Origin of the sequence: Rhizobium mayense, assembly GCF_030272705.1 — a bacterium.
Taxonomy (GTDB): domain Bacteria; phylum Pseudomonadota; class Alphaproteobacteria; order Rhizobiales; family Rhizobiaceae; genus Rhizobium; species Rhizobium mayense.
The window spans coordinates 53,954-110,863 of record NZ_JARFYM010000003.1; the positions used below are offsets into that span (position 1 = coordinate 53,954).

57 protein-coding genes, 1 tRNA gene and 1 pseudogene (2 of these 59 only partly in view) are annotated in these 56,910 nt (G+C 58.7%); 33 read left to right on the top strand and 26 right to left on the bottom strand.

Annotated features, from left to right (window positions below; translation table 11 throughout):
- Positions 1-595: the 5' portion of a universal stress protein gene (locus PY649_RS05795; protein WP_285867250.1), read on the bottom strand. 248 nt of this gene lie to the left of the window's left edge; only the first 595 of its 843 coding nucleotides appear in the window; its start codon is at positions 593-595; its stop codon lies beyond the left edge, outside the window.
- A gap of 116 nt (positions 596-711) precedes the next feature.
- Positions 712-1,485: a competence/damage-inducible protein A gene (locus PY649_RS05800; RefSeq protein ID WP_285867251.1), complete on the bottom strand. Its 774-nt coding sequence runs from the start codon at positions 1,483-1,485 to the stop codon at positions 712-714.
- Between the two features lie 242 nt (positions 1,486-1,727).
- Here PY649_RS05800 and wrbA point away from each other — a divergent pair, with 242 nt between their 5' ends.
- From wrbA to PY649_RS05825, 5 genes are all read left to right on the top strand, one after another.
- On the top strand, positions 1,728-2,327 hold the full coding sequence (gene wrbA / locus PY649_RS05805; RefSeq protein WP_285867252.1) for an NAD(P)H:quinone oxidoreductase type IV: 600 nt from the start codon (positions 1,728-1,730) through the stop codon (positions 2,325-2,327).
- A 198-nt stretch (positions 2,328-2,525) separates the two neighbouring features.
- The gene (locus PY649_RS05810) at positions 2,526-2,846 is read left to right on the top strand and encodes a hypothetical protein (protein WP_285867253.1); all 321 of its coding nucleotides are present in this window, start codon (positions 2,526-2,528) and stop codon (positions 2,844-2,846) included.
- A gap of 368 nt (positions 2,847-3,214) precedes the next feature.
- A complete protein-coding gene (locus PY649_RS05815; protein WP_285867254.1) occupies positions 3,215-4,444 on the top strand; it encodes a TadE/TadG family type IV pilus assembly protein in 1,230 nt (409 codons plus the stop codon).
- Between the two features lie 3 nt (positions 4,445-4,447).
- The gene (locus PY649_RS05820; protein WP_285867255.1) at positions 4,448-5,002 is read left to right on the top strand and encodes a TadE/TadG family type IV pilus assembly protein; all 555 of its coding nucleotides are present in this window, start codon (positions 4,448-4,450) and stop codon (positions 5,000-5,002) included.
- A complete protein-coding gene (locus tag PY649_RS05825; RefSeq protein ID WP_285867256.1) occupies positions 4,999-5,379 on the top strand; it encodes a TadE/TadG family type IV pilus assembly protein in 381 nt (126 codons plus the stop codon). The genes PY649_RS05820 and PY649_RS05825 overlap by 4 nt, the downstream gene beginning before the upstream one ends.
- Positions 5,380-5,435: 56 nt before the next feature.
- Here PY649_RS05825 and PY649_RS05830 read toward each other — a convergent pair whose 3' ends face one another.
- The 9 genes from PY649_RS05830 to PY649_RS05870 form a co-directional block, all read right to left on the bottom strand.
- Positions 5,436-6,248: a c-type cytochrome gene (locus PY649_RS05830; RefSeq protein WP_285867257.1), complete on the bottom strand. Its 813-nt coding sequence runs from the start codon at positions 6,246-6,248 to the stop codon at positions 5,436-5,438.
- Complete coding sequence (locus PY649_RS05835) at positions 6,245-7,870, bottom strand: b(o/a)3-type cytochrome-c oxidase subunit 1 (RefSeq protein WP_285867258.1); 1,626 nt, start codon at positions 7,868-7,870, stop codon at positions 6,245-6,247. The genes PY649_RS05830 and PY649_RS05835 overlap by 4 nt, the downstream gene beginning before the upstream one ends.
- Entirely contained in the window at positions 7,860-8,414 is a 555-nt protein-coding gene (locus PY649_RS05840) for a cupredoxin domain-containing protein (RefSeq protein WP_285867259.1), read from the bottom strand. Before PY649_RS05840 ends, PY649_RS05835 begins: the two co-directional genes overlap by 11 nt.
- Positions 8,411-8,590, bottom strand: a complete 180-nt coding sequence (locus tag PY649_RS05845) for a hypothetical protein (RefSeq protein WP_285867261.1) — start codon at positions 8,588-8,590, stop codon at positions 8,411-8,413. The genes PY649_RS05840 and PY649_RS05845 overlap by 4 nt, the downstream gene beginning before the upstream one ends.
- Before the next feature lie 7 nt (positions 8,591-8,597).
- Entirely contained in the window at positions 8,598-9,854 is a 1,257-nt protein-coding gene (locus PY649_RS05850) for a cytochrome c (RefSeq protein ID WP_285867263.1), read from the bottom strand.
- A 4-nt stretch (positions 9,855-9,858) separates the two neighbouring features.
- The gene (locus PY649_RS05855; RefSeq protein ID WP_432761332.1) at positions 9,859-10,545 is read right to left on the bottom strand and encodes a c-type cytochrome; all 687 of its coding nucleotides are present in this window, start codon (positions 10,543-10,545) and stop codon (positions 9,859-9,861) included.
- A 192-nt stretch (positions 10,546-10,737) separates the two neighbouring features.
- Positions 10,738-11,730 carry an HlyD family secretion protein gene (locus tag PY649_RS05860; protein WP_285867264.1) on the bottom strand — a complete coding sequence of 331 codons (993 nt, stop codon included), beginning with the start codon at positions 11,728-11,730 and terminating at the stop codon, positions 10,738-10,740.
- Entirely contained in the window at positions 11,720-14,059 is a 2,340-nt protein-coding gene (locus PY649_RS05865; RefSeq protein ID WP_285867266.1) for an ABC transporter permease, read from the bottom strand. The genes PY649_RS05860 and PY649_RS05865 overlap by 11 nt, the downstream gene beginning before the upstream one ends.
- Entirely contained in the window at positions 14,059-15,129 is a 1,071-nt protein-coding gene (locus PY649_RS05870) for an HlyD family secretion protein (RefSeq protein WP_285867268.1), read from the bottom strand. The genes PY649_RS05865 and PY649_RS05870 overlap by 1 nt, the downstream gene beginning before the upstream one ends.
- Positions 15,130-15,662: 533 nt before the next feature.
- Here PY649_RS05870 and PY649_RS05875 point away from each other — a divergent pair.
- The 11 genes from PY649_RS05875 to PY649_RS05925 all read left to right on the top strand — a co-directional run bounded on the left by PY649_RS05875 (position 15,663) and on the right by PY649_RS05925 (position 25,233).
- Positions 15,663-16,853, top strand: a complete 1,191-nt coding sequence (locus PY649_RS05875) for a tyrosine-type recombinase/integrase (RefSeq protein ID WP_285867270.1) — start codon at positions 15,663-15,665, stop codon at positions 16,851-16,853.
- A gap of 16 nt (positions 16,854-16,869) precedes the next feature.
- On the top strand, positions 16,870-17,484 hold the full coding sequence (locus PY649_RS05880; RefSeq protein WP_285867272.1) for a hypothetical protein: 615 nt from the start codon (positions 16,870-16,872) through the stop codon (positions 17,482-17,484).
- A gap of 65 nt (positions 17,485-17,549) precedes the next feature.
- Positions 17,550-17,873: a hypothetical protein gene (locus PY649_RS05885; RefSeq protein ID WP_285867273.1), complete on the top strand. Its 324-nt coding sequence runs from the start codon at positions 17,550-17,552 to the stop codon at positions 17,871-17,873.
- 218 nt (positions 17,874-18,091) lie between these two features.
- Positions 18,092-18,622 (top strand): hypothetical protein, encoded by a 531-nt coding sequence (locus tag PY649_RS05890; protein ID WP_285867274.1) that lies wholly within the window; start codon positions 18,092-18,094, stop codon positions 18,620-18,622.
- A 100-nt stretch (positions 18,623-18,722) separates the two neighbouring features.
- Positions 18,723-19,631 (top strand): hypothetical protein, encoded by a 909-nt coding sequence (locus PY649_RS05895; protein ID WP_285867275.1) that lies wholly within the window; start codon positions 18,723-18,725, stop codon positions 19,629-19,631.
- Positions 19,628-20,554: a bifunctional DNA primase/polymerase gene (locus PY649_RS05900; RefSeq protein ID WP_285867277.1), complete on the top strand. Its 927-nt coding sequence runs from the start codon at positions 19,628-19,630 to the stop codon at positions 20,552-20,554. Before PY649_RS05895 ends, PY649_RS05900 begins: the two co-directional genes overlap by 4 nt.
- Positions 20,547-21,743: an AAA family ATPase gene (locus tag PY649_RS05905; RefSeq protein ID WP_285867278.1), complete on the top strand. Its 1,197-nt coding sequence runs from the start codon at positions 20,547-20,549 to the stop codon at positions 21,741-21,743. The genes PY649_RS05900 and PY649_RS05905 overlap by 8 nt, the downstream gene beginning before the upstream one ends.
- Before the next feature lie 150 nt (positions 21,744-21,893).
- A complete protein-coding gene (locus PY649_RS05910) occupies positions 21,894-22,673 on the top strand; it encodes a terminase small subunit (RefSeq protein WP_285867279.1) in 780 nt (259 codons plus the stop codon).
- A gap of 207 nt (positions 22,674-22,880) precedes the next feature.
- Complete coding sequence (locus PY649_RS05915; RefSeq protein WP_285867280.1) at positions 22,881-23,840, top strand: DUF429 domain-containing protein; 960 nt, start codon at positions 22,881-22,883, stop codon at positions 23,838-23,840.
- Positions 23,841-24,106: 266 nt separating this feature from the next.
- Positions 24,107-24,820 carry a recombinase family protein gene (locus PY649_RS05920; protein WP_285867281.1) on the top strand — a complete coding sequence of 238 codons (714 nt, stop codon included), beginning with the start codon at positions 24,107-24,109 and terminating at the stop codon, positions 24,818-24,820.
- A complete protein-coding gene (locus tag PY649_RS05925; protein ID WP_285867282.1) occupies positions 24,820-25,233 on the top strand; it encodes a hypothetical protein in 414 nt (137 codons plus the stop codon). Before PY649_RS05920 ends, PY649_RS05925 begins: the two co-directional genes overlap by 1 nt.
- 33 nt (positions 25,234-25,266) lie before the next feature.
- Here PY649_RS05925 and PY649_RS05930 read toward each other — a convergent pair whose 3' ends face one another.
- The 7 genes from PY649_RS05930 to PY649_RS05960 all read right to left on the bottom strand — a co-directional run bounded on the left by PY649_RS05930 (position 25,267) and on the right by PY649_RS05960 (position 27,562).
- Complete coding sequence (locus PY649_RS05930; protein ID WP_285867283.1) at positions 25,267-25,608, bottom strand: hypothetical protein; 342 nt, start codon at positions 25,606-25,608, stop codon at positions 25,267-25,269.
- 59 nt (positions 25,609-25,667) lie between these two features.
- Entirely contained in the window at positions 25,668-25,817 is a 150-nt protein-coding gene (locus PY649_RS05935) for a hypothetical protein (protein ID WP_285867284.1), read from the bottom strand.
- Between the two features lie 127 nt (positions 25,818-25,944).
- Positions 25,945-26,103, bottom strand: coding sequence for a hypothetical protein (locus tag PY649_RS05940; protein ID WP_285867285.1), 159 nt, complete (start codon positions 26,101-26,103; stop codon positions 25,945-25,947).
- Between the two features lie 5 nt (positions 26,104-26,108).
- Positions 26,109-26,438, bottom strand: a complete 330-nt coding sequence (locus tag PY649_RS05945) for a hypothetical protein (RefSeq protein WP_285867286.1) — start codon at positions 26,436-26,438, stop codon at positions 26,109-26,111.
- Positions 26,435-26,686, bottom strand: coding sequence for a hypothetical protein (locus PY649_RS05950; RefSeq protein WP_285867287.1), 252 nt, complete (start codon positions 26,684-26,686; stop codon positions 26,435-26,437). Before PY649_RS05950 ends, PY649_RS05945 begins: the two co-directional genes overlap by 4 nt.
- A 2-nt stretch (positions 26,687-26,688) precedes the next feature.
- Positions 26,689-27,090: a hypothetical protein gene (locus PY649_RS05955; RefSeq protein ID WP_285867288.1), complete on the bottom strand. Its 402-nt coding sequence runs from the start codon at positions 27,088-27,090 to the stop codon at positions 26,689-26,691.
- A 178-nt stretch (positions 27,091-27,268) separates the two neighbouring features.
- A complete protein-coding gene (locus PY649_RS05960) occupies positions 27,269-27,562 on the bottom strand; it encodes a hypothetical protein (protein ID WP_285867289.1) in 294 nt (97 codons plus the stop codon).
- Between the two features lie 980 nt (positions 27,563-28,542).
- On the opposite strand from PY649_RS05960, the gene PY649_RS05965 reads away from it, so the two are divergent.
- Positions 28,543-29,541: an AraC family transcriptional regulator gene (locus PY649_RS05965; protein ID WP_285867290.1), complete on the top strand. Its 999-nt coding sequence runs from the start codon at positions 28,543-28,545 to the stop codon at positions 29,539-29,541.
- Between the two features lie 147 nt (positions 29,542-29,688).
- Here the strand turns inward: PY649_RS05965 and PY649_RS05970 are convergent, their stop codons facing one another.
- Together PY649_RS05970 and PY649_RS05975 are read right to left on the bottom strand one after the other, a co-directional pair.
- Positions 29,689-30,465, bottom strand: a complete 777-nt coding sequence (locus PY649_RS05970; protein WP_285867291.1) for a hypothetical protein — start codon at positions 30,463-30,465, stop codon at positions 29,689-29,691.
- Between the two features lie 2 nt (positions 30,466-30,467).
- Complete coding sequence (locus PY649_RS05975) at positions 30,468-31,028, bottom strand: hypothetical protein (protein ID WP_285867292.1); 561 nt, start codon at positions 31,026-31,028, stop codon at positions 30,468-30,470.
- A 786-nt stretch (positions 31,029-31,814) separates the two neighbouring features.
- Here PY649_RS05975 and PY649_RS05980 point away from each other — a divergent pair.
- The 7 genes and pseudogenes from PY649_RS05980 to PY649_RS06010 all read left to right on the top strand — a co-directional run bounded on the left by PY649_RS05980 (position 31,815) and on the right by PY649_RS06010 (position 41,622).
- Entirely contained in the window at positions 31,815-32,228 is a 414-nt protein-coding gene (locus tag PY649_RS05980; RefSeq protein ID WP_285867293.1) for a hypothetical protein, read from the top strand.
- Positions 32,229-32,633: 405 nt separating this feature from the next.
- Complete coding sequence (locus PY649_RS05985) at positions 32,634-32,906, top strand: hypothetical protein (protein WP_285867294.1); 273 nt, start codon at positions 32,634-32,636, stop codon at positions 32,904-32,906.
- A gap of 823 nt (positions 32,907-33,729) precedes the next feature.
- The gene (locus tag PY649_RS05990; protein ID WP_285867295.1) at positions 33,730-34,686 is read left to right on the top strand and encodes a metallophosphoesterase; all 957 of its coding nucleotides are present in this window, start codon (positions 33,730-33,732) and stop codon (positions 34,684-34,686) included.
- A gap of 635 nt (positions 34,687-35,321) precedes the next feature.
- Positions 35,322-36,503, top strand: a complete 1,182-nt coding sequence (locus tag PY649_RS05995; protein ID WP_285867296.1) for a DUF4145 domain-containing protein — start codon at positions 35,322-35,324, stop codon at positions 36,501-36,503.
- 15 nt (positions 36,504-36,518) lie between these two features.
- Positions 36,519-38,672, top strand: a pseudogene (gene hsdR, locus PY649_RS06000) (type I restriction-modification system endonuclease); the annotation flags it as partial.
- Positions 38,673-38,737: 65 nt separating this feature from the next.
- Complete coding sequence (locus PY649_RS06005) at positions 38,738-40,273, top strand: class I SAM-dependent DNA methyltransferase (protein WP_285867297.1); 1,536 nt, start codon at positions 38,738-38,740, stop codon at positions 40,271-40,273.
- Positions 40,270-41,622 (top strand): restriction endonuclease subunit S, encoded by a 1,353-nt coding sequence (locus PY649_RS06010; protein ID WP_285867298.1) that lies wholly within the window; start codon positions 40,270-40,272, stop codon positions 41,620-41,622. Before PY649_RS06005 ends, PY649_RS06010 begins: the two co-directional genes overlap by 4 nt.
- A gap of 423 nt (positions 41,623-42,045) precedes the next feature.
- On the opposite strand, the gene PY649_RS06015 is transcribed toward PY649_RS06010, so the two are convergent.
- Positions 42,046-42,258: a hypothetical protein gene (locus PY649_RS06015; RefSeq protein ID WP_285867299.1), complete on the bottom strand. Its 213-nt coding sequence runs from the start codon at positions 42,256-42,258 to the stop codon at positions 42,046-42,048.
- A gap of 48 nt (positions 42,259-42,306) precedes the next feature.
- Entirely contained in the window at positions 42,307-42,636 is a 330-nt protein-coding gene (locus tag PY649_RS06020; protein ID WP_285867300.1) for a hypothetical protein, read from the bottom strand.
- A gap of 567 nt (positions 42,637-43,203) precedes the next feature.
- On the opposite strand from PY649_RS06020, the gene zorA reads away from it, so the two are divergent.
- The 6 genes from zorA to PY649_RS06050 all read left to right on the top strand — a co-directional run bounded on the left by zorA (position 43,204) and on the right by PY649_RS06050 (position 52,383).
- Positions 43,204-45,234: an anti-phage ZorAB system protein ZorA gene (gene zorA, locus PY649_RS06025; protein WP_285867301.1), complete on the top strand. Its 2,031-nt coding sequence runs from the start codon at positions 43,204-43,206 to the stop codon at positions 45,232-45,234.
- 59 nt (positions 45,235-45,293) lie between these two features.
- Positions 45,294-46,316 carry an OmpA family protein gene (locus tag PY649_RS06030; protein WP_285867302.1) on the top strand — a complete coding sequence of 341 codons (1,023 nt, stop codon included), beginning with the start codon at positions 45,294-45,296 and terminating at the stop codon, positions 46,314-46,316.
- Entirely contained in the window at positions 46,313-47,620 is a 1,308-nt protein-coding gene (locus PY649_RS06035; protein WP_285867303.1) for an EH signature domain-containing protein, read from the top strand. Before PY649_RS06030 ends, PY649_RS06035 begins: the two co-directional genes overlap by 4 nt.
- 9 nt (positions 47,621-47,629) lie before the next feature.
- Complete coding sequence (locus tag PY649_RS06040; protein WP_285867304.1) at positions 47,630-50,728, top strand: DEAD/DEAH box helicase; 3,099 nt, start codon at positions 47,630-47,632, stop codon at positions 50,726-50,728.
- Between the two features lie 73 nt (positions 50,729-50,801).
- Complete coding sequence (locus PY649_RS06045; RefSeq protein ID WP_349644410.1) at positions 50,802-51,542, top strand: hypothetical protein; 741 nt, start codon at positions 50,802-50,804, stop codon at positions 51,540-51,542.
- 178 nt (positions 51,543-51,720) lie between these two features.
- On the top strand, positions 51,721-52,383 hold the full coding sequence (locus PY649_RS06050) for a hypothetical protein (RefSeq protein WP_285867306.1): 663 nt from the start codon (positions 51,721-51,723) through the stop codon (positions 52,381-52,383).
- Positions 52,384-52,690: 307 nt separating this feature from the next.
- On the opposite strand, the gene PY649_RS06055 is transcribed toward PY649_RS06050, so the two are convergent.
- Together PY649_RS06055 and PY649_RS06060 are read right to left on the bottom strand one after the other, a co-directional pair.
- A tRNA-Leu gene (locus PY649_RS06055) sits at positions 52,691-52,775 on the bottom strand.
- Positions 52,776-52,824: 49 nt separating this feature from the next.
- Positions 52,825-53,100 carry a hypothetical protein gene (locus PY649_RS06060; RefSeq protein WP_285867307.1) on the bottom strand — a complete coding sequence of 92 codons (276 nt, stop codon included), beginning with the start codon at positions 53,098-53,100 and terminating at the stop codon, positions 52,825-52,827.
- A 385-nt stretch (positions 53,101-53,485) separates the two neighbouring features.
- On the opposite strand from PY649_RS06060, the gene ilvA reads away from it, so the two are divergent.
- Positions 53,486-54,736: a threonine ammonia-lyase gene (gene ilvA, locus PY649_RS06065; RefSeq protein ID WP_285867308.1), complete on the top strand. Its 1,251-nt coding sequence runs from the start codon at positions 53,486-53,488 to the stop codon at positions 54,734-54,736.
- A 37-nt stretch (positions 54,737-54,773) separates the two neighbouring features.
- The gene (locus PY649_RS06070; RefSeq protein WP_285867309.1) at positions 54,774-55,115 is read left to right on the top strand and encodes an HlyU family transcriptional regulator; all 342 of its coding nucleotides are present in this window, start codon (positions 54,774-54,776) and stop codon (positions 55,113-55,115) included.
- A 76-nt stretch (positions 55,116-55,191) separates the two neighbouring features.
- Here PY649_RS06070 and PY649_RS06075 read toward each other — a convergent pair whose 3' ends face one another.
- A complete protein-coding gene (locus tag PY649_RS06075) occupies positions 55,192-55,968 on the bottom strand; it encodes an SDR family NAD(P)-dependent oxidoreductase (protein ID WP_285867310.1) in 777 nt (258 codons plus the stop codon).
- 106 nt (positions 55,969-56,074) lie between these two features.
- Between PY649_RS06075 and PY649_RS06080 the strand changes: the two genes are divergently transcribed.
- Complete coding sequence (locus tag PY649_RS06080; protein ID WP_285867312.1) at positions 56,075-56,662, top strand: TetR/AcrR family transcriptional regulator; 588 nt, start codon at positions 56,075-56,077, stop codon at positions 56,660-56,662.
- A 53-nt stretch (positions 56,663-56,715) separates the two neighbouring features.
- Here PY649_RS06080 and PY649_RS06085 read toward each other — a convergent pair whose 3' ends face one another.
- Positions 56,716-56,910, bottom strand: the 3' end of a protein-coding gene (locus PY649_RS06085; protein WP_285867547.1) for an FMN-dependent NADH-azoreductase. Its footprint extends 420 nt past the window's final position; 195 of the gene's 615 nt are visible here — the last part of the coding sequence; the start codon falls outside the window, past its right edge; it ends in the stop codon at positions 56,716-56,718.

A 56,910-nucleotide genomic window follows, 5' to 3' on the forward strand; every position in this document is an offset into this window, starting at 1 on the left:
AATGCGTCGAACTATCGGCCGTATCGACGGAAAAAACCTCCACGGAATCGGCAGTCTTCAGGAACGGCAGAGCATCGAAGGTGGCGCGGGCAGCTTCCTTCGAGCCGTTCCAGGCGATCAATACACGACGAATAGGCTTCGGCTCGCTGAAGATATAGGGAATGAGCAGGACCGGACGACCGCTCTCGAACAGGAAGCTTTCCACATCGACTTGCGAGTCGGAAGACTTGGCGGGATCCGGCTGCACAGCAACCAGGAGATCGGCGCTGCGGGCAATTTCCATCAGCGGCTGCGAGCCATAGCCGACGCTGCTGCCAATGCTGCGCCATTCATAGGCGATGCCTTCGCGCTCCATTTTTGTCCGGAACAGCCGCTCGATATCGATGGCCTGTTTGCGCGCCATATCCTGCAGGGCCTGCACGGCCACCGGATCGGGGATTTCCATCGGCGCCACCAGCGGCACGGCCGAGACGATTTCCGCATGCAGACCTACGATACGAGCGTCGTGCTCCTTGGCGAACGCGGCGGCGAAATCGACCGCTACGCGCGTATTGTCGGCGGTATCGAGAATGACCAGGATGGTTTTATAGGGCATGACATGATCTCCCGTGCGGAAAGGTCCACATTGCCTCATTATATCAGTGTTCCGCCTGATAATAATGCGCCGAGATGACAGCGGTTCCCTAACGGATTAAATGCGCTCGTTGAACGTCATGCTTCAGCGGACTGATTTCCTTTGTCTTTCGCCTGCCTGATGGTTTCGATCATTGCGCGTACTTCAGCTGCGACAGTTTCAACTAGCTCGGCGGAACGGCCCCTCACGACGATCTCGGTCGAGAAGAATTGACCGACATAGCGTGGGTAGGAGCCGATGCTGGTCTCAGGGTGCGCCTTCTGGATGAGGCCGAGCGGCGTGCCGATCTCGCCCTCGCCATAGGGGCAGGAAATGGCGGTCGACAAAACGGGCGTGCCCGTCCTGAGCGTCGGTATGACATTGTCGAGCATCGCCTGGAAAACCTGTGGCACCCCGGCCATCACATAGACGTTGCCGATGTTGAAACCAGGGGCCGTCGAAACCGGATTGGCAATGTGCCTGGAGCCGACTGGCATGCGGGCCATCCGCTGGCGGGCCTCGGTGAATTCCATTTCGCGCCGCGCATACATCTCGCCCATCAACCGCATCGCTTCAGCGTCGTGCTCGCAGGGCACGCCGAACGCCTTGGCGACGGCATCGGCGGTGATGTCGTCATGGGTCGGGCCGATGCCGCCTGACGTGAAGACATAATCATATTGGCCGCGCAAAGCATTCAACGCCGACACGATGGCATCCTCGTCGTCGGCAACGATGCGAACTTCCTTCAAGTCGATGCCGGCCAGCAGCAGCACATCGGCGAGATGGCCGATATTCTTGTCCTTGGTGCGGCCGGAGAGCAGTTCGTCGCCGATGGCCAGCATGGCGGCGGTGACAATGGTTTCATTGGTCATGGAAAATATCCGTGGAATTGCGCAGCGGCGCGTTCGAAAAACGTCAGAAATAGGTAGCGCCGTTTGCGGCGAATGGAAACCGTCGTTTTCGTTTCCCGAGCTGCCATCAAAAAAAGCAACTGCAAGTGAATTTTCGTCTACATCGGGTGAACAGTGCGTTCCAGCTGTGGGGGCTGCGCCTTCGTTTTCGGGCTGATACAAAACACCTCGAAAATCAACACGTCCAACAACGGGAGACGTTTATGGCTAAGGTTCTGGTTCTCTATTATTCCTCCTATGGTCACATCGAGAAGATGGCCTATGCCGTCGCTGAAGGCGCGAAATCCACCGGCGCCGAAGTCACCGTCAAACGCGTGCCGGAACTGGTGCCGGAAGAAGTCGCCAAGGCTTCCTACTTCAAGCTCGATCAGGAAGCACCGATTGCATCGCCGGAAGAACTGGCGGATTACGACGCTATCATCGTCGGCTCCGGCACCCGCTTCGGCACGGTTACGTCGCAAATGCGCAATTTCTGGGATCAGACCGGCGGCCTGTGGTTCGGCGGCAAACTGGTCGGCAAGGTCGGCTCGGTATTTACCTCTTCGGCTACGCAGCACGGCGGCCAGGAATCGACCATCCTCGGCTTCATCCCGACCCTGCTGCACCATGGCATGGCTGTCGTAGGCCTTCCCTATGCTTTCCAGGGCCAGATGGGCACGGAAGAAGTCAAGGGCGGCTCGCCCTACGGCGCTTCTACGATCACCAACGGCGACGGCTCGCGTCAGCCTTCGGAAATCGAGTTGGAAGCTGCAAAATTTCAGGGTGCACACGTCGCCAGGATCGCGGCCAAGCTCGTCGCCTAATTCGACTTTACATATCGATCAACGAAAGGCGCGGCGAAAGCTGCGCCTTTTTGTATGCCACAGCTCCCAGTCCTCGCAATGGGCAACGGGGCGGCAACGCCAATGCCGGCGATGTGATCGCTATTTCAGGTAGCATTCATAGTCTGTTCATCAACGCGGGTTCAATGAGAGGCTGTAAATTTTAGAATTGGAGCTGTCATGAACAAAACTCTCGGCATCATCGGCGCTGGCGCGCTGACCCTGGTCATAGGCCTCGCAACGGTTGTTCCCTCGGTCGCTGCACCGCTCTATCAGTCCAAGCCGGCAGCAAGCACCGCTATCGAGATGGTGCAGTACCATCAGCCGGACCGCCGGCATTGGGATAACAACGGACACCACCCGCACCGCCGTCCGCCGCCGAACTACCGCCCCGGCTATTGGAATGGCTATCACGGCTATAAATACGCCCGCCCAGGCTATCGCCGCCACAGCGACGGCTGGTGGTATCCGAACAAGGCATTCACCATCGTCATTCACTAAGCATCTGCATTCGAGGTAGACGATAGCGAGGCGGTCCTACCGACCGCCTTGTTTTATATGGGCTTCGGATTGAGAGCCGGGGCTCCGATGCTATTTGAATATCTAGTGCGGACGACGGCGCGAAGGATCAGCTTGCCGCTCAGTCTCCAAGATGCCTAAGCGAGGCCTCAAGTTGAAGGCGGCTGCCCCGCATCTGTGCACCTCAAGAGGTGCAGCCCGTCTTTACTGTATTTTCCATTCAATTCGAACTTTCTTCAAAAGACAAAAATAAAGAATTGATTGCACAGTTCCCCATCGGTTTTTCCGTATAATTTAAGGGGGGGACAATGCTTCGACTTCCTAGTGGCTCGCGCTGCCGGAAGAAAATCGTGGAGTTCATTCACGATTCGTCCGGGGCTTACTTGATCGTTTTTGCATTGTCGCTCCCGGTTCTGATCGGTTTGATTGGGCTCGGCACAGACTATGGGCTGTGGACCTACAAGCAGCAGAAGATGCAGTCGGCAACCGACGCTGCGGCTGTTAGCGGCGCGGCCGCCTACACCAGCAGCGGTGACGGGCCCGTGGTATCCCAGGTCAATGCGATAACGGCGAGCTATGGGCTGATTAATGGCCAGAATGACGTCGTGATATCGACGCACCGCCCTCCGACGCAGGGATCTTACGCCGGGAATAATTCGGCGATCGAAGTCGTCGCGCAACAACCGATGGACTTGCTGTTCTCCGTGCTTTGGCAGCAGGCTTTCGTCGTTACGACGAGATCTGTTGCCATGGCGAATGCGGCCAACGGCTGCGTGCTGGCGCTCGATCAGACGGCAAGTGCTGCCGCGTCGGCGCAGGGTTCAACTTCGGTGACGCTCAAGAACTGCAGCCTCATCTCGAATTCGGCAAGCGCCACGGCGGTCAATGTCGGCGGTTCAGCACTGATCCAGGCGCTTTCGGTCGGGGCTGTCGGCGGCATCAGCGGTCTTGGCGGCATCAAAGCGGACGAGGGAACGGCGACCGGAATATGGCCCGTCACGGACCCCTATGCCGACGTTCAGATCCCGACCTATTCCGGTTGCACGACCAACGGCAAACAAAACATCAAGGGAAAGACGACACTCAGTCCCGGTGTCTATTGCGGCGACATCACCGTGAACGCAGGCGCGGTCCTGAACTTGAACCCCGGGATCTATATCCTCGATCGCGCCAGTTTGAAGGTCAATGGCGGCGCGACTTTGATTGGCCACGGCGTCACGATCATCTTTACCTCCAGCACGGGAAGCAACTACGGCACCGCGTCAATCAACGGTGGGGCGATCCTTGATCTCACGCCACCGGTTACGGGAAACACGGCCGGCATTGTCATTTACGGCGATCGGAATATGCCCGTCGGCACGGCCTTCAGCTTTAATGGTGGTGCGACCCAGAGCTTGGCGGGATCGATCTATCTGCCAAAGGCTGCCGTCAGCTATTCGGGGGGTAACACCGCGACTAGTGCCTGCATCAAGATCATCGCGGATACGATCACCTTCACCGGCAATTCCAACCTATCCATCGATTGCAGCGCTTATCCGACCCGCGCCGTCGGCGGCGCCGCTGGCAAATTGGTCGAGTGATGCATGATGACTGCAAAGACAACCATGCCAACAATATCGCTCTCCGGCATGCCCGTCGCTGAACGGCGGCTGGGCTCACGACCTCGGGCAATATCGGTGCGGCCTTGGAGAAGGCTCTGTCGGGACCTGCGCAATGAAGAGCACGGCACGGCCGCCATCGACCTGGCGATCATATTGCCGGTATTGATCGCGATGGCATTCGGCCTTGTCGACTATTCGTCAGCGCTGCTTCAGCAGACGCAGGTGGAGAACGCGGCTCAGCGAGGTCTGCAGTATGCTTTGGCTCGCGGCTTCGATAGTTCCGGCATGTCGAATGTCATCACAAGAAGTACCGGCTCAGCCGTCATCTCGGCGACGCCGGCCCCGTCGAGATTTTGCGGTTGCCCCGGCGATCAAGGCATCTCCAGCACGGCGTGCTCCGATGTCTGTGCGGACGGATCGCGACCGGGCACCTATGTGTCCTCCTCGGCCGCGGCGACCTACGTTCCGTATATCGCGCTTCCTTTCGTGCCCGCATCGTTTGCACTGCAGTCAACGGCAACAGCGAGGATTCAATGATCCGCCGTCTCGGGAGGAATGCCGAGGGGACAACCGCAGTCGAGTTTGCTCTGACTGCTCCCCTCTTCATCATTATGGTATTTTCGATCGGACAATTCGGCCTTTTTCTCTGGACCCGATTGGGATTGCAGCACGCCGTTGACCTCAGTGCCCGGTGTGCGAGCCTTTTGCACACCACCTGTCCGGATACGGGTTCGATCCAGGCATACGCCGCCGACCAGGCCTATGGCCTTAAGATAGATCCCAGCGTGTTTACAGTGAATAAGGACGCATGCGGACAGAATGTAACGGCATCTTACACCTATACGATCGCGATCCCTCTATTGCCATCGGTGCCGGTGACCATTGGCGCAACGTCGTGCTTCCCGACCTATTGAGCGACTGATGGTGCGGAGTTTCATTGCCGCCGCAGCTCGGCGAATTGCCGATCAATCTAATTTGCCGAGGAGAATTCAGGGGGCTGGGAGGAATAGTAGTCGGCTGCCTGATCGATCTCTTGCGGCGTCAGCGCGCGGGCGATGTTCCGCATTTGCTGGCTGACGTCGTTTCGTCGCTGGCCGGTGGCGAAGGCCTGTAACTGGGCCTTGATGTAGGCCGGCGATTGCCCTTCCAGCCAGGGGCTGCCGGGCTTGTTTTCAAGACCGCCGTGGCAGGAGCCGCAGGGCGCTATTCCGCGCAGTGGGGCGCCATTCGTGACGATGAGCGGCGCCGGCGAGGCCTGTGTCGGATGATAGGCCGGAAGACGCGGCAGATAGGCGTAGTAGGCGGCAAGATCGCGCATGTCTTGTTCGCTGAGATTTACGACGAGCGGGCTCATGACTGCGTTCGTGCGGGCACCTGACTTGAAATCCTCCAGTTGCTTGTAGATCGCGCCGATAAATTGTCCGGCAAGGTTTGGCGAATCCGCTCGGCTGATACCCGTCGGGCCGTGGCATATCGCACATTGATGCGCGAGCGTGGCGCCGCGGCCGATCGACTCCGGCGAGGGCCGGCCAAGTGTGGCAACCGTCATCACGACGGCGGACGTCTTGAAGTCGGGAGTAACCGGCTCTGCTGCGGAGCTTTGGCGTGGTACCCCGGCGGCGGCACAGATCGTATCCCAAAGGCTGCTGGGTTTGACGCCAGCCTGCGCGTAGGGAAGAAAGACAAAGCCGAGGAGCGCGGCGACAACGAACACAGCCGCCGTCACGCAGACGGCCGTCATGCTCCATCTGTTCTTCGGAGAGATCGGCCGTTCCGGACTCATTTTCTGACCCCCACATAGAAGGCCGGCACCGACGTATCCTGGCGCACGGCGAGTTGGGCAATCGGGAAGCCGTAATTGGTAATCGTGAGTGCGACCATCAAGGAAACCCAAAGGAGATGGCCATTCAGCACCGCGGGCAAGCGCGTGGGAGGGTGGACGGCCATGGCGAAGCTATAGTCCTCCGGCTTGACCTGGGGCGCTCTCTGGCCCCCTGCGAGCACGATCAGAAACAGCGCTCCGGAGATCAGAAGCAGAAATCCGCCAAAGGCCGAGAGAATCACCGGCATTGCCTCTGAAGCGAGCGCGGGGTCGGCATAGTCGAAATAGGCCATGCGGCGCGGCATTCCGAGAATGCCGACATAGTGCCAGGGGAAGGTGGTGACGATCATGCCGATGAACCAAAGCCACAGCTGAACGCGCATCAGGCGGAAATTGTCGAGCGCGCGCCCCGTCAGATGTGGCCATAGATCATAGGCTATCGCAAAATACATGATGACGATCGCGCCACCGAAAATCAGGTGGAAGTGGCCGGTGATCCACTGCGTATTGTGGATCGATTCATCGAGCTGATAGCTCATGTTGATGAGGCCGCCGGCGCCGCCGAAGCCGAGCATCACGAACGAAAACGCCGTGGCTAGCATGATGGGATTGTCCCAAGGCAACGCCGCGAGCCAGCCGAAGGCTCCACGCCCGCCACGCAGCCGGCCCGCAATCTCGACCGAAGCGCAAATCGTGAAGACGGTGAGGAGCGTCGGCAGCGCCACCAGGGAGGTGAAGGCGGAATGAATGAACTTGAAGGCCGAGCCGACCTGCGGATCGGAGAATGTGTGGTGAATGCCGATCGGCATCGCCACGACCAGGAAAAGGATAAAGGCGATCCGGCCCATCGTGTCGCTGTAGAGCTTGCCGCCTATGGAGCGCGGCACGATCGCGTAATAGGCTATGTATGTCGGCATCAGCCAGAAATAGACGATGGCGTGGAGCGTCCAGGAAAAGAAGATGCGCGCCAGTCCGGCGTCGATCGTCGCGCGTAAACCGAATGCCACCGGTATGATCTGGAACAGCAGCTCGAGCGCGGCGCCAACCGCTGTCCACCCCCACAGATATGAGCCAGCGACATTCGCAAACATGGCGAACGGAACCGGCTCGCCGGGATTGGCCCGCTTCCAGACATAGAGGTTCACGGACATCAGCGCCACCCAGAACCATGAGCCGACAACGACTAGGACGACGCCGACATAGTAGAAGGGGTTGCCGATCAGCGGCGGGTAGAAGGTATAGAGCACTGAGGCGAGACCCATTGAAACCGGGATCATGGCCATGACCGCACCGACCACGATCATCAAGAATCCTGCCCAGGCCCACCGCCTGCCCACCAGCGGCTGCTTCAGTGCGCTTTCGCTGATCGCATAGCCGAAGCCCATGGCAACCAGTGTCGGGAAGACATAACCCATGACTGTGCCGTGCGCCGTCAGGGACCGGTAGTACCATTCGGGATTGCTGATCCAATGGGCGAGCGGGCTTCGAATGAACATCTGCCAGGCGCCAAGCACCAAGGCCAGGCCGAAGACGACGAAAGCGAGCCAGAAATGCGCAAGGATCAGTCGCCTACTATTTAACACAGCTTACCCTCCGGCCGGCCGATGCCAGGTTCATGAATTCGGCCTTGTCGACCACTTTGACCTTTGCCCACATGCCCTCGTGCCCAAGGCTGCAGAATTCCTGGCATGGCATGAGATGCTCGCCCGGCTCAGAAAACTGCGCCGTCTGAACGGTCACATAGCCCGGCACCAGCATTGCGTTGACATTGCTCTGCTGGATGAGGAAGCCATGGACGACGTCGGCGCTCGTGGCGCGGAACGTCAGCGGCGTCTGGGCGGGCACCACAATGCAGGACGGCGTGAAGGAATATTGTTGGCCGATGGCGCGCACGGTCACCGATCCGTCGGGCTCAAGGGCGCTGCCGAGATTGCTTTCGACGAACTCGCCGCTGAGGTGGAGGGTCGTCGGGTCGGCCGTCTCCACCTGGGCCTGGGGCATGGTTGCCTGATGGATGCCGGCGAAAGCCGCCATGCCCGTCAAGAAGGCAATGATCGCCACGGAAATCACAGCCCATCGACCTTCGACGATGGCGGTTGTGGCAGTACTTTTCGGGGGTTCTGTCATGGCGTCGGTCCGCGCGGCACGAAAACGAGGAGATAGAACAGCAGCCACATGATCACGACGAGGGCGGTCGTAATGCCGGCAAGCGCAATCGCGCCATGCGGGCCGGCCGCAACGATCGCTTCCACTTGTTCGTCAAGAGATGACGCATCGTCCACGGGAGGATCGGAATTGATCATGACGGCCTCATTGGAGTGGAACCGAGCGCAGGTGATTGGCGTCGGCCGCCGTCACTGCCGTCCCTCTGTTGCCCCAGGTACTGCGGATGTAGCTGACCACGGCGGCGACTTGGTCGTCGGACAAGGAGACCGCAAAGGGAGGCATGCCATAGGGCATCGGATTTCCCGCGGTTCCCGGCGGATATCCCCCATTGAGCACCATCCGGATCGGGTTCACGGCCGATTCCATCTGGATCGACTGGTTGCCGGCAAGCGGCGGATAGTGCGGCGGCTTGCCTTCACCCTTCGTCCCGTGACAGACGGCGCATTGGCTGTCGTAGACCGTCTTTCCGAGGCTCAATAGCAGACTGCTTTCAGATGACGAGATATTGGAAACCGGCGCCCGCGGCGAATCCGTCGCGATGCTCTTCAGGTAGACGGCCATCGCGCGGGTATCGGCGTCGTTCAGGTATTGCAGGCTGTTGTAGACCACATCGGCCATCGGCCCGTAGACGACGCCGCGCTTCGATACGCCCTTCTGCAGCAGGTCGGAGATGTCCTCGATGCTCCACTCGCCGAGACCGGCTTCCTTGTTGGAAGTCAGCGAGGGAGCGTACCAGTTCTGCATGGGAATGAGCCCGCCCTGAAAGGCCTGTGACTCCGAATTGCCGCCGAGCGCGTTGATCGGTGTATGGCACATGCCGCAATGACCCAGCCCTTCGACCAGATAGGCGCCACGGTTCCATTCTGCCGATTTGTCGTGATCCTGCTTGAACTCTCCCTCCGTGAAGAAGAGCGTGCGCCATCCCAGTATTAGCGAGCGATTGTTGTACGGGAAACTCAGGTCGTGCGGCCGGTTCTGCTGCGCCACAGCCGGGACGCTGCGCAGATATGCGTAGATGGCGTCGCTGTCCTCGCGCGTCACCTTGGTATAGGAGGCGAAAGGCATGGCCGGATAGAGCAGCCCGCCGTCGGGAAAGCGGCCGCGATGCATCGTCTGGTAGAAATCCTCGGCCGTCCACTTGCCGATGCCGGTCGTCGCATCCGGCGTGATATTGGAAGTGTAGATCACGCCAAAGGGCGTCGGCATCGCCCGGCCTCCGGCAAAAATGGCCCCTTCGGGCGCTGTATGACAGGCAATGCAGTCTCCGGCGCGCGCAAGATATTCGCCCTTGGCGATGAGGGCGGGATCCGGCTTGGCGCCGGCCTCCTGCGCCTGAAGCGCATGCGGCGTTGCCAGCGCCAGTACCGTGACGAAGATGCCGAGCGAGAAGCGTGGCGTCATGGCGCTATTTCCCCTCGTTGGGCTGGCTGCCGCAGGCGAAGGGCAGGGCGAAGCTCGCTTGTGGAGCCGGCGAAGCATCGGCGGGGGCAGGGCGCTGTGCCAGCCAGGCGGCCACGGCTCGAACGTCATCCTCCGTCAAATGCCCTGCCACGATTTGCATACAGTCGGGCGCGATAGCGGTGCGCGTACCATAACGCCAGCCGCCAAGCTGGGCGCTGATATAGGCGGCCCTAAGGCCCAGAAGGCCGGGGATAGCGGGTTCCATGCCCGTCAGTGACGAGCCGTGGCAACTGACGCAGGCAGGAATGCCACGCTCCATGTCACCTTGCGTTGCCAGATCCTCTCCGTGCTGGAGGACGGATTTGCTGAGATCGGAAACCGCGGCCGGCGGGAGATCGGGCCGTTGCTCGGCGAAATAATCCCCGATCTTCTTGAGATAGTCGTCCGGCAGGAATTCGAGAAGATAGTTCATCGGCGGATATTTGCGCCGGTCGTTCTTAAACGCGAGAAGCTGATGATAGAGGTAACCGGAAGGCTTGCCGGCAAGCCGAGGGAAATATGGGTCGTTTGTTCCCCTGCCTTCCGCTCCATGGCAAGGCGTACAAGCCTGGACGCGGGCTGCCATCGTATCCGGGAGGTCGTTTGGCGTCTGTGCATTAGCAGCGAAGGCAAAGAAAATTCCGACCGTGATCGCGGCGAAAGTGACACGTCCCCCATCTGCCACGCTTTGTCCTCCATCCCCCGGTGGATCACATAAAATATGCTAGCATCACGTGAAATTGAATCAAGCCAAGATGTTTCGAATATTATGCCGGTCAAGGCGACGGGACGTCGGCGGCCGAAGTGTTGGCGCAAGCTGACCGCGATCGTTCAGCAAGGCGCTTTACCGCGGAAGCCAAACGGTCATGCCGGGCTCCAGGCCACTGTCGCCACCAGTGGGATCGAGCCGTAGCCAGAAACTGTTGAGATCGTGATCCCCAACTGCCCGTGCCGCGCGCCAGGTGGCAAATTCGCCAAGCGGCCGCAGTTCGGTGACGCGAGCCTCGATGGTGCCGTTGCTCGTCTTCAGCGCGACGGTTTTGCCGATCGTCAGATCTTTCAAGGCATCTTCGCGCAGCGTGAAGGCAAACCATTTCTCACCCTCCGGCTCGATCGTCATCACGGGTGCACCGGGGGAAAGGGCCTCTCCCAATTCGGCGACCTGAATGACGACGGTGGCATCTGCTGGCGCCGTCAGGTGTGTCTTGTCGAAGGCAATCTGCGCCTGATCGACGGCTGCCTGAGCCGCCGCCACTTGGGCGTCGGCAAGCGCAAGTTCCTCCTTGGTCGGGCCGGCGCTTGCTGCGGTCAACTGGGCGCGCTTGAGGTCGAGATCCGCCTGCGCCTTTTGAAGTTGAGCCGTGGTATCGTCGAGTACCTGGCGGCTGCCGGAGCCTTTCGCGAAAAGCGCGGCCGCGCGCGTGTTCTGCTGTTGGGCGAGCAGGAGGTTTGCCTCGGCGGTTTTCACCGATTGCTCGGAGATGGCCACTTCTTCCGAGCGAACGCCGGCATAGACGTGGTCGCGGTTCGCCTTGGCGCTGGCGGCGGCTGCCTTGGCTTCCCCGAGCGCCGCGGCCAGTTCCGGGCTGTCCAGCGTCGCCAGCAGGTCGCCTCGCTTCACGTGCTGGCCTGGCCGGGCGGCAAGGCTGAGCAGTCGCCCGCCCACCTCCGGCGCGATGCGGATCTCGGTACGCTGGACCATGCCGGGCGCGGCATTACCTGTTGCGCCAGAGTCGCCGGAGAAGGTGGCCGCCCCGCTGCCAAGCGCAGCCGCTATGAGCGACGCCATCAGCAGCGGCGGGCAGAAGACGGGTAGACGAAACATCCTAGCTTTCATTCTTGCCTCCTTCATGCCTCGTCGCCCACCACGCCGAGGCCATGGCGAATGCCGCGTAGACGATCGCCAGCGCCCAGAGGGCTTGCCAATTGCTGCGCACGTCCGCGAGCGACGCGCCCATCTGGTTGACGCGCACCAGACCATCGATCGCCGACGTGCTCGGCAGCACCTGGCTCGCGATGCGGATCGACCTCGGGATCGCCTCGAGCGGCCACGCTACGCCCACCTGGAAAAACAGCGGCAGGCTGATGGCGATGAAGAGCAGCACCGCTGTCTCGCGTCGAGTGAACCACGATCCGACGAATTGCCCCAGGAAGCTCACAGCAAGGATGAAGGGTATGGCGAGCGCCAGCATGTCCAGAAGGCGTCCATTCGTCGAGAACCCGTAGATGCGCGGCAGGATAATCAGGTAGAGCGCGAAGCCGGGCAGCACGAGCAGCAGATGCGCGAGCGCCTGACCCAACACCGCCGCCGGTCGGCCACGACCGCTTCGGGACGCCCGTCCTCCCTGTTCGAACGCGACGCCGCCGAGCGTGGCGGAGCCCATCAGCAAGGTCTGCTGCAGGATCAGGATGAAGGCGGCCGGCACGACGTAACTGGCATAGCCGCCCGTCGGGTTGAACAGCGGCTGATTAAGGATTTCGACCGGCGAGTTCCTGACGAGTGCGGCCCGAAACAGGCTCCCATCGCCCCTCGCGCTGCCGGCCGCAACGTCCGCGGAGACTGTCGCCGCTGCCTCCGTTATGCCCTGCAGGGTGCGATTGTAGAGCAGGAAGTAGGCGGAATCGACATAGATCGGCAGCCGGGCTCCAGCGCCTTTCAGAACCTCGCGCTCTGTGCCCTCCGGGATCCCGACGATGCCGAACACTTCGCGCCGGGCGAGTGCGGCTTGTGCGGCCTCCAGGGTATTCGGACGAGCCACCACTTGCGTCGCCTCGTCGGCATCGATCATCTGGATGAGAGATCGGCTCAGGTTCGTCGTGTCGGCGTCGACGACCGCCACGGGGATTTTGCGCACCAGCTGCCCGAGATAGGGCTGGGGGTAGAATACGCCGTAGATGATCGGCGCCAGTACGATAAGGCCGAAGACGGCGCTGTCGCCGAGGACGCGCTTGTATTCGGCCACGAACGCCCCGACGACGCCAGGCCGTGCGACAGGCTGTGGCGCCGCTGGCTCCGGTTGGCGGTCGGGCGCGCGCGCAATGGCGTTCAACCCCAACCACGACAGGGCGAAATAGAGAACGGCGAGGGCTGCAAGCGCCATGAACGGTCGCACGGAGTCGGAGGCGGGTACGCCGCGAGCGGCCTGATCGAACAGGATCTGGATATACCAGCGAAGCGGCAGCATATCGCCCCAGACCCGCGCAAAACCACCCATCGCAAGAACCGGGAAGCCAACGCCGGCAAAGCCGAATGCGGGCGAGCAGATGATGCCGGTCAGCGACAGGCCGAGGGGGAGGTTCCTGACCAGCAACTGGAGCAGCGCTCCAAGCGATAGATAGGCGATGACGAGGAGAAGGGCGGAGGCGCCCATCAGGACGGCATCCCCACGGAAGGGAATCTGATTGAGTCCGTGGATGATGCCGAGCCCCACGACCATCATCAGGACAAAGATGCCAAAATAGGGTGCGAGTTTGCCGATCAGCGCGGTGAGTGGACTGCCGCCCGCAGCGTCCAGCCACGCCCGCACGCCGCGCGACCCGAATTCGGAACCGACGGCATAGCCGCCCGCGATCGCCGTCAACACATGCAGCACCGTCGGCAGGATGGCGCGCAGCAGAAACTGCACATAGTTGAGCGCCGGATTGGTCAGTACATATTGCTCGGTGATGAGTGGCCCAGGGCGGTATCCGCCTCCGCCTGCCTGTTTCGGCAGTGCCGCCGCAGCCGCGGCGATCGACGTCTGCAATCCGCCCGATGCGATATTGCCCGGCGAGAAATACTGTTTGTTGTAGAAGATCACGATCTGCGGGCGTTTAGCCGCATAAATATCCCGTTCGAAGTTCTCGGGAATATAAACCGCAGCGATTGCCGCGCCCGAGCGGATCGAATGCATGGCGCCGTCAAGATCGGAGGACCGGTGCGCCACGGCGACGGAAGGCGCGGCATCGATCGATTGGATGAAGCGCAGCGACGTGTCGGAATGGTCCATGTCGACCACATCGACGCTGAGATTTCGGACCACCGCGTTGCTGAAGGTTGCGGTCAGGATGGAAAAGGCGATCAGGGGAACGGCGAGCACAAGCAGCAGCGCCACCCGGTCGTGCCAAATCCACGTCACCTCGCGCGAGACGACCGCAAGCAGACCCGGAGTTTCGGGCTGAGACATCAGCGTACACCGCTCCATTGCAGATAGGCGCTCATTCCGGGACGAAGTTCTGGAATCTTTTCGGTCGGATAGGCGCGCACTTCGAAGGTGCGCAGGTCGAAATCGCCGGTCGCACGCGTCGCCCGCCAGCCGGAATACTCGCCGCGGGTCGCAATGGTCCTGATCTCGACCGGCATCAGCCGATCGCCGAGGGCGGGGATGCGGACATCAAGCTTGTCGCCCACCTTCAGGCCCTTCACGAGGTCTTCGCGCAGATCGAAGCTTAGCCAGACATCGCTGAGGTCCACCAGCGAGAGAAGGGGCACCCCGGGCGACACGAACTCGCCGATTTCAGCCCCCACCTGATAGACTTGCGATCCGACGGGCGCCGTCACCGTCATCTCGTTGACCTGGGTATTGAAGGTGGCAACTGCTGCTGCGGCCTTGTCCACGTCGGCTTGCGCGACGCCACGCTCTTCCTTGGTATAGCCCGCAACGGCCTCGTCATAGGCAAGCTTGGCTTGTTCGAGGCTGCGCCTCGCCACATCGAGCGACGCCGTTGCTTCGTTCAACGTCTGCGTCGAGGCTACGCCCTTGGTGGTCAATTCGTTCGTGCGGTTGTAAGTCTGCTGGGCGAGCACCAGATTGGCTTCGGCCGCGGCGATTGCCGCCTTGCGCTGCGCGACGACTTCCTGGCGGATGCCGGCATCGATGCGGGCGAGCTCGGCGATGGCGACCGCTTTCGCCGCTTCCGCCTGTTTCAGCTGGCTGATGATTTGAGGATTGTCGATCTTCACCAGCACTTGGCCGGCGGCCACGTTCTGACCGCGATCCACCGGTCGCTCGCCGACGCGGCCTTCGACGCGGGCCGCGATGTCGATGCGCGTGGCGTCTGCTTCTCCCTGCACCAGCAAGGGTTGGGGTTGGACAAGATACCACAGAGACAAGCCGACGATCGCCGCTACCGTGACGGTGACGATGAGGGCGGCCGTGCGGGAGGAGCCCGAGCGAGGCTTGGGCTTGTCGGGTGACGAAGAGGAATTCTCGGCCGGGCCGGCCTGTTCGGTTGGAGATTGTACCAGCTCGTTCATCACAACGCCCTCCGCCGACCACATCCGATCTATGTTACACTCTACTCACCAGAAGTTCCTCCGTGAAGCAGTTTCATCTGAGGCCGCTGCCGCTCATTCATGAATATCGAGTAGTGCCGGAGATAGGGACAAGGCAAATCACTGTCGTTATGTCGCCCCGACGAACTGCCGCCGAGCTGGCTCGAAAATGGAAATGCGCATCCATGATGCTCTTTCTGCCGGGTGCAAAGGAATGCGTCTTTGGCTAGCTGAAGCCAAGAAGTTCAGCGATGAACTCCACGGTCTGTCTGGCGGCCACTTTGCAAGTGGCGGCGGCAGTATGGTGCGGACGACGGGGGTCGAACCCGTATACCCGAAGGTGAGGGATTTTAAGTCACCTGGTCTCGCATACCCCACATATCCCCACATTGCCTAAAAGCCTTGTAATTATGGACTTTTTGTCGTACCAGAGATGACGAGGGGCGACGTGAATATACGACGAGGTACGCGTTCCGTGCCCCCTGTCGTGCCCCCTGCATTCATGGAAAATCACGATGCCGCTTCTCAGTCAGGACTACGTCATTCGCTACAAGCTGCCACCGGAGAAGACCCAGGCGGAGCTTCGCGATACCAAGCTGACCGGCTTCTGGATGCGTGTTCGCCGCCGCTCCGATGGGACGCTGATCAAGGCCTTTATGATCGATCATCTTGTCGCGTTGTCGGACGGGCGCAAGGTTCGCCGCAAGGTCTCGATAGGAGATGCCGCACTCTTTCATGCCGACAAAGCTCGCATTGAGGCTCAACGATTGCTTCAGGCGGTGAAGCGCGGCGATGACCCGCGCGGTGAAAAGGCAGCCCGCAAAAGTCGCATGACGTTCGACATGCTGGTCGAACAATATCGCGAGAAGCGTCTTGCTCGCCGCAAGCCAGCCACGCGCAAGGATTACGAGGGACGTATTCGCCGCGTTCTCCTGCCGTACTTCAAGGGCCGATTTGCCGACGATGTAACGACAGCGATGGTCATCGACTGCCATCATAAGCACCGTCGGACGCCAACGGAGGCCAATCGGGCGCTGGCCGTACTCTCGGCGATGATGCAATTCGCCATTAGTCAGGGTGTCAGGAGGGATAATCCCTGCCTCGGTGTGGAACGCTATTCGGAAACTGCCAAGGATACATGGCTGAACGAACAAGAGTTACCGATGTTTATCGCGGCTTTAGGTGAGGTTGAAACGCCTGTCGGCGAGCTTCTTCGTTTTCTGGCCGTCACCGGCTGGCGCGTTTCCGAAGCGAGACTGTTGGATTGGGCCGATGTCGATCTGCCACGCATGCTCGTCCGGCTACCAGACAGCAAGATTGGCGCGATTGATCGTCCGTTATCGGCTGATGCCGCTATGATCGTTGATCAGCAACCGCATCGCAGTGGCTTCGTCTTTTCGACCACCAATGGACGACGCCCGGTCGGCTACAAACAGACAAGAGACACCCTGGCTGCGGTCTGCAAGAAGGCCGAGGTGGCGACGCTAACACCTCATGGTTTGAGGCATACCTTTGCGACGTGGGCGGCGTTGGCGGGCGCGAGTGCGCATGAACTGCGCGACGCCGGTGGCTGGCGAACGCTCGCCATGACAAACCGCTATGTCAGTCGCGCGGAAACTCTCGGTCGCGCGGGAGCGGAGAAAGCGGCAAGGGCAATCAATATTTTCGCCAAACCTACCGCCGATGTCCTGAAACTCAAGACCTGATCATGAGGTGCGGCGCATGAGTTGCAACGGCCCTGACAATGGCGGCGCCGATGTCGGCAATCTTGACGCGATCCTCGCGGCCATCCGCGGTGGCCGAACGCGACCTTTCCCGATCCCAGCGCAACTTACCCCGTCTCCTGCGGAAGTACAGGGTCTACCCGTCGATCGGCGGCGGGCCATCTACCAGCCGCGATTAGAGCTTCGGAAAGCAATCAACAGCGCTGTGGGCGGCTACCGGGTGCGAAAGCGCATTGCCGACCTTCCCTGGTCAGCAATAGCCAAACAGTCGGAGCAGCTTGCTAAGCATAAACAGGCCCTTCACGACCTTTTCCCCGAAAGTAGAACGCCCAGTCGTCGCGACCGCCTGACCTCCGACGACACGGAGGGGAGCGCACTGGACTGGTTGGTGTTGCGGTTGGCACCGGTATTCGAGGAAATTCTGGGCGAGAAGCCTACGACCTCATGGGATGATTACCAGCAGCGACATTATAGTCCCTTCATTGCTTTCGTGCTTGAAGTCGCGAAAGAGGCCGGCATCGAAATCAAATCGTCGACTATTCACCGGGCCTTACGGCCAAGGAAGGTCAGTATGAACCATAAAGCGAAAAAAAAGCGCTCCAGTGGTTCATAATACGGGCGCCGACAAATGCCTTAGATGGGTGGACACCTTCTTTTGTTCGCTGAGGTGTCCCCGTCATGACAGAACAAATCAACGAAACCCCAACTTCTCTGCTTTTTGAACGTCGTAAGCGTCATTTTCAGAGCAAGGGTCTTCGCGGTGCTGCGCTTTTTCTGGCACTGGCCGCCGATCTTGAGCTCCCGGGACACATCGACGAAGCGTCCGCCGCAGCGATATTGGGTGTGCTGCCGAGCACGTTGAAAGCACGCCGCCGCAAGAGAATGCCGCCGGCGTACACGCGCCCCCTTGGCTACAAGGGCCCATTATACGACACAGCAGTTGTTTGCGATATGCTTGCCGAAAACACTGCTGAAGGTCGCCTCAAGAAGGTCTCCGCATAACGAAACCCGCCGACGCTTGCGCGACGACGGGCTCGAAACTGCGACAATTCCAACAATCGCAGAATAGACCAGCACCGCATCGCACGCAACGCGGCCTCACAGATGGTGAGCTGCGATGAAGCGCACAAACCTTATAATTTCCACTATCAGCGACGGCGGAAGCCGCATCTACACAGCGACCCAGGCATGCCTGGCTCTCCTTTATGGGGGAGCCTGATATGGGCAAGCGCTCGGATTTCCCTCGGCGAAAAAATGATCTTTACGATACTCCCCCAGACGCAATTGTAAGGCTGGTCCCGTGGCTGCACGCTGAGGGTATCGAAACCTTCGCGGCGCCGTGCGATGGCAATGGATGCCTGCGAATGCACCTTGGGCAAGTGGGATTTCGGTGCGTCCACCACGGCGACATCCTGCAAGGCCGAGATGCGCTCGCAGAACATCATTTCGGCGGGGCTGATGCGATCATCGAGAACCCACCGTGGACACGCCCGCTGCTGCATCCGCTGATCGACCATTTTGTCGCCAGTGTGCCCGTGACTTGGCTGCTTTTAGACGCCGGATGGATGTTCACGAAGCAATCGGTGCTACTGCTCGACCGTTGCACCCACTTTCTACCAATCGCGAGACAACGATGGATTCCGGACTCTCTTTTCACCGCCAAGGATGACTGCTGCTGGTACCGCTTTAAACAGGGCCATAGCGGCGGACCCCGCTTGATTTTGCCAGATGCAGAAGGCGGCCTGCCATGAGCGTCAATTGCGAAACCTTGTCGCGCCTGATCGGTCAGCGCTTCCAAATCGATGCTCCTTCTCTCGAATGCTGGCCGTCGCTATCGACAGGAGGCGGGCGATGAGACCCGTCGGCTTTATCCATGGCTGGCGACCTCATCCAGAGACCCGAGCACTGATCGACAGCGTAAGATCGGTTCTGACCGAATATGAACCCTACGGGCCTTTGACGCTCCGCCAGATATTCTATCGCCTGGTCGGCACTATCGGATACGAGAAGAGCGAACGCGCCTACAAGAAACTGGGCGAAAAGCTTCAAGTCGCCCGTCGTGCCCGATGGATCTCATTTGGCGACATCCGCGACGATGGCGATAGCGTCATCGAGCCCGATGGTTGGCACTCTAGCGACGCGCTAATGGCGACTATCGGCCGTGCGGTGGAAGCCTTCCATCTCTACCCCGACATCGGCCAACCGTTTCGGATCATGCTTCTGTGCGAGGCGGCTGGCATGGTCCCGATGCTGGGGCAGATCGTCGCCAGATATGGCGTCATTGTCCGTTCATCCGGTGGCTTCAGCGGCGTTGCATCAAAACACGCCCTGGCGGAAGACATCGCCGGCCATTTCGATAGGTTCAAGCGCCCGACTGCCATTCTGCACATCGGCGACTACGATCCGAGTGGCGAACACATCTTCCTCAACCTTCAGCGGGATGTCGGCGCCTTTCTCGATGACATAACGGCGGCAGACGTTGCTCTGTTTGAGCGCATCGCCGTCACGCCGGAGCAGATCGAGCGGTTCGGCTTGCCGGCGGCACCGGCGAAGGCCACCGACAACCGCAGTTTTGCCGGCCTGAACGGCGACGGCACTTCCACCGTTCAAGCGGAAGCACTCAGCCCTGGCGTCCTGGCTGAAATCGTGGACGCTGCAATTCGGGCATATTGGCGCCCGGACATCGCCTCGGCGGTCAAGGATCGAGAGGCCGTGGATCGGGCCGAGCTCGGCCGATGGCTTGGGAAGGGCTCACGATGACCGTCCTCTACGAAATCCCTTCGGATGGTAAGCGACAGGTGCGTGTGTGCAAACCGGTCGTCCATGATCTGCCGCCTCCAGCCGCAGCGCTCTGGCATGTCGAGCGCGGCGTGCCGGTCTTTCCCGTGCATTGGGACAAGCATCCGTTGACGCGCCATGGGTATCTCGATGCCAGCCGCGATGCTGAACTTGTCGCTCGATGGTGGGAGCGCTGGCCCATGGCGCTGATCGCCTGCCCGACAGGCGCGCAATCCGGTCTACTGGCCATCGACATCGATATGAAGCCCGGCGGACCGGACGGGGAGCGCCAGTGGAACAAGCTGCTGGTCCGATTTGGCGTTGGCGAGCCGGTAACGCAGATGACGCTGACACCTTCCGGAGGGCGGCACCTGCTTTTCCGCTATCCTGCAGCAGGCGAGGAGATCCGCAACAGCGCGGGCAGGCTTGCGCCGGGGCTCGACGTGCGCGGGCAAGGCGGCTCTATCATCCTGCCGGGATCGCGCAACGCGCTGGGCGTCTATGAGCTGCTTCACGAGGATATAGAGCCTCAAGCGCTACCGGAATGGCTGGCCACCTGTCTGCGGCTGCTGAAGGATATTCTGCCACGCAAAACGCCACAAGGCCCCGCTCAAGCGAATGGCAATGCCGGGCGCGCATGGGCGCTTGCCGCCCTCGATAACGAATGCAGGGTCGTCGCAGGGGCAGCAAAGGGCTGCCGCAACGATCAACTGAACCGGTCCTGTTTTGCCATTGGTCAGATCGTTGGGGCGGGACTGTTGGCAGAAAGCGAGGCCAACGAGCATCTGTGGCACGCTGCCATGGCCTGTGGCCTCCCGAATTTCGAGGCAAGCGGCACGATCCGATCCGGGATGAAGTCTGGGATGGCAAATCCACGGTATCCGGCGGAGGCGTCCGATGCCTGACAATCTCAAATGGACCGATAACGGGCCGCAGCCGGGGGAGGACGATTTCACACCGCCCTCGCGCGAAAGGGACAGCAACCGGAATTTCGGGCCGCGTGAGCCCGGCTGCGTGGGAATGCCTGATGCCGCTCAGCCGCGCCATGCCAGACACAAGCCCTATCACGGCCTCGCGACTTCATCCGCCTTCATCAACGGCATGACGCCCCCGGATTACCTTGTGGACGGCCTTGTGCAGCGGGGTTGTGCCTATACGCTGACCGGCAACACCGGCCATTGCAAGACGTTGCTGGCAGTCCTAGCGGCCATCAACGTCGCACGCGGCGGCTGGTTCCTTGGTCGCCAGTGCCGCAAGGGCACCGTAGCGTTCTTCGCGGGCGAAAATCCCGACAACGTTCGCTACCAGTTTTACGCCATGTGTCACTTGCTGGGGGTGCGGCCCGATGATCTCGACATTCTTTGGCATGCTGGCGTTTTCTCGATTGCCGGGATGATGGATAGGGTGAAAGCCGACCTTGCCGGTCATCCCGAACTGGCACTCTGCATCTTCGACAGCCTGCAAGCTTTTTTCACAGGCGACGATGACAATGCCAACGTTGCGATGCTGAACCTTGCCGCTGGTTTTCGCGACCTGATGGCGGATCATCCCAACAAGCCAAGCGGCCTCATCATCGCTCACCCGGTCAAGAGGGCCGCCAGGGATAACCTCCTGCCACGCGGCGGCGGCGCGCTGACCAACGAACTGGACGGCAATTTCACCGCATGGCTGGACGCGGAAAGCGGCATCGGAGAATTGCACTGGCAAGGCAAGTTCCGGGGCGTGCCGTTCGATCCGATCAAGTTCGAGATCGCCGTCATCAAGCCGGAGGGGCTGGTGGACGCCGATGGGGAGACAATGCCCATTACCGTCGTCAAGCCGCTTGGCGAACGGCGAGAGGGTGAATTGCGGGCGGCTGCCGACAAGGCGGATATCCAGATACTTGCCGCCATCGAGGCCAATCCCGCCATAACCGAATATAGTCTGCATATGGATCTGAACATTCCCCGCCGCATCGTTAAAAATTCCATGGCGTCGATGGCCAGGGACAAGCTGTTCAGAACATTCCGGGGCAACAAAAAGAGGCTGACCTTGCTTGGCAAAAAGACCCTCCTCGAACATGGAATACAACCGTCTGAAATTGCGCGCCAATAGCGCGACCAAGTTTGTGTAAAAGAGAAAGTCTTTTGCACGCCTAGTCGGGGCAAAATTGTACGCTCGAATAGGCAATTGAATAGACGTGCAGTGATGGTAATTTTTATTAATTATATCATGATGTTGCGAGAAAAATAGGCGTACATTGATGTGTACAGTGAACGCTTGGCGGACGTGGTAGTGTTGTACACATCCCATCCCTATAAGGGATGGATGTACAACTACACTCCGCGTTTGGCCGATTTCCGTGCAAGGAGAGGGCAAAGTCAGCCACTGGAAAGGAGCTTTGCAATGGCCTGCGCAACTGATGTCCAGACGGATGTTGGCGAGCCTGCCTCAATCGCGTATCCTTGCCCCATGCCAGCGCTTTCGAACCAACGACAGGAAGGTTTCTGCCGCCTCATCAGCCGGGGGGAAGCAGCGTCGCGGGCCTATGGTGCCATCTATCATGTCACCGGCAACAACGCGGAAGCCGCAGCTTCTCGCCTGTTAAGAAATATCAAGGTGATCGACCGAGTGGCGGAACTGAAGGGCGCGGCGGCAAAACGGACATTGAAGACCGTCGAAATTTTGGTCGATCAACTCGATGAGGTCATTGTTTTTGCAAGACAATGCAACAATCCGTCCGCCATGGTTGCCGCCATTGCGCAGCAGGCGAAGCTACTCGGACTGGAGGCGCCAAGGCAGCTTGAGGTGATGCATCGCCCGGCACCGCTGCCGACAAGTGTGCTGGAACTTAGTGAAGAGGAATGGACGGCGCAGTTTTCTAAAGGGCCTGGCCCAAGGGCCGCTTTGACCGAGGGTGCCAAACGACTGAAGGCGGAGAAGCGAAAACTGAACGGCCGCGCCCCGCCCGAACCTGCCGCCATCGCTTTCGATGCGGACCATGAGGCCGCAGCGCCAACCGTGGGAGTGATCGATCTTGGTTGACACGGTCGCGATAGCCGCCGCCCTTTCGAAACTGGAGGAAGCGGTGATCGAATTCGGGCAATCGCTCTACGGCATACCATTGATGATGCCTGTAAGACGCCGAGTGGGACGCAATGTATGATTGTTCGAGGGATCGACTTCACTTCTAATCCTAGCAAGAGCAAGCCGCTCACGTGTTTTGAGGGCTTACTGGACGGCGAAATACTCATGTTCAAAGAGCATTCCCGTTGGCATACTGTCGAAGAATTTGAGATCGCACTTTCGTCGCCGGGTCCTTGGATCGCTGGCATTGACTTCCCTTTTGGTCAGGCACGCAGATTTGTCGAAAACATCGGATGGCCGCGCATATGGGAAGATTATGTGAGGCTTGTCGGAACACTCAGCAAACCAGAATTCCGCGATACCTTGGAAGAGTACAAACGCGATCGCCCCTACGGCGACAAAGAGCACAGGCGCGAGACGGATGTTGTTGCTCGGTCAATCAGTCCGCAAAAACTCTACGGGGTTCCCGTAGCCCTAATGTTCTATGAAGGCGCGCCGAGACTATTGAACGCTGCAGTAACCATTCCTGGGCTTCGTACAGGTGATCCACAAAGAATTGTTGTCGAGGCTTATCCGGGCGTGCTTGCACGCCAACTCATCGGCAAACGTGCGTACAAGCACGACAATCCCAAATTCCAGTCTAGCGAGCACTATGAGGCGCGGACTGAGATGATGGAGATGATCGTGAGCGGCTACCTTAAATCAAGCCATGGAGTTGAAGTCGAAGCACCAATGGAACTTGCTGATGATCCCAGCGGGGATGACCTAGATGCCTTAATGTGCGCAATTCAAGCGGCCTGGGCGTGGAATATGAGGTCGGAGAACTATGGTATGCCCCGCGATCATGACGGACTTGAAGGCTGGATCGCGGATCCAAAAGCTTGCGGGACCGGGGTTCGTCCGACGATAAGCAAAATCCTGCCGGCAAGGCCAACACCTAAATGGGACACACCGAAAGAAACGATTGCCATGAGGTGCGCTGTCAAGCCGAACTCCTCTCCTCATCAAGATTTTTCAGAGACGCAAATCAGCGAACCTCCTGAGATCGCTAAAATCTCAAGTAAAAGACCATTCATGGAACGGCTGGGCTTTCTCATCGGAAATTACATCAGGAGATTTCGCTAGAGATCGATGCATGACGATACACCCTGCTGATTTCTGCTAGAGCATTGAAATCCGGTAGCTATTGTCCGGCGTTGTCTCTTTGCTCATCGTCATCCCTTAGTTTAGAGAGTGACGCTAAGCTGCAGCCAGTAAAATTTTCTTGCTAGTCCACGATCGAACAGCGCTGCGACAAACCTACCAAGCAAGATTGGGCGCGCGTCGTTTTCTCTCGCGTCAATTTGGACAATGGTGTATCGTTTGCTCAAGGAAATAATACGAACAACTGGATGGATGCTCTGAGAAACAAGGCAAACATCAATGCTGTGGCCTATCTCCGGACCTCCAGTTCGACGAACGTCGGACCGGACAAGGACAGCGAGAGGCGGCAGCGCGAAGCTATCGACGCCTTTGCCAAGGCCGCCGGTTACGAGATCGTGGACAGCTATTACGATGCAGCGGTTTCCGGCGCCGATGCCGTGACCGAGCGGCCCGGGTTCTCTTCAATGCTGGAACGGCTACTGTCCAATGGCGTCCGCACAATCCTTGTCGAGACCGCCAGCCGTTTTGCTCGTGACCTCATCGTGCAGGAAACCGGCCACGCGATGCTGAAGGCGCGCGGCATCGATCTGATCGCCGTGGACAGCCCGGACAGTTTCGTGGCCGACACGCCGACTGCCAAACTTATTCGACAGGTACTCGGAGCAGTGTCGGAATTCGAGAAGGCTATGCTGGTTGAGAAATTACGCGGTGCCCGTGAGCGCAAGCGCCGCGAGACGGGCAAGAAGGTCGGAGGTCGGAAGAATTATGCCGAGATTGAGGGGGGTTCTGAGATGATCGCGCTGGCCAGAAAACTTCATCGCTACCCGGTAAATGGCAAGCGCCGCTCGCTGAACGAGATCGCCGATGCGCTGGCAGAGGCGGGTTATGTGTCCAGCGCCGGAACCCGATATACCCGAGCGGCGGTCTCGCGCATGATCGAGCGTCAGAAGGGCGGTGTGTGATGGATCCGCATCCCCTGTGCTACACGATTTTTCGTATCAACGACGGCGGTGAAGGTCAGGTCTTTGCCAGCCTCGAGGCTGCGCTCGAGCGTGCCGTCGAGGTGATCGAGTTAGGCTATACCGATGTGGTTAACATCCGTCAGTGTGAAAGCCACCCAATGTCACTGGTGCTGTTCGTCGACCTGGTCAACAACGCCGCCGCATGGTGTGCCCCAGTCGCGTGTTGTCAGGACGATCACACATCAGGCCGAGACGATGCAATGAGAGGATCGACCAAGTGGAGCAGAAGGGTCGGCCAAAGCGAGGCTCGATTGTGTCGGTGCGATCGCCACGGCCAGCCGCCGAGCAACGTAGACCCCGACCAGGGATACCATCCCCCCGGGGCCATCTCGGATGGCGGGGGTGGTTGGTAAAAGGGTCCCCCTGAACACCCAGATGCTACGGGTTCAGTTGTGATCCCTCGCAATACTGGGCAAATTATTGAAGTCAAGCGGGGGCCGATGTTCGCGTTCCAGCGCACGCGTTTGGTCTTCGAGCACCTTGGCGTCGACGCAAGCCATGGACGCGGGGCCGATAGTCGCCCCTGAACAGTCGGTCGCCGCGCCGGCGCTGAATTCAACGGCATAACGGTGGTATGAGGCATTATAGATCGACACCCATCCCCATACGCACGCAATGGCGGCTGCCAAGATAATCAGCGCCAATTTCCAGAAGCGCCAAACCATGTAGGCAAAGCCGCAAGCGGCAATCACGCCAAGCGCCGGCAGGAAACCGTCAAGAAAGGTCATTGCCTGCCCTCACAGGAACGGTTGGAGCCCGGCAAGAAGGACGGCGCACCCAAGCGCTGTCACCTTGTCACCTTGTCGATGCCGTTGCGGCGGCAGTTCGTCACCCATTGTTCGGTGCGGCCCAACAGCGGCGCGGCATCGCCTTGTTTGTTGATCTTGCCGGCAACCTGCATGAGCGCCAGCCATGCCTTGAATTCTTCCGGCTTCATAGATCGTCCTTCCGATGTTTCCAACGCATCCAGCCAATAAGGGTGGCTGCGCCCACAAGGCTTGCAACGCCGCCCGCGATTCCGGAAAGCGTCATACTGGTTGCCCATGCGGCAAATTCAGGCCCGGTCATGTGCCCGACATCACTTTGTAGATGGTGTAGACGACCGCGCCGACCACCGTGTCGATCACTGCGTTGATCCAGTGCGCGAGGATGACGGCGACGGTGATCAATATCAGCGTGTCGCCGTGGCTGCTGATCACGTCGATGATGTGTTGTACGGTCATGGTCATCAATTCCTCAATACCGCCAGAGCGATGCGGTCCATCTGTTCGCACATCGGCCCGATATGGTCCGGTGATCGCAATCGATTTTCCTCATAGTGAGCGAGCGCTTCGGCTTGCAATTCATCGGGATCAAATCCGTCATTCCGGGCTACCTGCTTGACAAAAGTCATCAAGACGGCGGCTTTGATGCCGTTGATTTGTGAGCATTCACGACTGGCAAAGATTGCCATTGTGATATTGAGCGTGTCGTCCTCACGCGGCGTAGTGCCGTCGTCGGCGAAAGCGCTTGTTGTGAGCGCCGCAATGATCGCGGTGGATGCAAGAAGATGTTTCATGACAATACCTCCGTGACCGTGATCACGACGCGCGTCTCGGCGGTGAATTTGACCAAGAGCTGCTCCTTTCCGTCATCACCGATGGCGAACAGCGCGAAATTGAAATAGCCCGCAAGGGCAAGCTCCTCGGCCGCCCGCGCCGCCTCGTCCCGCGCGAAGGCGGGGACGCTTTCGAATATGACGTTGCGAATGCGATGGCGGCCAGTGCCGTCGTCCGCTACGAGGATGAAGTTTTTCAATATGTCCACGATCACGCCCCCATCTCAAGATTGTCGGCCAATGGACGGACGACGTCGTGCCAGATGGCTTCGCAGGCGTGGCTGGCGGTGTAGTCAGACACCACGCCATAGTCGTCTTTGCCATAGGCCAGACAAAACCAGCCCACTTTGTCCCCGTCCGCATTGCGTAAAAGCAGGCGATCCTCGTCGGCGGTGAACAGTGATGCGAAGATATCGCCACAGCTGCGGGAACGGGCAAGCGTCCATTTTTCGCCGTCGTAAACGCTGATCGTCATGCGATTGGCGATTGCGTGTATGACGATGGCGCTGACGATCTTGCGCTCCATTTCGATGCGCTCCGCCGTGGCGACCTCGCCTCGTGCCATCGCCTCGGCGATGGTGCGCTTGAAATTGTTGGTTTCGATCGTGGTCATGCCTGTTGCCCTAGAAGCGGTTGCGGATCATGTTGTTTTCGGTGTTTTGGTAGGACTGCTGGATCGCCATCTGCCCTTACACGGCCGCCATGCAGCGGAGCGAGCGGTTCTGATCGGTCATCATCCGGCATGCCACGGGCTTCCTGCCGGCTGCATGCCGTAGCGGTCTGCGTGGCCTTTAGATGAGAATATTCGCGGCCCGAAGTTTGCTCTTGCACGCCAATCGCTTGGGGCCGCGTGCCAAATGGCAAAATTTTTCATAGCAAGACAAGCCGGTGAATATCACGCAACTCTGAAGCAGCCCAAAGGCAAGCCACCGCTCGGCTCGGCGCATCATCGCTACGATCAGCAGGCCGGCGAAGGCCAAGAGCGCGACCCGATTGACGCCGATCCTGAGCACCACCAGGGCAGTGATGCACAGCGCCTTCTTCGTGCCGGCAAAGCCGACGTGCAGTTCGGCATTGAGAACCATATTCCCCAATTCTCCTCAGTCCGATCGACTTCAGAGTGCTCAATATGGATCACAGAGACTTCCTCTACATGCTTAGCCGCGTCGACCGATCAGATCTCCGACCGGCGTCGATCTCTTGAGGTGTGTGAAGTGCGGGTCACGGGAGCCGCCGCCACCCTGTCTGCGCGCTTCTCCCAAGACGCGTCGCCGGTGACACGGCGATAATGACGCGAGCGGCGGCGGCGATCCCGACGATGACCATTACTCCCCAATCTGGTCCGTCGGGAAAACTGCCGGTTTGCAAGATGTCTCCCAAGTGGGTCTTACAGCCACTCACGGGTCGTAACCGGCGGCTTTCGCGGCGCCGTCACCCAACGGACAGAGCAAACCACGACACCACCTCGGATCCGCGCGCTCTTCATGTGGTGCTGCACCAATTACCCAGTTGAGAGAATTGATAGGACTTCTATCGATCTCAAAGTTTGTGGTCTTGTGATCGTGTGACAAAACCTTGCGCCTAGCTGCCATTAAATCGAAAAACTCTTATCCTTCTTTCATGGCGCACGGCGTTTGGAGTTGAGCCGCGCGGTGGCTGGGGCGAGCGCAATTGATCCCGCCAATGGCAATGGAGACAAGTTGGGGAAGTGCGAGAAGGCGATTGCCTGCATGGCCAGTCAGCGTCCAATGACAGGCCGGCCCATCACCAGGCACGAAATTCAAGAATACTTACATGCCGGTGTTGCAGCCGGTGCGGCTGGACCTGTCTGCAACGCCGTACAGTGACAAACAAACACACCGTCTCTGCAGGAGCCCAATATCGCTTTCGATCGATCAAGCGCTTGCGGCCGCAAGACAAAAGTTTGCGTTAAGCTGCCACAGGTTCATAATGCGACTTCTGGTCAGTACTGTGAGGGCAGTCGACGATGACAATACGACCCGAAACAGCCGTCCGAAGACTAACAGCCGTTCCAAATTCGTCGGGGTTGGCTACTCGCCTGGCGGTGAAGCATCTCGAACGTGCCGGAATTGATCCGGCACCGTTGCTTTCGCGGTCGAGCCTGTCGCGTGCGGCCATTGCTGATGGAAACCGCATCCGCGTCAACGCACAGATCCAATTCTTAGAGCTGGTCTCACGCGCCGCCGCAGACGATTGGATCGGGCTAACGCTCGCGAATGAATGCGATTTGCGCGAAATGGGCATGCTTTATTACGTAGCGGCCTCATCGCACCATTTCGGCGATGCGCTCAAGCGCCTCTCAAGATATGTTCGCCTTGGCAACGAGGCCCTCGTGGTGCGATTGAAGGAACGGCCCGTCTGTTTTGTTGAACTTTCCTATGCGGGTGTGCAGCGCAACCAGGACCGTCACCAAATCGAGCTCTTGGCATTTGCCATCTTGCGTTTGTGCCGAAATCTAGTTGGTCGAAATCTCGCGCCGATCAAGGCGAAATTCATTCACCACAGATCCGGCGATTTGAGCCGAGCCCGGAGGCTATTTGGCTGCGAAGTCGAATTCGGCGCGGACGCCGATGAGATATGGTTCGACACCCCAGCAATGGAACTGCCCTTGGTGGCAGGCGACCCGTTTCTCAACGAATTGATCGTGAAGATGTGCGACGAAGCTATTTCGGTGGGCTCAACGAATATCAGCCCGTTTAGGACTGTCGTGGAGAACGCGATCGCGCCGCTCTTGCCGCACGCCGAAGCGACCATAAGGAACGTCGCGAAGCGGCTCGGTCTCAGTGAGCGGACATTTGCTCGCAGACTGGCCGCCGAAGGCCTGAGCTTTGGCGAGGTTTTGGACCAAATGCGGCGGGATCTCGCAATGCGTTACCTTGAGGACGACCTTCAGGCCTCCCGGATCGCTTGGCTCCTTGGCTTTCATCAGCCCAGTTCCTTTAGTCATGCTTGCCGCCGTTGGACCGGAAAAAGCCCATTAGAAATCCGACGTACGCGCAGCAACGCCGCCGCTATTGCGTGGACAACCGCACTTGACGAATGAGCCCCCGACTAGGGCTTCGTGCGTGCAGTGACCCCGCTGTGCACCCCTCAGTTCCGTTGGCAGCTGTTTACGGCATGGTGGTCATGTGAGCGCCCGCGCATCCGTGCGGGAGTACCCCACAACACGCGAAGTTGGTCGCTCAGCGGTTCACAACTCCAACACGTTAACACCGTCGGATTGCACCCGCTTCGGCGTGGCGTTGCGTGGCTGTGGTGCCGGTACCTCAGGCGAGGACGGCTGAGCGGGTGGCGCCGGCGCCTGCGCTTGAGGAGCAGTTGCTTGAGGCGCAATGGCATCACGCATCGTTACAAGCATATCGCCGCAAGACCTCAACGAGACGATTGCGTCGAGCGAGCCCTTAAGATTGTAAGTTCCCATGTTAACGATGGTGATGTATTGAGCTTTGGCCCATCCGTACAAGTCCGCGTTGGTCAAATTATCGATCATGATCTGATGCGGCCCGATAGCCGTTCCAAGATAAGTACCGGATGAGCCAAGCGAAGTGACGACCGGGACCGTGTATTGCTTGCCCACATCCATGTTCACGGACAGAGACGCGAGTGACAGGAACCACCCCTTGATATCGATGCCGAACAGTATCTGGTCGCCACCCTTGTTCGGATAGCTGGTCGACGCAATGCACCTAGGACCCTGGGGGTATGCCCTTATTATCCAGTAGTTGGTTTGCTTGTAGACTACGCCGTCTTCCGCCAATGCCGGGACGACAGCGGTAGTGGCTGCTGTTATTGCGAGCGCCAGCGCGATGATACGTTTCTTCACTTTTCCATTCTTCCGCTTTTGAGCAATAATCGCTTTGTCGTGTGTAATTTGACGATGTGGATCTTGCGGCGTCCGCACGCGCACTGACGGCTTGTCACGCGTTGCAGCGCGATCGGTTGGGCCACAGGTCGCTGGTTGATACATTTTCAGATGCCCGGAACTGGCTGGTTCGGCAACGACCGCACGGCGGGCGTCGATACGGCATTGTTCCAATCTTTAACGCAGGTGAGCGTCTTGACGACAGCGTCGTAGGAACCCGGCAAGTTGTATGTGCCGAGATCACGGCCGTTGTAGTTCAGGTGGAACGACGTCGATTTTGCGAAGGCAGTGATCCCCTTCAATGTGATCCCTTCAAAGGCGATGGCGCCGTCGCCGTAGGCGGTGGCCAGCATGCGCTGTGATCGGTAGTTGTCGAATTGCGCATCCAACCGGTATCGCCCGCCCGCATGAAACATCCCGGTCCACCTGGGTGACGAGATTAGGAAGCCAGTGGCGCCGTTGGAGAAGACCTCAAATCCAACGAAGATCTTTTCGCCGTCCGGCGCGGTATAGTTCGCGTTGGCCATGCACTTGCTTGTCATCGGGATGGCCTTGACCGTCCATCGGCTATTGGACCAGTAATCGATGGCCCCGACGCTGGCGAAAGCGTTGCCGCAGAGCATTACGGAAACGGCGGCAGCTGCCGCCGAGATGAGAATGCGCTTCATTGTGGTCACTCCACTTGGACCGGGACAGGGTCGCAGCCGGCCGGTTGTTTATTATGTTGCTGTGAGCGCTTGACCTGTGATGCCGCCCAGCGTTTCGACGCTGGCGCTCATGCGGACCTAATGCTCGACTCGGACCTGGCGGGACGCCTTCGTTCACCGGTTCCAATCGAAAGGCCAGGTAGATACTTGGCCACTTGCTGGTCACGGCGACACATGATGTTTCAATGCTGGACTGGCAAGATGACTGGCTGCTAACCGCAAACAGTTGGCATCCAAAAGCAACTTTTGGGGGAATTGGTCCGATGGAAGGGAAGCTGCGCCACCACCCAGTCAATGACAAGAAGCGATCGCTAAGTGAGATCGCTGAGGCAGGGTGTTTATCCAGCACCGGAATGCGTTACATCCACATGGCTATGTCGCGGATGCTGGAACGGAAGCTGGAGGTAAAGCAGGGAGGAGCGGCAGCCTCCCCTCCGGGGCGATCGATAGGTAGGGGATGGCAAAATGGGTGCCCCATTCACATAGAAACTCGCCCACCAAAACCCTTCGACGTCTTCCCGCTCGAACGCCATTGAGGCACTCATAACGCGGTTGCGCCGAGGCGCTGCCCAGCTAAACCCGAGACACGCGCCCTTGCGGCAGCATGTGGCGGGCTGGCCTGCAACGGCCGTTCCTGCTCGTAGTTAAAATCCGCTGCGCGATGATAGGCCGCATCGCTGCGCTCGCGTCGCTGAAGTCGATCCTCTGGCAACGTCACAAGCGCAAAGATCAAGGAGGAAATGAGTGATGGCAAAAAGGCGTGAACCACTGAAATACATTACTCTCTTTGCGAAGATCACCCGCCAAGAGCTCCATTTCGGATCGAGTGGTAGCGGCTCCAAAAGTCATCCGTTTCGCATAGCAACGTACATCGAACTTGCGGCGACCTTGGACGAACCATTCAGAGGTGTTTTGAGTGTCGAAGCGTCGCTTTCGGAGGCAGTGGTCGGTATCCAAGGCGAAACCCGTATTGGGATGGTACACCGAACTAAACCGATGATCTACGTTGGGTTGTCGGCGGACACAAAGGCATGTGATCGTTTAGTGTCGGTTATCGCAGCGCAACGCCTAACTGATTTGTATCTAACGATAGAGCCGCCGCGATACGGCAAGGCATGGGTTCTTAACTGGCAACTCCGGACGGCACCCGAGTTACAGTGAGAATTCTATGGTCGAAAATCAGTGAGGTGGAATGTAGACGGCTAGACGGGCTGCTACCCCCAAGCTGTTGGTACACCGGTGAAGTCCTCAGGCGCAAGTTTGTCTGGCGCGCCCACCTAAAACGCCGCGACTCATGGGTTTATCGGTCTCGCGGCAGCTAAGCGCAAATTTTTGTCACGGCGCAACAAGACCTTGATCAATCGAAGACGTAGATGGCTCCGGCAACGACGATGTAACGCGCACCGCATTTGTGAAGGCCGGATTGGGTTAGCTTTTCCCTTGTCGCAAGGTGCGCTGGATTGTCCCAATTTCAAGGGCAGCATTGCCAAAACACAACACGATTTCACGTAGTGGGACGCCTAACGGCATCGCGCTCTGACATCACCACAGGGAAGCCACATTGCGATGAAATTGCCTCTAATCGCCTCGCTTATCGCTGTCGCCTGTAGCCTTTCGGGCTGCATCCACGAAGCCATCAGCCATCAAATCCACGACAAGGGCGACGACGCGAGATGCCAGAGCTACGGCGCGAAACCAGGCACCGAAGCGTACATGAACTGCCGCCTGACGACAGACGCCAATCGGTCGATGGACCGCATGTCGATAGCCCAGCGGCAGATGGCCATCCAAGGCGCGATGAACAGCGCCTACGCTAACGTCCACCCTTTCACCTACTAGGCCATTACGCTCCACCGCGACTTCAATTTACCCTAACCTCGGAGCGGAAGCGAAGGCGAAGTAGGTGGCACTCCCGGGTCTTCGGCGGGCAGGGGATGGCGAAAATGGGCCCCGCCAACCCCAAAAATAACGCGCATGAAGACGAGGCTTCCAATAGTACTGCCTCGCGGCCTTGCCTCCCGCGACATGGCCGCTGTTCCGGCCACAGAGGCCCGGCAGGATAGGGTCTTGATACTTCGGTCCTACGGGCTCTTCAATGGAAAGCGAAAGCGTACCGTGAGCCCACACGCCAGCTTGCCAATTTTCTAGGCGACCTGTGCTCGATTGCCCGCTCATCGCCAACTTCCGTGTCTCACCGATTCTTGTGCATCGATGTCGCAGGTCGCAGCTTTGCGCCCGGGGGGAGTGGTCGACGCAACGTTGGCGAAGATGCCAACGGACACCTTCACCTAGTAGGCGCCAATACATCGTTTGCTATTGATTGTCGTTGTCGAATACGAATTACTTCGCTCATCGGTTAGGGAGAGAGTTACCTATGTCTTGGGGTTTCGAACGCGGTCGGGCTTACAACCGTCGGCTGGATATTCACGGCCGTTTCGGCGGCCAACGGCAGGGCGGCATTATCACGCCGCAGCGAACAGTTTGTTGGTTATGATCACTGGAGACGAAGGGCTCGCGCACGGCTACACTCTGAAACTAAGGGCCTGCATTCCCTCAGTTAACGAAATTTGTTTAAGTCCCGCACAGGCAACGCGACGCCCGATTGACTCTGGCTGCCCGGAACTTTCACTTATGTTCGAACGCAAAATCTTGGAGGTATACTTTGTCCGCGCATGCCCATGGCATTGACGTTATTCCTGATATTCACGCTGATATCGATCGCCTCACTCGAACACTTGCCTATCTTGGGTATCAGGAAAAAGAACAAGCTTGGACCCATCCCGAAGGGCGTATCGCTGCTTTCCTCGGCGACTTCATCGACATGGGAACACAGAACGCCGCAGTCATTTCCTTGGTCCGTGCTATGCAACAACGTGGCAACGCCGTGGCGATCATGGGCAATCACGAACTGAACGCCCTACTTTACCACGAGCCCGGCGCAAACTCCGATGGGACGAATGACGGGTACATGCGGGCGCACAACGACAAGAACACCCTCCAGCACCAAACGTTCCTAGAGGAATTTCCACTGGGTCATCCGCGGACACGGGATGTTCTTGACTGGTTTCTGACACTCCCCGTGTTCCTGGACTTTCCGGGATTGAGACTGATCCATGCCTGTTGGGATAGCATGCACACCGAAACAATTCGGGAGAGAAATCCAGACGGGCGATTACGGCGATCCGATCTGCGGGAACTGGCATTCGAAGATCAGGCGACGCCATTTGCGAAAGCCGTGCTGACGGTCTTGAAGGGACCAGAGGCGGAACTGCCCTCTCCGTACAGCTTCTTCGATACTAAAGGGCACCGGCGAAGCGCTGTGCGCCTGAATTGGTGGCAACCCAGTGCAGGAACATGGCGCGCGGCGGCGCTTTCGGTTCCGAGCCCAAGCGACCTCCCCGATACACCCGTGACAGATGTCATGAAGATCAACTTCTATGAAGCTGACCAAAAGCCCGTCTTTTTCGGGCACTACAAGCGCCTCGGGCAACCAGTGCTGGACACGTCAAACGCGCTGTGCCTTGACTACCAGCATCAGCCCAGCGCTTATCGTTGGGATGGCGAGACCGAGTTAAGCGGCGAAAGACTGATCTCAATCCCGATGCCTCGTAGCGGCTGACGGGTTGTCATTCTTGCCCTCCGATGGGCGCATGCACCACGCAATCACTGTCCGTCAAGTTCGGCGTGCATGCCCTCAAAGCTTTAGTAGATGCGCTGGAGCTCGTCTCGCTTGCCGTCAAGCAATATCTGGCGCACCCAGTCGAACGTATTGTCCGGCGGCTATCGTTTCCCACCATGCAACCAGAAAACCCAAGTGCAGCGCGGCGCGCATCCACGTGCGCTGTGTACTTGCTAGACATCGAATTGAAGCCCTGAGCGCGCCGTTTTGCGTCGATGACTTCGTCATGGATGAAATCATACTCCTCGGGGAAAAGACGTATGTGCATCTGCCGCACAACGCGGAAAGGACGCAAGTAGCGTGGAGGACGTTGTCGCGTTGAACTGCTACACATCCCGTTATGGCAATCTACCCCGCCAGAATCTGCCCACCCGGATAAATGACTTCGTAATGAATTTTGGTAAACCTGTTGATGCAACCAGAATGTTAGGTTTTGCAAGGTCTCTAGTCGCAATCGTCTTTGATGTTATGGTTGCACAGTTTTTATTTCGATTTGCTTCATGGTCAGCTAAATGACGTCCTTGAATTTTGATCATCTCCAGGAAATTAGTCCTGAGCTTTATCGGCTAGGTATCTTGGCCGAGCGATTCTTCGCAGAAGACGCCAACACATCGCTGATCAAGAGCCGACAGTTCGGCGAATACATGATCAAGGAAATCGCGGCTTTATCCGGCGTTTATGACGCATCGAGCCGCGAGACGACAAATGATCTCCTTCGTCGCCTGACGACACAGCAGGTGCTGCCTCGTGATGTCGCAGACATCTTCCACGCAATCCGAAAAGTCGGCAACGAGGCAACCCACGAATTCGTAGGCTCTCCCGGAGAAGCTCTCTCGGCTCTCAAATTCTGCCGGGCGCTCGGCGTCTGGTATCGCCGCACCTTTGCGCGAGATCCGAACTTCAAGCCGGGCCCCTTCGTGCCGCCAAAGTCGTCTCAGGAGATCGACAAGGCGACACAAATAGAACTGGATGCGTTACGCAAGCAGGTTCAGCAGGCCGAAACTGAACTTGCCGCTGCCCATGCATCCGCGGATGAATTTGAAAAGGCCCGCGCCGCGGCCGAGGAGCTTGCCCGACAGGCTGCCGAAGAGAGTGCGGTTTGGGAACAGACCGCCGTTGAGCTGGAGGCCAACCAAGCCGAACTGGGTCGCAAGCTCGCCGAACTGCAGCAACAGGCGCAGGCGCAGTCCCAGCAGGCACAGATAGAGTTGAAGCAGGCTGGCCAGCAGGCTGCAACTCGCTTGGAACTGGACGAACGCCAAACGCGGCGCCTCATCGACGTCCAGCTCGTTAACGCGGGCTGGGAGGCCGACAGCGACGTCCTCGTTTATCAGAAAGGTGCGCGACCGGAAGAAGGTCGTAGCATGGCCATTGCCGAATGGCCGTCGAAAGGCGGGCGCGCGGACTATGCTCTCTTTGTCGGGCTGATCTGTGTCGGCATCATCGAAGCGAAACGTGAGAGCGTCGATGTGCCTTCGACCTTGCGTCAGGCGGAGCGCTACGCTCGAACAATTGAACTCTCGACCGAGGAGCGGCATCCGCACGGCCCCTGGAAGCAGGGCCTCGAAGAACCTTTCATTGTACCGTTCGTGTTCGCCACCAATGGCAGGCCATACGTCCGGCAATGGCAGACGAAGTCGGGAATCTGGTTTTGCGACCTTCGTCATGACACCAATCATCCGAGACCGTTGACGGCATGGTTTTCGCCGGGCGACCTGCTTGACATCCTCAAGACGGATCTCGGCGCCGCTGCCTAGGGACTCGCGGAGGAAAGCTTTGGCAAGGGCAGAATGCGCCCCTATCAGGAGGAGGCGATCGCGGCCGTCGAGGATGCGATCGTTGCCGGCCGCCGCGAAATCTTGATTTCCATGGCCACCGGGACGGGCAAGACGCGCACCAGCATTGCGCTGATGTACCGGCTGCTGAAACACAAGCGCTTCCGTCGAATCCTGTTTCTCGTCGACCGCAAAGCTCTCGGTCAGCAGACCAGCGATGCTCTGGAAACGACAGAGATCGAGGGAATGCTGAATTTTGCCCAGATCTACAAAGTCGCAGGACTTGAAAAGAAGGTGCCGGAGGCCGAGGACCAGGTTCAGGTCGCGACCGTCCAGTCGCTGATAGCGCGCGTTCTCAATGAGCCAGATCCCGCCAAGCGCCCGACGCCGGGCACCTTTGACTGTATCATCGTCGATGAAGCACATCGCGGCTACACACTCGATGCCGAACTTCGGGAAAGCGATATCGGCTTCCGGAACCTGGACGACTACCAGTCGGCCTACCGTCAGATCCTCGATTATTTCGATGCGGTAACGGTGGCGCTGACGGCGACGCCGGCTCTCCATACTCGCGAGATCTTCGGTCACCCGGTCTTCCACTATGGCTATCGCCAAGCGGTCGTCGAAGGCTATCTCAACGATCACCTCCCGCCCAAGCGCATTACAACGGCGCTTTCGGAGGCGGGAATTCACTTCGAAGGCGGCGAGGAAGTCGAGATTGTTGACACCAAGACTGGACAGATTGACCTTTTCGAACTCCCGGACGATGTGCCCCTCGACTACGACGTCGCCGATTTCAACAAGCGCGTCTATTCGGAAGCCTTCAACCGCATGGTCTGCCGCGCGATTGCCTCAGAGATCCCACCAGGCAAGCCGGGCAAGACCCTGATCTTCGCAGCTCGGGATGCACATGCTGATGACATCGTGCGCCTGCTGGTCGAAGAACTCGAAGATGAGCACGGCAAGCAGGCGGTACCGCATGGCATGGTGATGAAGATCACCGGCAATGTTGACAAGGCTGACGACTTGATCCTGAAGTTCAAGAACGATCCATATCCAAAATACGTAGTCACCGTCGATCTGCTGACGACCGGCGTTGACGTGCCGACCATCTGCAACTTGGTCTTCGTGCGCAGGGTGAAAAGCCGAATCCTTTATGACCAGATGATCGGCCGGGCCACACGTCTTTGCCCGGAGATCGGCAAGGAGTATTTCCGCATCTTCGACGCGGTCGATCTTTATGCCGAACTGCAGGAGATGACGGATATGCGGCCAGTCGTCGTCAAGCCGGACGTCTCCCTTGGCCAACTCGTGGTCGATCTCGAAAACGCCGGCGCGGATGACGACAAGAACTGGGTTGCAGGCCAGGTCATCGTCCGGATGCGGGCGCTGGCTAAGCGCATGGACGAGGAAACTCGTGAAAGCTTCGTGCGGCAAACGGGCGAGACGCCCGAAGCCGCGATGCAGCGCCTTTCCACACAGTCGGGTGCCGAGCTAGGGGCGTGGCTCAAGGCCCATCCTCGCGCCGTCGAACTACTGGAGCGCCGTCCCGTGGGCGGTGGTCGCAACGGTGACGGTGTGGTGGTTTCGAACCATGAAGACGAGTTGCTGCGCATAGAGGAGATCTTTGGCAAGAATACCACGCCGGAGGATTACATTACCGGTTTCGAGCGCTTTGTGCGCGAAAACATGAACAAGGTCCCTGCGCTGATTGCCGTCACCCAGCGGCCCCGGGATCTGACCCGTAAGGAGTTGTCGGAACTCGCCGGCCTTCTTGACGAGAAGAACTATTCCGAATCAATGCTGCGCGCTGCTTACGGCAAGGCCCGCAACGCCGATATCGCCGCCCATATCATCGGCTTTGTCCGCCAGGCGGCAATCGGTGATCCGCTCGTCCCCTATGCTACGCGCGTCGAAACTGCGATCCTGAAGATCGAGCAATCAAGGTCGTGGACGCCAAAGCAGAAGGATTGGCTGCGCCGCATCGGCCGCGCCCTGAAGGATAAGCCCGTTGCCGATCCGACACTGCTGGACCAGGGTGTCTTTGCGGACCGCGGTGGCTTCAGACGCATATCCCAGGAATTCGACGGTGAGTTGGACAATGTCCTTCACGCCTTCAACGAGGCAATCTGGGAAACCCCGGCCGCCTGAGTTGACCCTGCCCGAACGTCCGCTACAAACGCTCACACCGATCACTGATCCGAAAGAATGCCATCATGAATGCCAATGCCATCGTCCAGAAACTCTGGCGTCTCTGCACCGTTCTGCGCAAGGACGGCATTACTTACCAGCAATATGTGACCGAGCTGACCTACCTGCTGTTCCTGAAGATGATGGCAGAGCGCGACCGCGAGACGGGCAGCCTGCCGAAGACGATGCGCTGGACGGACCTCGTTCAGGTCAATGGCCTCGCCAAACTTGAACATTATCGGCACATGCTGGTCACACTGGGCGCGACCAGCACTCGGCTCGGCAAGGAGGATGCGCTCGTCCTGCCGCCGGGCGAGAACGCGTCCGGGGATGATCGCAAGCGCTATGCCGATGCCCGTCCGCTTCCTGATATGGTGCAAGAGATCTTCGACAACGCCTCGACCTTCATTCGCGAGCCGCAGAACCTCTCGACGCTGGTGACCGCCATCGACGAACTAGACTGGTTCTCCGAGGAGCGCGACCAGTTCGGCGATCTATACGAAGGCCTGCTGCAGAAGAATGCGGAAGAAACCAAGCGCGGTGCCGGGCAGTATTTCACCCCGCGCGTGCTGATCGAACTTCTGGTACGGCTCATGCAGCCGCAGCCCGGCGAGGTAATCCAGGATCCGGCAGCCGGAACCGGCGGTTTCCTCATCGCCGCCGACCGCTACATGCGCGCACGCACCGACAACTATTTCGAGCTTGGCGAAAAGCAGCAGGCGTTCCAGAAGCGAAATGCCATTCATGGCATGGAAAACGTGCCGGGCACGCTGCGCCTGCTGCTGATGAACCTCTACCTGCACAATATCGACAGCGAGCATGTCGATCTCGGTGACACGCTCTCCGACAAGGGGACCGCGCTCGGCAAGGCCAACCTAATCCTCACCAACCCGCCCTTCGGCCCGGCAGGCGGCGCGCCGACACGGCAGGATCTCTCGGTCACCGCCAACGTCTCCTCCTACCAGCTTCCCTTCGTCGAGCATTGTATCCGAGCGCTCAAGCCCGGTGGCCGTGCCGCCATCGTCGTGCCAGACAATGTCCTTTTCGAGGATGGGCGTGGCAAGGCTCTGCGCCAGATGATGATGGACTGGTGCGACTTGCACACCATCCTGCGTCTGCCGACCGGCATCTTTTATGCGCAAGGCGTGAAGACCAATGTCATCTTCCTCACGCGCGGCAAGACCGAGACCGGGAACACGAAGGCAGTCTGGATCTATGACCTGCGCGCCCAGATGCCTAAATTCGGAAAGACCACGCCGCTGGCCGGGACCCATTTCGAAGGCTTCGAGAAGGCCTTTGGTAAAGATCCCGATGGCGCCGAGCGCGGCCCGGACGAAGGCGCGGCCGGCCGCTGGCGCAGGTTCACCCGTGAAGACATCGCCGCGCGCAGCGACAATCTCGACATTGCCTGGCTGCGTGAGGCGGAAGAAGAAGCGGAAGAAGGCCTGACCGAACCCGAAGACATTGCCGCCGCCATTCTCGGCCACCTGCAGGCGGCCACGCTGGAAATCGAGGCGCTGATGGTGGAGCTTGGCGACGAGCTTCCGGAGGCGGCGGAATGAGTCCTGGACCTCGCTGGTCGGTTCCAGAAAGTTGGAGTTGGACCTCGATCGAAGATATCGCAAACGTGACAGGCGGGGGAACGCCGCCTGCGAATGATCCGAGTAACTTCGCGGACGAGGGAGGAATTCCTTGGATTACTCCGGCGGATCTCACCGGCTACGAAAACACCTATATAAGACGTGGCCGCCGGAACTTGTCCGAACGGGGCTATAAGAACTCTGCAGCAAAGCTACTACCTTCCGGTGCGGTGCTTTTCACATCCCGCGCGCCCATAGGTTATTGCGCAATTGCCGCAAATCCAATTGCGACGAATCAGGGCTTCAAAAGCCTCACATTGTTCGGAGGCCTCTCCGGGGAGTTCGCTCGACATTATTTGAAATGGTCGAAACCATTTCTCGAGTCTCTTGCTAGTGGAACAACTTTCCTTGAGCTTTCTGGCTCCAAATTACAGCAGGTTCCATTTCCCCTTCCACCCTTGGCCGAGCAAAAGCGCATCGTGGCCAAGCTGGATGCGCTGAACGCGAAATCCGCCCGCGCTCGCACCGAACTCGCCCGCATCGAAACCCTCGTCTCCCGCTACAAGCAGGCCGTGCTCAGCAAGGCGTTCAGCGGGGAGCTGACGGTGTTGAACCGGTCCAGCTGGCCGTCGTCCACCCTCGGCGAACTTGCATTTGACGTCCGATACGGCACCGCAGAGAAATGTACATATGCGCCCGAACAGACGCCCGTCCTGCGAATCCCAAATGTGGCCAACGGCCGGATCGATCTTTCAGATCTGAAGCATGCCTCATTCAATGAAAAGGAGCTGAAGAAGCTTGCCCTTGCCCAGGGAGACCTGCTCGTCATTCGCTCCAACGGTAGCGTTGACCTAGTTGGGCGTTCCGCTGTTGTAGAGTCGACCGCTGCTGGCATGCTCTTTGCGGGATATCTCATCCGCATAAGACTTGATCTGAAGAGAGCATCTCCGTTCTTCATCCAGTATTGGATGCAGTCGGCTGAGGTCAGGCGGACGATTGAAGACGCAGCAAAATCCACCAGTGGCGTCAATAACGTCAACAGCCAGCAACTTCAGGCGTTGAAAGTCTCGCTGCCACCTCTCCCTGAACAAAACGAAATCGTCCGCTGTATCGAATCCGCCTTCGCTAAGATCGACCGGTTGGAAGCAGAGGCCAAGCGCGCATTGGAACTGGTAGGCAAATTAGACGAAGCGATCCTAGCCAAGGCCTTCCGCGGCGAACTGGTACCGCAGGACCCGAATGAAGAACCAGCGAGCGTACTTCTTGAGCGCATCCGCACCGAACGTGGAGCCGCACCGAAGCCGAAACGTGGACGGAAGGCGGCATCCTGACAACATCGTCGCAATTCCCGACCGTCAGGCTCTGATGCTCCCGTTCCGCGGCCCGCTGTCGAAGGTAAGTCCCGAGTGCCTGATGTGTCAGACAAAATTGCAAATCAGTTCGGCCTGTCCGATGCGAAACGCTAAGAATTGCTACCGAGCGGCCGGTGAGCGCCCGCCGTACAATCGTTTCAACTGGGAAAATTCATATGTCCAAAACGCGTATGACCGACAGTCTGGAACGAGACAGCTTCGTGGCGAGCGAGACAGGCCGCAATCTCCTGTAGATCAGCGCGGCCACACCGCCAATGGCTGCCGTGAATTAGCGAAAAGTCCGGGCTCAGCGACAGGATGGTGAAGTGCCGCCGCATACAGCTCGGACGCGAAAAGCCAGGGTTAGACCGAGGTTTTATTGCACGGAGAAATGCCTTGGCTTCATGACTTGATGCCCACATTGTCTATGTACCAGTCGCCGCGCCTCTGAAACTCTTCATCGGATACTTCTTCCAATGTATCTGCGTCGTAAGCGATTGCAATGACGTTCCAATCTCTTGTCTCGGCAGTATAGGTGTTGGTCACCTCGTTATATCTCATTCCTAGGAGTATACCCTTTTCCTCATACTCCTCCTTGGTCATCAGCCGTTGCATCGCGTGACTCCTTAAAGAAACTCCTGTTTGATAAGCAATGCCCTAACTCTATTCCCGGGGTGCGTTCCTGATGCGGGCGGCAGCTTCCTGAAAGGCTTGGGCAATCTCGTCGCGCATCCTGAGACGATCGGTGAACTCCTCCGCCGACTCGTCGTCTTCCGGCTTGTCGAGCAATATGGAGGCGATGAGGTCCGGCAATGCAGCAAGGCCGCGAATTTCAACGCGGAGCCTGCGGTCGGACCTTCCGCCGGCCATAAGCATAATTCTGTCGCGAACGGCAGAGCCGTCGTCGACATAGCCCCTGGCTGCATGTGTGCGTCCATCTTTCGAGTAGACGACGTTTCCGACGATCGACACCTTTTTGTCAGCGATATCCATTTGCTCCCCCGAAATTAAAACTACAGGGGGAAGTTGTTGAAGCGGACGCCTTTTGTCAACGACGCTCCGCGCCCTGAGGCAGCCACCCTCGATCACCTTACCAACAGTTCTGGAGGCCCGGTGCACATCTTCACTGGCCGACTACCACGCGGAGAAATGCGCTCTTGTATCCATCAAGATCCGGAACGTCCCCATTATTCCGAAATATCGCCCGCCGGCTAGCGGCGTGGCATGGCGGTTGCCTCGGTGGACCGAGCGACAAAATCGCCGATCAACTGGGCTTGAGCGACGTCGAGTGGGCTCCATGGCAGCTTAGCGCAAGCTTGTGTCTAATTTCCGCAAGACTTCGGCCCGACAGTAGTGGCATTTAAGCTTTTGCTGATCCGCAATTGGAGTGGAGAACCTGCATCGACTGAGGCAAATATTCTTCGAATTGGAAAGCCAGGAAAATTCGGACCATTGGTTTTTTTGTGGAGTTCCCTTCTTTCAACAATACGCCCCTTGATTGCAGCGATATCGCTCTACTAGATTTCTGATATTCTACGGGGTTAAGGGGCAAGTTTTATCGTGATTCATGAGATCGGACGTTCCGTTGTTGCGGTTATCCTCGGTGCGGCGAACTATCTCGTTAAAGATGAGGCGGCTCCCGGGATCGTTGTCTTGGGGATTATCGCCTGCTTGGTGCTTTTCACCTTCGTCTTCTCACTGAACATCATCAGGCAGAAGAATGCGGTTGGATGGCTCGAACGTCAAATTCTCAGCAGTCCCACCGGAGCTGATTTCAGCCGCGACATTGACGTTTTGTCGGCCGCGATAAGCAAAGGCAGTACCAACAAGTACCGGCGGCAACTGGCCACCGCCTGGCATGAATACCGGGAAACTCTGGTACCTCATGATGAAGATGGCACAGTCATCTTGCGCAACGCCGTGCGCCCATCCGCGTTTCTAAACCCTGAGGACTTAGGGTTCGGTGTTGGCTTCTGGCGCATTGTGCCTGGCCTTTTCGTTTCGGTTGGGCTGTTCCTGACTTTCCTCGGCTTGATTGCCGCACTATCCACAATGGCCCAGGGACGCGAGATAGACAGCAATGTCATGCGGCAACTGCTGTCTGTTGCTTCAGCGAAGTTCATCATGTCGCTGACCGGCCTCTTTTGCTCGATCCTATTCACGATTGTTTTGCGGAGCGCCTATGGCCGCCTCGAGCGTGCCATCCACGCTCTATGTGGTGCGGTCGAGGCGCGTCTTACTTACATCAGCCTCGAAGCGCTTGCCGCAGAGCAGCTGAAAGCGACCCGCGAGCAACGGGAGCATTTCCGGCTGATCGGCATGGAATTGGTGGCGGAAATCGGTCGCCCGCTGCGCGAGGAGCTTCCAGCCGCCATCCAAAATTCTATAGCCGGGGCCATGGCCCCAATTGTCGAGCGCGTCGGCAAACTCGGTGCTGAGGGTGTCGGTGACATGGTTTCGGGCCTATCGGACCGGTTGACCGATTCGATTGGTCTTGCGCTTACCGAAGCGAGCCAGAGAATTTCCGAGGCCGGGGAAAAGCTTGGGTTTCTTGCAGAGCGGATGGACCAGAGTTCCGGGCGCATTGGCTCCGAAATGGAAGGCGTAACCGAGCGCGTGGCAAAGGCGGTTGAGGACCTGCGCGCGGCGCTCACGAATACCGCCGAGGTCACCGGAGGGACATTCAACGAAGGGGCAGAAAAGCTCCTTGCGGTCATGAACCGAACACTTGAAGGCATTCGTGACAACACCGGCGAAGGCGCGCGCGCTATGTCCGCGGCCGCAGACGAGATGCGCCAGGCAGCGACCTCTTTCAAACAGGAGATCGAAGCGGCGACGCGAACCGGTTCGGACGCCGCGCAAGATCGCATGAAACAGGCGAGCGAGCAGGTCAGTTCGTCGATCAATGAGGCCGGCAAGAATGTGGCTGAGGTCTTCAGCCGCACGAGCGCCGAAATCGCACGTGTCGCAGAGGACGTGTCGCAAAAGGCCGGCGCCGGTTTGCTTGCGCCTCTCGCAGAGATTGGCAACAGGTTCGAGCTTGTGGTCGAGCACCTGAAGGAGGGCACCATCGACCTGCGGCGAATGGCCGATGGCGTGAAGGCTGGCGCGGAAGCTTCGGAAAAGGCGGCCGGTACGTTCAGCGGTGCGGCGGGGGCGCTTGTCGCGGCGTCCAGCCCTATCAAAACAGTTGTCGACCGCATGGACGGATCCATCCGACACCTTACTGACAGTACGCAGCATGCGGCGAGCACCGTGGTCCGCTCCGCGGAGGCAACGGCGGCTTCAGCCGCCTCCGCACTCGCCGCTGCGGAGAAAATTCTCAGCGAAAAGGCCAAGGCCATTGAGAACGCGTTAGGTGGTGTCTCCGTGATGCTGGAACGCCTAAGAGGACAGGGCGACCGTCTCGACGAGATGGACGTAAAGCTCGGCCAAGCTTTCGAACTTTACACAGACAATGTCGAAAAGGCAGTACAGGGGATGTTCGGTCACGTCCGAGACCTGCAGGACCGCCTCAATCCCGCCCTTGATACGATGCGGGAAATCGTCGAACAGGCCGAGCAGTTCGCGCCGCAATCGCGGAGAGCGTGATGCGGGGCGGCCTCCGGACGCGCTACAGGGAAGAGGAGGAGGAAAGCGCTTTCGTGTCCATGACGGACATGACGGTAAGTTTTCTCTTCATCGTCATTTTGCTATTGGCTTATTTCGCCCAGCAATACAGTGAAAAGGACACTGTCCCCAGGACGATCCACGAGGAGGTCGTCAAAGAGAGAGATGATGCGCACCGGGAAATTACCCGCTTGCAGGCGGTCATCTCGAGCAACGAGGCGACCATCGTCGAACTGCGCACGGAAGTCGATCTCAAGCAGCGGCAAATCGATGATCAGCAGCGCGAGATAGCGCGTTCGCAAACGATCATCTCAGCCCAGGTGACGGCGATCGCCGAACTTCGCAAAGAAGTTGATCTCAAACAGCGGGAAATCGAAGACCTGCGCCGGGAAATCGCCACGTTGAAGGAGGAACTCGAGAAACTTCGCAAGACCGAGCCGCTCGAAGCCTATCTGGCACAATCAGCGATCGAACGCCGCAGGATTCTCGAAACACTGCGTGACCAATTGAAGATTGATTTCCCCGACCTGGAAGTGGTTGTCAGCGAGGAAACTGACGCCTTGCGGTTTCAGGGTGACGGCCTGTTCGCTACCGGCTCTTCGACCTTGCGTCCCGACCGGCGAGCCATCGTGGAGACCGTGGCGACCCGTCTTGCGCAGATATTGCCCTGCTACACCCTTGGTAGCCATTCAAAGTGGACGCCTGAGTGCAATCCCGGAAATGCGATCATCGAAGCCCTGCAAATTGAGGGGCATACCGATTCGACTGGCGATTTCACTGCCAACCTTGCCCTATCCACCAATCGGGCAAACAGCACCTTTTCCACGATTCTTGGGAAGTCCCCCGAACTGGTGCAATTCCTAAACTTCCGGCACCAGCCCGTCCTCTCCGTAGCGGGTTACGGACAAATGCGTCCGGTCAAGGACAATGCGACCAAGGAAGGGCGGGACACGAACCGCCGCGTCGATCTGCGGATCATTATGTATACGCCAAGCAAGTCTGCCGAAATCGATCGCATCCGCCAGGTTCTCCGTGGCGACTCTCCTTCGGAGGTCGAAAATTGAGCCTCTCCAAGAGCCTCGCTGAGAAAGGCCGCTTCGTTTGCCCCGCCCTGCCAGCGCCCAATAATCTGATCTCCAGAACAGAACGCATCCTGTCTCGCTGGCCCGACATCGTCGCTAATCCGCCGGAAAAGGACCGGGAGAGGCTGGTGGCGATAGTGCGCGAGCATCTCGAACACGACGATTGGGACGGTACGCGGCTATCGCTAATGACAACCGCGGCGCGCGCGTTGTTCGATCAGGATCGGCGCGGCAGGCCTGAACTCGCGGAACTCCGCGATTTCTATTGCCGGGAAGTCAGGGTCTCCACCCGCCCGGCTTTTCTGGGCGGACTGTTTTCCGTCTATATGGAAAGCTTTGACGCCACTGCAGACCACACACGTCAGCTTGCCGCCGCTTTGGTTGAGGCGAAGGGGCGACTTGGCGCGCGCTGGCGCGCCCTTATTGAGAGCGTGCCCGACATTCTGTCACCGGATGTGGCGGCTGACGCCATCGCCCGCAAGATGGTTTCGATGGACGATCCTTGGAATGAGCTGCGGCGCATGGGGTTCCGCAATCCACATGCGCCTGGATTGATGAACGCTGCCCATCTCGCGTACGTGGGGCGTATCGGGCCCCATCTCAACAAGCGGGGTGAAATGGAGCGGCTGTTCGATTGGCTGAAGCCGGAGGGGCAGCAGGCGAAAACGGCCGGCGCCGGCGAGGCGATCTCAGCCTTGCTGGGACACTGGGTCAGTCGCAATCCGTCTCCTGAGGATCTTGGCTATTTGACTGAAAATACGGTTGGTATCTACGGCGATCCTCGAGTTCAGCGGGGTGGCGTCTGGTCGGCCGTTCCGCCGGATAGGATGGAGGTCATCCTTCGGTGGCTGACAGGGGAGAATATCCGATTCTTCCTCGACGTCGTTTCCGCCGTTGAAGACAGTCATATGTGGGAGCCGCGAAGGACGTTTTGGCTTGGATTGCATCAGCGCGGCCGCATTGACGCAGCTTGGGTCGCCTTCAGCGAATTGGCGGAAAAAGAAGCCAGACGACGTGGCGCGGGAGGAAGGGGTACGCTGAAATTCGGCTTGCAAACAGCCGGTTACAGCCGGACGAACACATCTCTGCTTGTACTAAAAATTGGCAGGAAGATCGTTGTTGAAGGCTCACACAGCTACAAGGTTCATATTTTCGACGAAACTAGTCAACGAGCACCTACTCTTTACCAGCCACGCTACGATTGTGAAGCAATTCGCTTGATTCCAGGAGCGAAAGCCAAGTCGCACAATGGCGATTGGCAGGGCTGGGTGGTCGAAAACATCTAGGATTTGGCTATGAACTTCGACGTTTCCGTGTCACCCAACGCGATTATCCTTTTCGTGAAGGACAAGCCGGCGAGCCTGCTGCGTCGCTTGTTGCGCGGCAGCATTAAGCCCAATCTACAGACTTTGAGCCCAGATGAGCGAGCGCTCGCCTATGCGATTGCCGATCTGCGTGCGGCGTCGGACGCGTTGGGCGAACCGCTATCGGTCGAATCTGATCGGATCGTGATGTCCCACCGCGTTGCTGCGTCCGTTTCGGCCGACGCGGGGGCTCTCTTAGGACTTCCGCCATTCGTGGATATGACGCTGAAAACCGATGCCGAAGGCATAGTCGGATCGTCGGATTTTCGGCTGCGCTATGAATGGTCACGCAACGGTCAACGCCAGGTGCCGCGTCGTACTGGCTCTCTTCTGGAAACGGCAAGTGGTCTGCGACGCCTACCCCTATGGGTACTCGACGCAATCGAGATCGCTGATGGACACCAGCCGGGCGGTGGCGATGCCGCAGACTGGGAAGTGCTTGGGCGATTCCGTAGAGCGCTTGATCCCAGTGCCACAGTCGGTCCGGCGGATGGGGCGGCGCGCATATCGATGACGGATTTTCTTAGCGGTCTCGAGGTGTGCTTGGTTGACAGGTTTTCTATTTCACCAAGCAGCGACTCGGATTTCGACGTGGTGCCGTTTTCCGGCGAGACATTGGAAAGTCATAGCCTTGCTTCTGGCGTCTCGGAAATTACAGAAGCCATGAGCGAAGTCGCGGGGGCAGATCTTCGCAGGTTCCAGACGTTGGTAAGGAGCAGGGGCGCGTTGCCCGCTTATCGTCTGTCGCCAGGTCGATACGTCGTGGTGGAGCGATCAGCAGCTCCAGCTCTATCGGTAATGGCCAGCATGCAAAAAGCGCCGCCTGAGGAGCGGCGTGCCTTTATTGGCAATCCCCTGCCGCGGATGACGGACGCGATGGAAGCGCAGCTGCGCACTTCCGGCGCGTTGGAGGGACTGTCGCCGCAGGCGGAGCAGGAGGCCATTGAGGCCGCCGCCGGCCCCGTGTTGGTCGAAACCCGCGAGTTCTCTGAGCGGGTCACCGGGGTGGTGATATATGAAAAACCAGGTCTTGGGGAATTCGAGGGCAGCGGGACAAGCTGGCTGCCGGAGGATTTCAGCACGCGCCTGAACGAGGCTCTCGACAGACTGAATTTGGATGGGCTTGAGGCACTACGCGAGCGCGTGCAGAGGGCCATAGACGCCGGGCGGCCCGCAGTGGATTTAGAGGATCTGCAAATTCCCGCTCGGCCAGAAATGCTGAGGCTCATAGACGAACGCATGAGCCCGCCCAATACGGGTGAACACGAGGAAGACGACGCGGAACTCGGAAAGACGGGTCCTTTTGTCCTGGACAGCAAGGTCAATTATGACGACCTCAAATGGCTCGCAGCGCTCCGGCCGCGCGTGACGGCACTCTCGGACGCTTTGCCCGAAGGCATCCGCACGCCGTTGAAAGGGCATCAGGAAGAAAGCTTCTCTTGGCAAGTTGCAGCCTGGCGAGCGGGGTTGAATGGCATTCTCAATGCCGATGAACAGGGCCTCGGCAAGACGCTGCAGACGATTTCCTTCCTTGCCTGGCTTAAGGGCGTGACCGCCATGCCTACCGCGGCGAACAGAGGTCCCATTCTCGTCGTCGCTCCTACCTCCCTTCTCGAGAACTGGGAACAGGAGGTCGCCCGGCACATGTACGAGTCGGGACTGGGTCATCTTATCCGGCTTTACGGGTCGAGTCTCGGCGGACGCAAGCTGACCGGAGCAAAAGGCAAAGATACGGACGACGCTGAAGCTAAGCTTGATCTCGGAGCGTTGCACGAGGCCGTCGCGGAAGGGCGAGCGCATCGCTTTTGGCTGCTTACGACCTATACGACCCTTACCAATTACCAGCACTCACTAGCTCGAATTCCCTTTTCGGCGGTCGTTTTCGATGAAATCCAGGCATTGAAGAATCCGGTAAGCCTGCGAGCGGTGGCCGCCCGTGCTCTCAAGGCGGATTTCCGGATCGGCCTCACCGGCACTCCGATCGAAAACACCACCCTTGATCTTTGGGCCATCATGGACCAATTGGCACCGGGCTCACTCCATAGTCTCAGGGATTTCCGGCAGCGATATGCGAAGCCCGACGAAGGCAATATGGCCGAGTTGCATAGCAGAGTGTTTTTATCGCGCGCTGGCAGCCCACCGCTCGCCATTCGCCGATTGAAAGAGGCGGTCGCTGTCGACCTGCCGCCAAAGTCCCGGCGTATCCATCCTCGCCTCATGCCTGATATTCAGGCCGTGGCCTATGACGATGCGCGGCTCAAGCTGGCGCGCGGGGGCATGGGCGCACAGCTCAAGATGCTTCATCACATTCGGACGGTGTCCGTCCACCCATTACTAGACATGAAGGCAGGTAATGAAGAATTTGTCATTGCGTCCGCCCGCCTGCGGGCTGCGGTGGATATCCTACGACATATCAAGGCGAAAGGCGAACGTGCCCTCGTATTCATCGAGCACCGACAGATGCAATACCGCTTCATCGAACTGGTGCGCAGCGAATTTGGACTTGCGCGGGTCGACTTGATCAATGGCGACACGCCAATTCCGCAGCGACAGGCGATCGTCAACCGCTTTCAGCAGCATCTCAACGAAGATCGCGGCTTTGACGTGTTGGTCCTTGGTCCAAAGGCAGCCGGGACCGGCCTGACGCTGACCGCTGCTACCCATGTCATTCATCTTTCGCGGTGGTGGAATCCGGCTGTGGAGGAGCAGTGCAACGATCGCGTACATCGTATTGGTCAAACGCATCGCGTTACCGTGCATGTACCCATGGCTGTTCATGAAGCGTATAGGGAGCAATCCTTCGATTGCCTTCTCCAAAGCCTGATGATGCGCAAACGCCGTCTTGCTAATTCGGCCCTTTGGCCGATGGGCGACGTCGACGATGACGTCGCGACACTCCAGCGAGGGATGGCCGCGGAGGGGTTCCGAGCGGAAGATGATCCGCTTGGCAAGGCACTTGCCGCAATGTTCGCCCGCGATGAGCTTCAACTGCCACCCCCGGAAAATGATGGCTCCTATGCTATCCAATAAAGTGGAAACTCCAGTAAACGATAGTCGCGTAAGCAAGGGGCTCGTTATAGACGCTCCTTGGATCAGCTTGATCTTGAGCGGCCATAAAGACTGGGAGATGCGCTCGACCAGAACGAGCCATCGCGGTTGGTTCGGCTTAATCTGGAAAGGTATGGGGTGCGTCTACGGGGTGGCACGATTGAGCGGCGCCGGAGATCCGCTAAGCCCTGATGAGATGGTTGCAACGTTCGAACATCATCGCATTCCGGAAGATATGATACGTTCAGGTGTCGTCGCCAAATGGAACAGGCCCTGGTATCTCGCGGATGTTCGAAGGCTTCCCACGCCCGTTCGCTATGAGCATCCGAATGGAGCTGTTACTTGGGTCGAGTTGGGCGAGACGGTAAGCCTTGGCATTGAAAGACAACTGGCTTTGCTGGAAGAGCCATTGCCAGAGTCGGTGTCGACAGTCGACGATACTCGGCAGAAGGATGCTCGCGCGCCTTTCTTGGAGTTCGCATGGCGTCAAATCGGTGAGAGTGTCCTTACTCAAGGCAATATTGACCACAATCACATCTATCTACGCGAGTTTTTCGATCGCTTCCCGAAAGATACGATCGGTGGCTCAAACAAAGCGGAAAAGGCCTCCCGCGAAATAACAGTTGCCTGGGAAGGAGGGCAGGAGATTCTCACGGATCTGGATGGCTCCAAAAAGCTGTTCAGGGCGAGGGGATGGATAGGAACCTTCTTCACTCTGAACAACGCCCGAGCTGGGAATCGTGTTCTGGTCGAGGAGGGTGCGCCGTATAAATACAGAATAAGCTTGCTAAGATGAATGCTGCTGCGATCATGTCGCGCCCTTCAGGAGCTAGGTGGGAGACGACGATGCTGAGACCGCAACAATGCCAACATTGCCGTAGACGCCGTTCGGCAACGCGTAACAGCGGTACCAATGTTCAGGCTGCTCGGCCGAGCCCATGGTTCGTCTTCAAGTCCATTTCTAAGGGCGTCCGATGAGTACTGAAATCCGTCGAAGTAATCGCCCGAATCGTGTGACCCCGTTCGGCCAGCTCGAGTCCTCGCCCCACCACGGCGGTTTCATGGGCAACCGGGGAGACCTGCACGCGGCCGACGGGTCGATTGCCAGGTTGTTCAAGCTCAAGGCATGGATATGCTGCACGCTTGAGGAGCGGAACGGTTACCGGGTCACATTTGACACTCCCGGACGCTACACACCCCTCTTTTTCTGGGATGAGGCTGTCGCAATGGCGGCAGGACATCGACCGTGCGCTCAGTGCCGCTTCGCGGATTACACGCGCTTCAAGGTCGCATTCAATCGGGCGAAGGGATACCCCGACGATCAAAAGGTCCCGGTGAGTCGTATTGACGCAGAGCTGGACGCCGACAGGCTCGATGATCAGACGCAACAGCGGCGATACGTTGCCGAAGCCTGCGATCTTCCGTCCGGCGCATTCGTGACATTGGCCGACAATCCGCACCTGCCTCATCTCCTTTGGGAAGGTGAGGCGTATCCATGGAGCCACGGCGGATACACCGCCCCTGTTTCCATCTCTCCGCGAACAAAGATCATCATGCTGACGCCGAGGATACTCATCGAAACAATGAAGGCCGGCTACCGGCCGTCGGTTCGGCTCCCAGCCGCAAAAGCGGAATAGACGCAGCCGGCACTGCTGCCGCCTGGGCTGATAAAATCGGATCTGTCTTTGCCGCGGCAGTCTTCTGGCGCTTCCTCCCTCGGGGCATCAAAACCTCCCGTCGTCCGTTGCGCCGCACACGATTTGTGCCGCGCTGACCCTGTCCTGATGAATGCTCGGCTCACTTCACGCCAATGGTCCAGGAATTCCTATTCGGCGACTGACAAAATATTCGGTAGCGCTGCGTGCCCCCTGTCGTGCCCCCTGTGTCAAAAATCACGCCGGGGTAGGATCTAGAAGCAATCCGATTTCATAAAATTTTTCAATATGGTGCGGACGACGGGGGTCGAACCCGTATACCCGAAGGTGAGGGATTTTAAGTCCCTTGCGTCTACCAGTTTCGCCACGTCCGCGTGCCTTTCCCTTCAAGCACTTGAGCGATTCAGTCAAGCGATTGTTCGCTTATATGTGCTTGCCTGCGGATTTCGAGGGGGCGGGTTTAGCAGCCGTTCCTTCGGTGGGGAAATTTCTCAGGCGATTCCTGAGGTACGTATCCAGGCAATAATTCTTGAGAAAGTTCTTGTCGCTGCCCAGATACGAGCAGGTCTTTTCGGCGTCCTGTAGCAATGCTCTCGCTTGTTTCGGCGTCACGACGACTGTTCTCGTCGATACGCGTCCCTGTGTTTCACACGAAGCCAGCGAAAAGGCCAAAACAACCGCAATGAGAACAAGACGCATCCCTAACTCTCCGAAAAATTCGAAAAGCCGGATGCCATTTTTCCAATGCTTTCACAATAAGATTGGCGCATCCGCCGTGACAATGCGAGCGGTGTTGCAGCCCGGCCCCACAAGCGAAGCCCGCCGGCACCGGGTGAGCCGGATTGGAGCGGGCCTCTAACCATCGTCATGATGGCTGGCTCGCATTGGAGGCGGGCCTTCCCCTTCTGTCAATTCGAAGATCTTGTGTTGCGACCGGATGTAACATGGTGGCGCGAAACATGGCAGTTGCGCGCTTGATAGTCGCAATCGCCCGAATAGGGCCGAAAGCACGACAAAGAGGCTTTCTTTACTCAGGTTTCCTGTGTCATAGCGAAGGCGGATTGAACAAGAACGGATCAAGGCCGTGGACAAGCAGGATGTTTTCAACGCCACCGAGGCCATGCGTGGTCTCTTTCCCGCAACGCCGCTGCAGCTGAACGAGCATCTTTCCGCACGCTATGGTGCGGAGATTTGGCTGAAGCGCGAGGATCTGACGCCGGTGCGCTCCTACAAGATCCGCGGCGCTTTCAATTTCTTCCGCAAGGTGATTGCCGCGGGCGGCACGGGCAAGACATTTGTCTGCGCTTCGGCCGGAAACCATGCGCAGGGTTTTGCCTTCGTCTGCCGCCATTTCGGGGTGCCGGGCGTGGTCTACATGCCGGTGACGACGCCGCAGCAAAAGATCGACAAGACCCGCATGTTCGGCGGAGAATTCATCACCATTAAGCTATTCGGCGATTTCTTCGACCAATGCTACCAGGCGGCGCGCGAGCATGTGCAGCACATAGACGGCGTCATGGTGCCGCCTTTCGACCATGCCGATATCATCGAGGGACAGGCGACCGTCGCGGCCGAAATCGCCGAGCAATTGCCGGACGGTGTCGTGCCCGACCACGTCGTTCTGCCCGTCGGCGGTGGTGGATTGGCGGCCGGCATCAGTGGCTTTTTTGCCGATCGCGTCGCCAAGGAGACATTCGTCTTCGCCGAACCGGCGGGGGCGCCGAGCCTCAGGCGCAGCATGGAGGCGGGGCAGGTGGTAACGCTGGCGAAGGTCGATAATTTCGTCGACGGCGCGGCGGTCGGCCGCATCGGCGACCTGAATTTCGCCGCCCTGAAGGGTTTTGCGGCCGAGCAGGTGATGCTGATCCCGGAAAATGCCATCTGCGTGACGATCACCGATATGCTGAATGTCGAAGGCGTCGTGCTGGAGCCTGCCGGCGCACTGGCGATCACCGCGCTCGAGCTGATGGATCGTGAGAGCATTCGCGGCAAGACGATCGTCGCGGTCGTCTCTGGCGGCAATTTCGATTTCGAGCGCCTGCCCGACGTCAAGGAGCGCGCCATGCGCTATGCCGGGCTGAAGAAATATTTCATCCTGCGGCTGGCACAGCGTCCCGGCGCGCTGCGGGATTTCCTCAACCTGCTCGGTCCCGAAGACGATATCGCCCGCTTCGAATATCTGAAGAAGAGCGCTCGCAATTTCGGTTCCATCCTGATTGGCATCGAGACCAAGAACCCCGACAATTTCAAGCAGCTCGTCGAGAATTTCGAGCGCTCGGGCATGGGCTATGAGGACATCACCGAGAACGACATTCTGGCGAACCTGATTATTTAACTTTGCCACCCCACGTCCTTCATGCTAAAGGCGATTCATGGCTTCGATCTTGTCGAATATTCTCTCGATTTTCACCGGCGGCGGCGCTTCAACCACGAGCGCCGAAAAGGCCGGCGATTCCTCCGTCACGGCTGAGCCGCAGGTGCATGGCGGCTGCACGATCTACGCGACGCCGCAGCGCGAAGGCAATCAGTTCCGCCTCATGGGCCGGATCGAGAAGGAAGTGAACGGCGAGATCCTGGTGCGCAATTTCATCCGCGCCGATGTTTTCACCTCGTCGGACGATGCGCTCGAATCGACTTTCCGCAAGGCGCAGCAGATCATCGACCAGAACGGCCCGTCTCTGTTCGGCGATGGCGAGAAGGTTCGCCAGGTCTGATCCAGGCTCGGCCAGTAATCCTGAATGACAAAGGCCGCCGAAGAGCGGCCTTATCTTTTTTTGCTTCTACTTGCCCTTACGCCGCGCGGAAAAGCTTGGCACCCGACGGAGCGCTGGTCGCGCCACCGTCGATTGTGATTTCGATGGCCGTGACGTTCCTGGAATCGTCCGACGCGAAGTAAAGGGCAGCGTTGGCGATCTCTTCGGCCTCGCTCATACGGCCAAGGGGGCTCAGGCTGCCGAAGCGTGCTTCCAGGGCATCCTTGGCGTCTTCAGTCATCGCGCGTGTATTCCAGATCGGCGTCTTGGTGGCGCCGGGCGTGACCTGGTTGACGCGGATGCCGCGCGGAGCCAGTTCGGATGCCAGGTTACGGGTCATTGCGCGGACGGCGCCCTTGGTGCCGGCATAAGCGGAGTAGCCGGGGATACCGAGGACGGCATGCACGGAGCCGTTCAGGATCACCGATGCACCGTCGTTCAGATGCGGCAACGCAGCCTGCACCGTGAAGAAGACGGCGGTGAAGTTGGTGCGCACTACCGCCTCGAATTGTTCGAGGGTGGTCTTTCCAACAGCGGTTTCGCCTGCAATCCCGGCATTGGCGAAGACGATGTCGAAATTGCCGAGCTTTTGAGCCGCTTCGGCAAAGGCTTTTTCAGTGGCTGCGACGTCGGTGGCGTCGACCTGCAATGCCAATACATCGCCGCCAAGCTCTTCGACGGCGGCGGCAAGGGTCTTTGGATTGCGGCCGGTAATGGCAACTTTCGCACCCTCGGCGAGGAAGAGGCGGGCGGTGGCAAGGCCGATGCCGCTATTTCCGCCGGTGATGATGGCAACTTTGTTCTTGAGGCGCATGTTCGTATCTCCTATTGGCTTCAACGGCGATCTGGATTATGATCGTTCGCTATAAGGATTATGATTATAATCTACATTCGTCAAGATGCTCTGAGGAGATTTTTCGATGGGCCATTCGCAGTTGGAAAAGCAGAAGACACATGAGCGGATCGTGACGCTCGCTGCCAAGCGTCTGCGGGAGGAGGGGCTGGAGGGTATCGGCGTTGCCGATCTCATGAAGGAGGCGGGGCTGACGGTCGGCGGCTTCTACAAGCATTTCGCCTCTCGGGACGAGCTGGTGGCCGAAGCCGTCCAGTCGGCCGTGGAATCGTGGCGGCGGCAATTGGAGGGGAAGGGGATCGATCCCGCTGATGTTCCGCTGGAGCAATATGCCGACGATTATCTCAGCATTCGCCATCGCGACCACCGCGGCGAGGGCTGTGCCTATGCTGCGTTGACGGCCGACATTGCGCGCAGCGGCGATGCTATCCGGGCGATCGCCACGGAGGGATTACGGAAAAATATCGAAGCGATGACGGCGCGCATGCCGCATCCGGATACCGCAGACGCGCGGCGCAAGGCCATCATTGCCTCGTGCGTGATGACAGGTGCTGTTGGCCTTGCTCGCGTGGCAGACGATGAAGAGCTTTCCAATGAAATTCTGGAGGCCGTAAAGAGCTTCGTGAAGGAATTGGGGAAGGACGACGGGAAATAGAAAACGGCCGGTGAGGACCGGCCGCTCTCAAGAAATAGCTGTCGTTTAGAAGCTTAAGCGGCCAGTGCCAGCTCGGTTGCGCGGGCTTGGGCAGCGCCGATTGCCTTTTCAGCGGCTTCCGGACCGAAGGCGAGGCCTTCGACATAGACCGTTTCAACCTCGGTGATGCCGATGAAGGCGAGAACCGACTTCAGATAGGGGACGGCGTGATTGAGCGGAGCGGCCGGGCCTTCGGAATAGACGCCGCC

Excerpts from the sequence above, each read along its gene's own strand:
- PY649_RS05800 (WP_285867251.1), bottom strand. The coding sequence starts at position 1,485 with ATGACCAATGAAACCATTGTCACCGCCGCCATGCTGGCCATCGGCGAC.
- wrbA (WP_285867252.1), top strand. The coding sequence starts at position 1,728 with ATGGCTAAGGTTCTGGTTCTCTATTATTCCTCCTATGGTCACATCGAG.
- PY649_RS05810 (WP_285867253.1), top strand. The coding sequence starts at position 2,526 with ATGAACAAAACTCTCGGCATCATCGGCGCTGGCGCGCTGACCCTGGTC.
- PY649_RS05820 (WP_285867255.1), top strand. The coding sequence starts at position 4,448 with ATGATGACTGCAAAGACAACCATGCCAACAATATCGCTCTCCGGCATG.
- PY649_RS05825 (WP_285867256.1), top strand. The coding sequence starts at position 4,999 with ATGATCCGCCGTCTCGGGAGGAATGCCGAGGGGACAACCGCAGTCGAG.
- PY649_RS05830 (WP_285867257.1), bottom strand. The coding sequence starts at position 6,248 with ATGAGTCCGGAACGGCCGATCTCTCCGAAGAACAGATGGAGCATGACG.
- PY649_RS05840 (WP_285867259.1), bottom strand. The coding sequence starts at position 8,414 with ATGACAGAACCCCCGAAAAGTACTGCCACAACCGCCATCGTCGAAGGT.
- PY649_RS05845 (WP_285867261.1), bottom strand. The coding sequence starts at position 8,590 with ATGATCAATTCCGATCCTCCCGTGGACGATGCGTCATCTCTTGACGAA.
- PY649_RS05850 (WP_285867263.1), bottom strand. The coding sequence starts at position 9,854 with ATGACGCCACGCTTCTCGCTCGGCATCTTCGTCACGGTACTGGCGCTG.
- PY649_RS05860 (WP_285867264.1), bottom strand. The coding sequence starts at position 11,730 with ATGAAAGCTAGGATGTTTCGTCTACCCGTCTTCTGCCCGCCGCTGCTG.
- PY649_RS05865 (WP_285867266.1), bottom strand. The coding sequence starts at position 14,059 with ATGTCTCAGCCCGAAACTCCGGGTCTGCTTGCGGTCGTCTCGCGCGAG.
- PY649_RS05870 (WP_285867268.1), bottom strand. The coding sequence starts at position 15,129 with ATGAACGAGCTGGTACAATCTCCAACCGAACAGGCCGGCCCGGCCGAG.
- PY649_RS05875 (WP_285867270.1), top strand. The coding sequence starts at position 15,663 with ATGCCGCTTCTCAGTCAGGACTACGTCATTCGCTACAAGCTGCCACCG.
- PY649_RS05880 (WP_285867272.1), top strand. The coding sequence starts at position 16,870 with ATGAGTTGCAACGGCCCTGACAATGGCGGCGCCGATGTCGGCAATCTT.
- PY649_RS05885 (WP_285867273.1), top strand. The coding sequence starts at position 17,550 with ATGACAGAACAAATCAACGAAACCCCAACTTCTCTGCTTTTTGAACGT.
- PY649_RS05890 (WP_285867274.1), top strand. The coding sequence starts at position 18,092 with ATGGGCAAGCGCTCGGATTTCCCTCGGCGAAAAAATGATCTTTACGAT.
- PY649_RS05895 (WP_285867275.1), top strand. The coding sequence starts at position 18,723 with ATGAGACCCGTCGGCTTTATCCATGGCTGGCGACCTCATCCAGAGACC.
- PY649_RS05900 (WP_285867277.1), top strand. The coding sequence starts at position 19,628 with ATGACCGTCCTCTACGAAATCCCTTCGGATGGTAAGCGACAGGTGCGT.
- PY649_RS05905 (WP_285867278.1), top strand. The coding sequence starts at position 20,547 with ATGCCTGACAATCTCAAATGGACCGATAACGGGCCGCAGCCGGGGGAG.
- PY649_RS05915 (WP_285867280.1), top strand. The coding sequence starts at position 22,881 with ATGTTCAAAGAGCATTCCCGTTGGCATACTGTCGAAGAATTTGAGATC.
- PY649_RS05920 (WP_285867281.1), top strand. The coding sequence starts at position 24,107 with ATGGATGCTCTGAGAAACAAGGCAAACATCAATGCTGTGGCCTATCTC.
- PY649_RS05925 (WP_285867282.1), top strand. The coding sequence starts at position 24,820 with ATGGATCCGCATCCCCTGTGCTACACGATTTTTCGTATCAACGACGGC.
- PY649_RS05930 (WP_285867283.1), bottom strand. The coding sequence starts at position 25,608 with ATGACCTTTCTTGACGGTTTCCTGCCGGCGCTTGGCGTGATTGCCGCT.
- PY649_RS05935 (WP_285867284.1), bottom strand. The coding sequence starts at position 25,817 with ATGAAGCCGGAAGAATTCAAGGCATGGCTGGCGCTCATGCAGGTTGCC.
- PY649_RS05940 (WP_285867285.1), bottom strand. The coding sequence starts at position 26,103 with ATGACCGTACAACACATCATCGACGTGATCAGCAGCCACGGCGACACG.
- PY649_RS05945 (WP_285867286.1), bottom strand. The coding sequence starts at position 26,438 with ATGAAACATCTTCTTGCATCCACCGCGATCATTGCGGCGCTCACAACA.
- PY649_RS05955 (WP_285867288.1), bottom strand. The coding sequence starts at position 27,090 with ATGACCACGATCGAAACCAACAATTTCAAGCGCACCATCGCCGAGGCG.
- PY649_RS05960 (WP_285867289.1), bottom strand. The coding sequence starts at position 27,562 with ATGGTTCTCAATGCCGAACTGCACGTCGGCTTTGCCGGCACGAAGAAG.
- PY649_RS05970 (WP_285867291.1), bottom strand. The coding sequence starts at position 30,465 with ATGTATCAACCAGCGACCTGTGGCCCAACCGATCGCGCTGCAACGCGT.
- PY649_RS05975 (WP_285867292.1), bottom strand. The coding sequence starts at position 31,028 with ATGAAGCGCATTCTCATCTCGGCGGCAGCTGCCGCCGTTTCCGTAATG.
- PY649_RS05980 (WP_285867293.1), top strand. The coding sequence starts at position 31,815 with ATGGCAAAAAGGCGTGAACCACTGAAATACATTACTCTCTTTGCGAAG.
- PY649_RS05985 (WP_285867294.1), top strand. The coding sequence starts at position 32,634 with ATGAAATTGCCTCTAATCGCCTCGCTTATCGCTGTCGCCTGTAGCCTT.
- PY649_RS06005 (WP_285867297.1), top strand. The coding sequence starts at position 38,738 with ATGAATGCCAATGCCATCGTCCAGAAACTCTGGCGTCTCTGCACCGTT.
- PY649_RS06010 (WP_285867298.1), top strand. The coding sequence starts at position 40,270 with ATGAGTCCTGGACCTCGCTGGTCGGTTCCAGAAAGTTGGAGTTGGACC.
- PY649_RS06015 (WP_285867299.1), bottom strand. The coding sequence starts at position 42,258 with ATGCAACGGCTGATGACCAAGGAGGAGTATGAGGAAAAGGGTATACTC.
- PY649_RS06020 (WP_285867300.1), bottom strand. The coding sequence starts at position 42,636 with ATGGATATCGCTGACAAAAAGGTGTCGATCGTCGGAAACGTCGTCTAC.
- PY649_RS06030 (WP_285867302.1), top strand. The coding sequence starts at position 45,294 with ATGACGGACATGACGGTAAGTTTTCTCTTCATCGTCATTTTGCTATTG.
- PY649_RS06040 (WP_285867304.1), top strand. The coding sequence starts at position 47,630 with ATGAACTTCGACGTTTCCGTGTCACCCAACGCGATTATCCTTTTCGTG.
- PY649_RS06050 (WP_285867306.1), top strand. The coding sequence starts at position 51,721 with ATGAGTACTGAAATCCGTCGAAGTAATCGCCCGAATCGTGTGACCCCG.
- PY649_RS06060 (WP_285867307.1), bottom strand. The coding sequence starts at position 53,100 with ATGCGTCTTGTTCTCATTGCGGTTGTTTTGGCCTTTTCGCTGGCTTCG.
- PY649_RS06070 (WP_285867309.1), top strand. The coding sequence starts at position 54,774 with ATGGCTTCGATCTTGTCGAATATTCTCTCGATTTTCACCGGCGGCGGC.
- PY649_RS06075 (WP_285867310.1), bottom strand. The coding sequence starts at position 55,968 with ATGCGCCTCAAGAACAAAGTTGCCATCATCACCGGCGGAAATAGCGGC.
- PY649_RS06080 (WP_285867312.1), top strand. The coding sequence starts at position 56,075 with ATGGGCCATTCGCAGTTGGAAAAGCAGAAGACACATGAGCGGATCGTG.